The organism is Streptomyces griseoflavus, from assembly GCF_014649995.1.
GTDB lineage: Bacteria > Actinomycetota > Actinomycetes > Streptomycetales > Streptomycetaceae > Streptomyces > Streptomyces griseoflavus.
The window spans coordinates 57,672-113,085 of the sequence record NZ_BMUC01000022.1; the positions used below are offsets into that span (position 1 = coordinate 57,672).

At 72.8% G+C, this 55,414-nt stretch carries 53 protein-coding genes and 1 pseudogene (1 of these 54 running past the window's edge); 32 read left to right on the plus strand and 22 right to left on the minus strand.

The window, feature by feature from the left end:
• Positions 1 to 787 carry the 3' end of a hypothetical protein gene (locus IE172_RS31710; RefSeq protein WP_190100795.1) on the plus strand. The gene continues 1,013 nt to the left of window position 1, outside the view, so 787 of the gene's 1,800 nt are visible here — the last part of the coding sequence; the start codon falls outside the window, past its left edge; it ends in the stop codon at positions 785 to 787.
• Between the two features lie 54 nt (positions 788 to 841).
• Here the strand turns inward: IE172_RS31710 and IE172_RS31715 are convergent, their stop codons facing one another.
• The gene (locus IE172_RS31715; RefSeq protein WP_190100796.1) at positions 842 to 2,149 is read right to left on the minus strand and encodes an ABC transporter substrate-binding protein; all 1,308 of its coding nucleotides are present in this window, start codon (positions 2,147 to 2,149) and stop codon (positions 842 to 844) included.
• Positions 2,150 to 2,321: 172 nt separating this feature from the next.
• Here IE172_RS31715 and IE172_RS31720 point away from each other — a divergent pair, with 172 nt between their 5' ends.
• Positions 2,322 to 2,768, plus strand: coding sequence for an SCO4402 family protein (locus tag IE172_RS31720; protein WP_431986802.1), 447 nt, complete (start codon positions 2,322 to 2,324; stop codon positions 2,766 to 2,768).
• Between the two features lie 47 nt (positions 2,769 to 2,815).
• A complete protein-coding gene (gene purU, locus IE172_RS31725) occupies positions 2,816 to 3,697 on the plus strand; it encodes a formyltetrahydrofolate deformylase (protein WP_190100798.1) in 882 nt (293 codons plus the stop codon).
• Between the two features lie 33 nt (positions 3,698 to 3,730).
• On the opposite strand, the gene IE172_RS31730 is transcribed toward purU, so the two are convergent.
• Both IE172_RS31730 and IE172_RS31735 read right to left on the minus strand, forming a co-directional pair.
• Positions 3,731 to 4,915, minus strand: a complete 1,185-nt coding sequence (locus tag IE172_RS31730) for a maleylpyruvate isomerase N-terminal domain-containing protein (RefSeq protein WP_190100799.1) — start codon at positions 4,913 to 4,915, stop codon at positions 3,731 to 3,733.
• Positions 4,912 to 5,493: a sigma-70 family RNA polymerase sigma factor gene (locus IE172_RS31735; protein WP_190100800.1), complete on the minus strand. Its 582-nt coding sequence runs from the start codon at positions 5,491 to 5,493 to the stop codon at positions 4,912 to 4,914. Before IE172_RS31735 ends, IE172_RS31730 begins: the two co-directional genes overlap by 4 nt.
• A gap of 362 nt (positions 5,494 to 5,855) precedes the next feature.
• Between IE172_RS31735 and IE172_RS31740 the strand changes: the two genes are divergently transcribed.
• From IE172_RS31740 to IE172_RS31750, 3 genes are all read left to right on the plus strand, one after another.
• Positions 5,856 to 6,236 carry an STAS domain-containing protein gene (locus tag IE172_RS31740; RefSeq protein ID WP_190100801.1) on the plus strand — a complete coding sequence of 127 codons (381 nt, stop codon included), beginning with the start codon at positions 5,856 to 5,858 and terminating at the stop codon, positions 6,234 to 6,236.
• A 167-nt stretch (positions 6,237 to 6,403) separates the two neighbouring features.
• A complete protein-coding gene (locus IE172_RS31745) occupies positions 6,404 to 6,916 on the plus strand; it encodes an EF-hand domain-containing protein (protein WP_190100802.1) in 513 nt (170 codons plus the stop codon).
• A 483-nt stretch (positions 6,917 to 7,399) separates the two neighbouring features.
• A complete protein-coding gene (locus IE172_RS31750; RefSeq protein ID WP_190100847.1) occupies positions 7,400 to 7,885 on the plus strand; it encodes an ATP-binding protein in 486 nt (161 codons plus the stop codon).
• 449 nt (positions 7,886 to 8,334) lie between these two features.
• On the opposite strand, the gene IE172_RS31755 is transcribed toward IE172_RS31750, so the two are convergent.
• The gene (locus IE172_RS31755) at positions 8,335 to 9,378 is read right to left on the minus strand and encodes a GlxA family transcriptional regulator (RefSeq protein ID WP_190100803.1); all 1,044 of its coding nucleotides are present in this window, start codon (positions 9,376 to 9,378) and stop codon (positions 8,335 to 8,337) included.
• Positions 9,379 to 9,450: 72 nt separating this feature from the next.
• Between IE172_RS31755 and IE172_RS31760 the strand changes: the two genes are divergently transcribed.
• Positions 9,451 to 10,767 carry an MFS transporter gene (locus IE172_RS31760; RefSeq protein ID WP_190100804.1) on the plus strand — a complete coding sequence of 439 codons (1,317 nt, stop codon included), beginning with the start codon at positions 9,451 to 9,453 and terminating at the stop codon, positions 10,765 to 10,767.
• A gap of 61 nt (positions 10,768 to 10,828) precedes the next feature.
• Here IE172_RS31760 and IE172_RS31765 read toward each other — a convergent pair whose 3' ends face one another.
• The 4 genes from IE172_RS31765 to IE172_RS31780 all read right to left on the minus strand — a co-directional run bounded on the left by IE172_RS31765 (position 10,829) and on the right by IE172_RS31780 (position 14,210).
• Complete coding sequence (locus IE172_RS31765) at positions 10,829 to 12,028, minus strand: flavin-containing monooxygenase (RefSeq protein WP_190100805.1); 1,200 nt, start codon at positions 12,026 to 12,028, stop codon at positions 10,829 to 10,831.
• A 162-nt stretch (positions 12,029 to 12,190) separates the two neighbouring features.
• Positions 12,191 to 12,856 carry a pyridoxine/pyridoxamine 5'-phosphate oxidase gene (locus tag IE172_RS31770; protein WP_190100806.1) on the minus strand — a complete coding sequence of 222 codons (666 nt, stop codon included), beginning with the start codon at positions 12,854 to 12,856 and terminating at the stop codon, positions 12,191 to 12,193.
• A 71-nt stretch (positions 12,857 to 12,927) separates the two neighbouring features.
• The gene (locus tag IE172_RS31775) at positions 12,928 to 13,353 is read right to left on the minus strand and encodes a pyridoxamine 5'-phosphate oxidase family protein (RefSeq protein WP_190100807.1); all 426 of its coding nucleotides are present in this window, start codon (positions 13,351 to 13,353) and stop codon (positions 12,928 to 12,930) included.
• A gap of 221 nt (positions 13,354 to 13,574) precedes the next feature.
• Positions 13,575 to 14,210: a TetR/AcrR family transcriptional regulator gene (locus IE172_RS31780; RefSeq protein ID WP_190100848.1), complete on the minus strand. Its 636-nt coding sequence runs from the start codon at positions 14,208 to 14,210 to the stop codon at positions 13,575 to 13,577.
• 134 nt (positions 14,211 to 14,344) lie between these two features.
• Here IE172_RS31780 and kbpA point away from each other — a divergent pair, with 134 nt between their 5' ends.
• The 3 genes from kbpA to IE172_RS31795 all read left to right on the plus strand — a co-directional run bounded on the left by kbpA (position 14,345) and on the right by IE172_RS31795 (position 18,267).
• Entirely contained in the window at positions 14,345 to 15,067 is a 723-nt protein-coding gene (kbpA, locus tag IE172_RS31785) for an AfsK-binding protein KbpA (RefSeq protein ID WP_190100808.1), read from the plus strand.
• A 180-nt stretch (positions 15,068 to 15,247) separates the two neighbouring features.
• A complete protein-coding gene (gene afsK, locus IE172_RS31790) occupies positions 15,248 to 17,629 on the plus strand; it encodes a protein serine/threonine kinase AfsK (protein ID WP_190100809.1) in 2,382 nt (793 codons plus the stop codon).
• Between the two features lie 107 nt (positions 17,630 to 17,736).
• Positions 17,737 to 18,267, plus strand: a complete 531-nt coding sequence (locus IE172_RS31795; protein WP_190100810.1) for a hypothetical protein — start codon at positions 17,737 to 17,739, stop codon at positions 18,265 to 18,267.
• Between the two features lie 102 nt (positions 18,268 to 18,369).
• Here the strand turns inward: IE172_RS31795 and afsS are convergent, their stop codons facing one another.
• The 3 genes from afsS to IE172_RS31810 all read right to left on the minus strand — a co-directional run bounded on the left by afsS (position 18,370) and on the right by IE172_RS31810 (position 22,243).
• The gene (gene afsS / locus IE172_RS31800) at positions 18,370 to 18,561 is read right to left on the minus strand and encodes a regulatory protein AfsS (protein WP_190100811.1); all 192 of its coding nucleotides are present in this window, start codon (positions 18,559 to 18,561) and stop codon (positions 18,370 to 18,372) included.
• A 205-nt stretch (positions 18,562 to 18,766) separates the two neighbouring features.
• Positions 18,767 to 21,724 (minus strand): SARP-family global regulator AfsR, encoded by a 2,958-nt coding sequence (gene afsR, locus IE172_RS31805; protein ID WP_190100812.1) that lies wholly within the window; start codon positions 21,722 to 21,724, stop codon positions 18,767 to 18,769.
• A 126-nt stretch (positions 21,725 to 21,850) separates the two neighbouring features.
• Positions 21,851 to 22,243 (minus strand): nitroreductase/quinone reductase family protein, encoded by a 393-nt coding sequence (locus tag IE172_RS31810; RefSeq protein ID WP_190100813.1) that lies wholly within the window; start codon positions 22,241 to 22,243, stop codon positions 21,851 to 21,853.
• Between the two features lie 167 nt (positions 22,244 to 22,410).
• Between IE172_RS31810 and IE172_RS31815 the strand changes: the two genes are divergently transcribed.
• The 4 genes from IE172_RS31815 to IE172_RS31830 all read left to right on the plus strand — a co-directional run bounded on the left by IE172_RS31815 (position 22,411) and on the right by IE172_RS31830 (position 27,942).
• Positions 22,411 to 23,289, plus strand: coding sequence for an LLM class F420-dependent oxidoreductase (locus IE172_RS31815; RefSeq protein ID WP_190100814.1), 879 nt, complete (start codon positions 22,411 to 22,413; stop codon positions 23,287 to 23,289).
• Positions 23,290 to 23,313: 24 nt separating this feature from the next.
• Positions 23,314 to 25,902, plus strand: a complete 2,589-nt coding sequence (locus tag IE172_RS31820; RefSeq protein ID WP_190100815.1) for a bifunctional FO biosynthesis protein CofGH — start codon at positions 23,314 to 23,316, stop codon at positions 25,900 to 25,902.
• 141 nt (positions 25,903 to 26,043) lie between these two features.
• A complete protein-coding gene (locus IE172_RS31825) occupies positions 26,044 to 26,610 on the plus strand; it encodes a hypothetical protein (RefSeq protein WP_190100816.1) in 567 nt (188 codons plus the stop codon).
• A 213-nt stretch (positions 26,611 to 26,823) separates the two neighbouring features.
• Complete coding sequence (locus IE172_RS31830) at positions 26,824 to 27,942, plus strand: ADP-ribosylglycohydrolase family protein (protein WP_190100817.1); 1,119 nt, start codon at positions 26,824 to 26,826, stop codon at positions 27,940 to 27,942.
• 115 nt (positions 27,943 to 28,057) lie between these two features.
• Here IE172_RS31830 and IE172_RS31835 read toward each other — a convergent pair whose 3' ends face one another.
• The 3 genes from IE172_RS31835 to IE172_RS31845 all read right to left on the minus strand — a co-directional run bounded on the left by IE172_RS31835 (position 28,058) and on the right by IE172_RS31845 (position 34,796).
• Entirely contained in the window at positions 28,058 to 29,626 is a 1,569-nt protein-coding gene (locus IE172_RS31835) for a sodium:solute symporter family protein (protein ID WP_190100818.1), read from the minus strand.
• 252 nt (positions 29,627 to 29,878) lie between these two features.
• On the minus strand, positions 29,879 to 31,831 hold the full coding sequence (locus IE172_RS31840) for a DUF8823 domain-containing protein (protein ID WP_190100819.1): 1,953 nt from the start codon (positions 31,829 to 31,831) through the stop codon (positions 29,879 to 29,881).
• Positions 31,832 to 31,961: 130 nt separating this feature from the next.
• Complete coding sequence (locus IE172_RS31845) at positions 31,962 to 34,796, minus strand: D-alanyl-D-alanine carboxypeptidase (RefSeq protein ID WP_229886659.1); 2,835 nt, start codon at positions 34,794 to 34,796, stop codon at positions 31,962 to 31,964.
• Positions 34,797 to 35,034: 238 nt separating this feature from the next.
• On the opposite strand from IE172_RS31845, the gene IE172_RS31850 reads away from it, so the two are divergent.
• The 3 genes from IE172_RS31850 to IE172_RS31860 all read left to right on the plus strand — a co-directional run bounded on the left by IE172_RS31850 (position 35,035) and on the right by IE172_RS31860 (position 37,351).
• A complete protein-coding gene (locus IE172_RS31850; protein ID WP_190100821.1) occupies positions 35,035 to 35,790 on the plus strand; it encodes a GOLPH3/VPS74 family protein in 756 nt (251 codons plus the stop codon).
• Between the two features lie 285 nt (positions 35,791 to 36,075).
• Positions 36,076 to 36,933, plus strand: coding sequence for a helix-turn-helix domain-containing protein (locus IE172_RS31855; RefSeq protein WP_190100822.1), 858 nt, complete (start codon positions 36,076 to 36,078; stop codon positions 36,931 to 36,933).
• 226 nt (positions 36,934 to 37,159) lie between these two features.
• Positions 37,160 to 37,351, plus strand: a complete 192-nt coding sequence (locus tag IE172_RS31860) for a DUF397 domain-containing protein (protein ID WP_190100823.1) — start codon at positions 37,160 to 37,162, stop codon at positions 37,349 to 37,351.
• Between the two features lie 178 nt (positions 37,352 to 37,529).
• Here the strand turns inward: IE172_RS31860 and IE172_RS31865 are convergent, their stop codons facing one another.
• Together IE172_RS31865 and IE172_RS31870 are read right to left on the minus strand one after the other, a co-directional pair.
• Positions 37,530 to 38,405, minus strand: a complete 876-nt coding sequence (locus IE172_RS31865; RefSeq protein WP_190100824.1) for a MerR family transcriptional regulator — start codon at positions 38,403 to 38,405, stop codon at positions 37,530 to 37,532.
• 62 nt (positions 38,406 to 38,467) lie between these two features.
• Positions 38,468 to 38,977 (minus strand): glutathione peroxidase, encoded by a 510-nt coding sequence (locus tag IE172_RS31870; protein WP_229886660.1) that lies wholly within the window; start codon positions 38,975 to 38,977, stop codon positions 38,468 to 38,470.
• 48 nt (positions 38,978 to 39,025) lie between these two features.
• On the opposite strand from IE172_RS31870, the pseudogene IE172_RS31875 reads away from it, so the two are divergent.
• A pseudogene (locus tag IE172_RS31875) lies at positions 39,026 to 40,156 on the plus strand (MFS transporter); the annotation flags it as partial.
• Positions 40,157 to 40,245: 89 nt separating this feature from the next.
• Here the strand turns inward: IE172_RS31875 and IE172_RS31880 are convergent.
• From IE172_RS31880 to trkA, 3 genes are read right to left on the minus strand one after another with little or no spacing between them, the layout of a single operon-like run.
• Complete coding sequence (locus IE172_RS31880) at positions 40,246 to 40,932, minus strand: nucleotidyl transferase AbiEii/AbiGii toxin family protein (RefSeq protein WP_190100825.1); 687 nt, start codon at positions 40,930 to 40,932, stop codon at positions 40,246 to 40,248.
• A 33-nt stretch (positions 40,933 to 40,965) separates the two neighbouring features.
• On the minus strand, positions 40,966 to 42,516 hold the full coding sequence (locus IE172_RS31885) for a TrkH family potassium uptake protein (protein ID WP_190100826.1): 1,551 nt from the start codon (positions 42,514 to 42,516) through the stop codon (positions 40,966 to 40,968).
• A complete protein-coding gene (gene trkA, locus IE172_RS31890; RefSeq protein WP_190100827.1) occupies positions 42,513 to 43,826 on the minus strand; it encodes a Trk system potassium transporter TrkA in 1,314 nt (437 codons plus the stop codon). Before trkA ends, IE172_RS31885 begins: the two co-directional genes overlap by 4 nt.
• Positions 43,827 to 44,370: 544 nt before the next feature.
• Between trkA and IE172_RS31895 the strand changes: the two genes are divergently transcribed.
• Complete coding sequence (locus tag IE172_RS31895) at positions 44,371 to 44,688, plus strand: MerR family transcriptional regulator (RefSeq protein WP_190100828.1); 318 nt, start codon at positions 44,371 to 44,373, stop codon at positions 44,686 to 44,688.
• A gap of 151 nt (positions 44,689 to 44,839) precedes the next feature.
• A complete protein-coding gene (locus tag IE172_RS31900; RefSeq protein ID WP_190100829.1) occupies positions 44,840 to 45,199 on the plus strand; it encodes a hypothetical protein in 360 nt (119 codons plus the stop codon).
• A gap of 351 nt (positions 45,200 to 45,550) precedes the next feature.
• Here IE172_RS31900 and IE172_RS31905 read toward each other — a convergent pair whose 3' ends face one another.
• Positions 45,551 to 45,754 carry a cold-shock protein gene (locus tag IE172_RS31905; RefSeq protein WP_006143946.1) on the minus strand — a complete coding sequence of 68 codons (204 nt, stop codon included), beginning with the start codon at positions 45,752 to 45,754 and terminating at the stop codon, positions 45,551 to 45,553.
• 362 nt (positions 45,755 to 46,116) lie between these two features.
• Positions 46,117 to 46,392 carry a hypothetical protein gene (locus IE172_RS31910; RefSeq protein ID WP_190100830.1) on the minus strand — a complete coding sequence of 92 codons (276 nt, stop codon included), beginning with the start codon at positions 46,390 to 46,392 and terminating at the stop codon, positions 46,117 to 46,119.
• A gap of 227 nt (positions 46,393 to 46,619) precedes the next feature.
• Here IE172_RS31910 and IE172_RS31915 point away from each other — a divergent pair, with 227 nt between their 5' ends.
• The 11 genes from IE172_RS31915 (at position 46,620) to IE172_RS31965 (ending at position 53,620) form a co-directional block, all read left to right on the plus strand.
• Positions 46,620 to 47,249, plus strand: a complete 630-nt coding sequence (locus IE172_RS31915; RefSeq protein ID WP_190100831.1) for a hypothetical protein — start codon at positions 46,620 to 46,622, stop codon at positions 47,247 to 47,249.
• 73 nt (positions 47,250 to 47,322) lie between these two features.
• Entirely contained in the window at positions 47,323 to 47,856 is a 534-nt protein-coding gene (locus tag IE172_RS31920; protein ID WP_190100832.1) for a SigE family RNA polymerase sigma factor, read from the plus strand.
• The gene (locus tag IE172_RS31925) at positions 47,853 to 48,581 is read left to right on the plus strand and encodes a hypothetical protein (protein WP_190100833.1); all 729 of its coding nucleotides are present in this window, start codon (positions 47,853 to 47,855) and stop codon (positions 48,579 to 48,581) included. Before IE172_RS31920 ends, IE172_RS31925 begins: the two co-directional genes overlap by 4 nt.
• 69 nt (positions 48,582 to 48,650) lie before the next feature.
• Positions 48,651 to 49,322, plus strand: coding sequence for an enoyl-CoA hydratase-related protein (locus IE172_RS31930; RefSeq protein ID WP_190100834.1), 672 nt, complete (start codon positions 48,651 to 48,653; stop codon positions 49,320 to 49,322).
• Between the two features lie 111 nt (positions 49,323 to 49,433).
• Complete coding sequence (locus IE172_RS31935) at positions 49,434 to 49,781, plus strand: DUF1330 domain-containing protein (protein WP_190100835.1); 348 nt, start codon at positions 49,434 to 49,436, stop codon at positions 49,779 to 49,781.
• A gap of 329 nt (positions 49,782 to 50,110) precedes the next feature.
• Entirely contained in the window at positions 50,111 to 50,587 is a 477-nt protein-coding gene (locus IE172_RS31940) for a hypothetical protein (protein WP_190100836.1), read from the plus strand.
• A gap of 70 nt (positions 50,588 to 50,657) precedes the next feature.
• Positions 50,658 to 50,945 (plus strand): ScoMcrA-related endonuclease, encoded by a 288-nt coding sequence (locus IE172_RS31945; protein ID WP_190100837.1) that lies wholly within the window; start codon positions 50,658 to 50,660, stop codon positions 50,943 to 50,945.
• Positions 50,946 to 51,188: 243 nt separating this feature from the next.
• Positions 51,189 to 51,395, plus strand: a complete 207-nt coding sequence (locus IE172_RS31950; RefSeq protein WP_190100838.1) for a hypothetical protein — start codon at positions 51,189 to 51,191, stop codon at positions 51,393 to 51,395.
• A gap of 212 nt (positions 51,396 to 51,607) precedes the next feature.
• Entirely contained in the window at positions 51,608 to 52,390 is a 783-nt protein-coding gene (locus IE172_RS31955) for a formylglycine-generating enzyme family protein (protein WP_190100839.1), read from the plus strand.
• 503 nt (positions 52,391 to 52,893) lie between these two features.
• Positions 52,894 to 53,163, plus strand: a complete 270-nt coding sequence (locus tag IE172_RS31960) for a type II toxin-antitoxin system Phd/YefM family antitoxin (protein WP_190100840.1) — start codon at positions 52,894 to 52,896, stop codon at positions 53,161 to 53,163.
• Complete coding sequence (locus IE172_RS31965) at positions 53,153 to 53,620, plus strand: type II toxin-antitoxin system VapC family toxin (RefSeq protein WP_190100841.1); 468 nt, start codon at positions 53,153 to 53,155, stop codon at positions 53,618 to 53,620. Before IE172_RS31960 ends, IE172_RS31965 begins: the two co-directional genes overlap by 11 nt.
• 231 nt (positions 53,621 to 53,851) lie before the next feature.
• On the opposite strand, the gene IE172_RS31970 is transcribed toward IE172_RS31965, so the two are convergent.
• Positions 53,852 to 54,655, minus strand: coding sequence for a GntR family transcriptional regulator (locus IE172_RS31970; protein WP_190100842.1), 804 nt, complete (start codon positions 54,653 to 54,655; stop codon positions 53,852 to 53,854).
• A gap of 235 nt (positions 54,656 to 54,890) precedes the next feature.
• On the opposite strand from IE172_RS31970, the gene IE172_RS31975 reads away from it, so the two are divergent.
• Complete coding sequence (locus tag IE172_RS31975; RefSeq protein WP_190100843.1) at positions 54,891 to 55,340, plus strand: ATP-binding protein; 450 nt, start codon at positions 54,891 to 54,893, stop codon at positions 55,338 to 55,340.
• The last annotated feature ends 74 nt before the right edge of the window (positions 55,341 to 55,414 follow it).

A 55,414-nucleotide genomic window follows, 5' to 3' on the forward strand; every position in this document is an offset into this window, starting at 1 on the left:
GTTCGACAACCTGTTCCGCAGCGACGACGGCGGCCCGGCCGGATCCACCCAGCAGCTCCCGCGTGTCGAGTACGGCGGCCCCGCCCCCGCCCCGCACACCCCGCGCCCGTCCGGCCGCGCCGGTGCGGACCGCGGCGGACGCGGCGGTGGCCGAGGCGGCACCCGCGTGCCGGTCATCGCGGCGGTCGGTGTCGGTATCGCCGTCCTCGGTGTCGGCGCGGGCGCCCTGCTCGGCAGCGGGGGCGGCGACGGCGGCGGTGACAAGGAGACGGTGTCCGCCACCGCGCCCGCGAGCCAGGAGGCGCAGGCCCCTCCCTCGCCGACCGTCGACCCCGTCCGTGAGCAGGCCGTCGAGCTGGACAAGCTGCTGGCGCACAGCGGCGACAGCCGGACCGCGGTGATCAACGCGGTCGCCGACGTGAAGGCCTGCCGCAACCTGGAGCAGGCGGCCAAGGACCTGCGGCAGGCGGCCGGGGAGCGCAGCAAGCTGGTCACCGACCTCTCCGCGCTGTCGACGGACCAGCTGCCCGACCACGAGGCCCTGAGCGCCGCGCTCACCAAGGCGTGGCAGGCGTCGGCCTCGGCCGACAACCACTACGCGGCCTGGGCCGACCAGGTGGCGGGCAAGAAGGGCTGCAAGAAGGGTCAGGCCCGCACGACCAGGGAGACCCAGGCCGGCAACCGGGACAGCGGTACCGCGACCGCCGAGAAGGGCAAGGCGGCCACGCTGTGGAACAAGATCGCCCAGCAGTACGGCCTCACCCAGCGCCAGCCGACCCAGCTCTGACCGCGGCCCGCCCCGGACCGGCCGGCCGCCGGCGGACGGCGGACGGCGGGCCGGTCACAGGTCCGCGCCCCGCAGGGTCTCCGTCACGTCCGTGAAGCCCTCGCGGGCGGCCACCAGCCGGCCCTTCTCGACCACCTGGAGCGTCACGTTCGCGTTGACCAGGCGGGGGTAGCCGACGGCGGCCAGCTCGTCCTGGAACTTCCACTCCAGGGTGGGGGTGAGGTCGCCCGTGGTGACCTTCAGCCCGCCGTCCAGCGCACCGCTGACCGTGTCGGAGTTCACCTCGCCGTCGCCCAGCGACTCGACGACCTGCCGGAACACGGTGTAGGCGATCCAGGTGGTCTGCACCCCGGCGTCCGCCGCGTCGATCCGGTTGTCGCCGAACGCCTCCTTCTCGATCACCTTCTTCATGGGAGCCCAGCGCGCGTCGCCCGCCGCCGGGTACCAGCCGGTGACGTAGGACCCCTCATACGGCCCCGACGCCCCGCCGGACGCGTCGACGGCCGACTGGTCGACGCTGCCCAGCACGGTCGCGGTGCGCACCCCGGGATAGTCCGCGCGGGCCCGCCGGAAGGAGTCCATGAAGGTGCCGGTGCGGTCACCGAGCGCGGGCACGACACAGCCCGGCTCGGCCGGATCGGTGGTGGCCCGCTCCAGGGCACGCCGGGTCTGGGCCTCGTACGAGGTGGCGGACTCCACGGCGCGCTGGTCGCCCGCGAGCGCGTGCCCGCCCGCCTTCAGACCCGAGTCGAGCAGCGGGGGCAGCTGGTCGCCGGCGAGGGTGTCGGGCCGGATCAGGGTGACCGGCCCGCAGGTGTCGGCGAGGGTGCGGCCGAGACCGGCCAGCAGCGCCGGCTGGCCGCCGTTGACGGGGTAGGACAGGGGACTGGTGAACTCGGCGGTGGTGATGCCGTAGCCGCCGATGTACGGGATGCCCGCGGCCTCCAGGGTGGGCAGGAAGCCCTCGGCGTGCTGGCTGTAGGAGCCGACGACCGCGACGACCTCCTCCTCGACGGCGCGCCGGGCGCACCGCCCGGCGCTCACCGAGTCGTTCCGCTCGTTGCAGGTCAGCACGTCGACACGGCGGCCGTTGATGCCGCCCTCGGCGTTGATCCAGCGCGCCCAGGCCTCGGCGAACGCGGGCATGCCGGGCTTGTTGGTGGCGTCGGTGTCCTGCGGCGCCCAGGTCATCACGGTGATGGTGTCGTCCCCGGAGCCCCCCGTGGCACCGGGGACGACACCGCACCCGGCGGCGAGCGACGCGCCCGCCGCCAGCGCGCCCGTGGTCAGGGCGGCGGCTCTGACGCGCCGGGTGAGGAGGCGGGGGAGGACGGTGCTGCGGGTCTGTCGCCTGCCGGTCATGCTTCCGCACCATTCCCCCACACGGCCAACCCCGGAGTGACCGTCGGTCAACGGCCGGTGACGCCGAGGTGAATTACGGGGTCCCGTGCGACCCGCGATGCGCGGAAACGTACGATCGACGACCGTGCAAGGTTCGGAGAACTCTTCCCGTCGCGGCCGTCGCTCCTCCACCATGGGCGGCATGCCACTCAACGACATGCCGTGGTGGCGCTGGCGCAGCAATGTGCGCTCCGCGCTGCACATGCTCTCCGACCCCGGCTTCCAGCGGGACGTCTGGCTGGCCGGTGTGCCCGGCTACGGGGACGTCACCGACGCCGTGTACCGGCTGGTCGAGGACACCTGGCTGGACAACTGGTCCGCCGAGAAGTACGTCGGCACGATCTTCCGCGACTCCCAGGAGGCGGCGCTCGTCGACACCGCGGTGCTGCGCGTGCTGCGGATCATGCACCAGGTCGGGCCGGACGCGCCGGTGACCGCCTACCTGGAGAACGAGGGATGGCCGGACGCGGTGCGTGCCGCGCGGGACGCGCACGTGCGGATGGCGGCCAGTGACGGCGAGGACCCCGACACCCCGCCGCGCACCCTCGAGGTGCTGCGGATCGTGACGCGGTCCGCGTAGCGGAACGGCCCCCCGGCCGTGACACCGCGTGTGGGACCCTTTTCTGCATGAGCGAGCAGTCCACCCGAGCCGCGGCCCCGGCCGACCAGTACGTCCTCACCCTGTTCTGTCCCGACAAGCAGGGCATCGTGCACGCGGTGTCCAGCTATCTGTTCATGACCGGCTGCAACATCGAGGACAGCCAGCAGTTCGGGGACCACGACACGGGACTGTTCTTCATGCGGGTCCACTTCTCCGCGGAGGCCCCGGTGACCGTGGAGAAGCTGCGGGCGAGCTTCGCGGCGATCGGTGACTCCTTCCGGATGGACTGGCAGATCAACCGGGCCGACGAGAAGATGCGCATCCTGCTCATGGTCAGCCGGTTCGGGCACTGCCTGAACGACCTGCTGTTCCGGGCACGGACGGGTGCGCTGCCCGTGGAGATCGCCGGCGTGGTGTCCAATCACACCGACTTCGCCGAGCTGGTGGGCTCGTACAACATTCCGTTCCATCACATCCCCGTGCCGAAGGACGGCAAGCCGGAGGCGGAGGCCAGGCTGCTGGAGATCGTGCGCGAGGAGGAGGTGGAACTCGTCGTCCTCGCCCGCTACATGCAGGTCCTCTCCGACGACCTGTGCAAGCAGCTCTCCGGTCGGATCATCAACATCCACCACTCCTTCCTGCCGAGCTTCAAGGGCGCCAAGCCGTACCACCAGGCGCACGCGCGGGGCGTGAAGCTGATCGGCGCCACGGCGCACTACGTCACCGCCGACCTCGACGAGGGCCCGATCATCGAGCAGGAGGTCGAGCGGGTGGGCCACGACGTCACCCCCGAGGGGCTCGTGGCGATCGGCCGTGACGTGGAGTGCCAGGCGCTGGCGCGGGCGGTGAAGTGGCACGCGGAGCGGCGGATCCTGCTGAACGGCCGCAGGACCGTGGTGTTCGCCTAGGGACCCGGTCCCTCCCCCGTACCGCGCCCCGCGCTACATGCGGCTCATGCTCGCCGCGGCGAACAGGACGTCCCGGATCGCCGTACGGTCCCCCTCCTGCCCCGCGGCGGCCTCCCGCGGCGGGACGTGGCCCGCGGCCAGCCGGCAGAACTCCGCGCCGTCCAGCGCGACGTGCGCCACCTCGTGCTCGGCGGAGCCCTTCGCCGCGGGGGAGTCCAGCGGGATGAGCCACTCCCCGCCGCCCGAGCCCTCGATCTCCAGCCGCAGGCTGCGTCCCGGCTCCCCGGCGGCGACCAGGCGCCGTTCGACGGGCGAGGCCAGCCCGTGCAGCCTGCGGTGCTCCAGCACCGCCGGGAGCAGCCGCGCGGCGAGGTCGACCAGGCGGTGCAGATGCCGTCCGGAGGGCGGGTCGTAGGGGTAGTCGACCGCCTCGGCGATGTCCTCGGCGTGCACCCAGCACTCGAAGGCCCGGTCCAGCAGGGCGTCGGGCAGCGGCAGTTCGAAGTCGCCGTACGGGACCGTGGTCCGCTCGGTGCCGCCGGTGAAGGACACGGTCCGTACGAGGGCGTGGCTCTGTTCCCGCCAGGGCGCGCGGACGGAGCGGGTGGGCGGGAAGCGGGCGGCCCGCCAGTACGCCTCGGTGCGGTCCGCGGGGGTGGGCCGGGCGGCCGTGATCTCGCCGAGCGGGTCGTTCAGGCCGAGGGCGACCGCGACCAGCCCGTCGACCGTCAGCAGGTGCGCGATCACCCCGGCGACGGTGGTGCGGCGGCTGCTCGCCTCGTCGGCCTCGTACCAGCGCAGCCGCACCGGCGCGTGCCACTCGGAGTCCCCGAAGTCCTGCAGCAGGGCGTCAAGGCGCGCGGTCTCGGCGTCGTAGGCGGCGGCCCACTCCGGTACGGGGATGCGTGGCGGGCGCCGTTCGAGGCAGGACTCCAGGACGCGGGTGCGCAGCCCGGGGTCCAGGTCGAGGCTCTCGGGCCGGTGGAGCAGGCCGACCGCCTCCCGCAGGCGCAGTGCCTCGTCCGCGCAGGGGCCGCAGTCGCCGAGGTGTTCCTCGACGGCCTCCCCCTCGGCGGGTGCGCAGGCGGACAGCGCCCAGGCGCCCAGCAGTGACTTCAGCACGTCGTGCTCCCGTACGAGGGGCATACCGTCCGGCCCGTTTGCTCCGGGCGTGCCCGCGGCCGTCCGTTCCCGTCGCTGCCCGGTCCGCCCGCTCACGCGGCACCCCCGATCCCGGGCGGGGCGCCCGGGGTCTCGGTGTCGTGGGCGGTGGCCAGCAGCTGGAGGCCCAGGCGGAGCCGGCGGCGGGCCTCGTCGTCGGTGACGCCCAGGTCGGTGGCGGTCTGGTGGTAGTCCCGGCGCTGGAAGTAGGCCAGTTCCAGGGCGGCCCGCAGGGGAGTCGGCAGGGACTGGACGATGTAGTCGGCGCGGGCGGCCACCGAGGCGTGCCGCAGCGTGCGTTCCAGGTCCTCGGTGGTGCCGGGGCCGCCGCGGGCGAGGGCCGCGGTCCCGGTGGTGCGCAGCCGCTGCACGGCCAGCCGGTTGGTCAGCGCGGCGAGCCAGCTGCGCAGGGGGCCCTCGTCGGGGTCGTAGGAGTCCGGGTGCTGCCAGACGTGGGCGAAGACGTCGCGGGTCAGGGCGTCGGCCGCGGGCTCGTCGCCCACGACGCGGTGGGCGAGGCCGTGGACGAGGGAGGCGAACCGGTCGTAGAGCTCGCCCAGGGCGGCCGCCTCCCCGCGCGCGAGCCGCTGCTGCATCCTGCGGTCCCAGCGGGGCGGTGCGTCCCGTTCCGGCATGCGGCCCCTCACCCCCTGTTCCTCCCCGGCACCCCGGGCCGGTCGGTGCCCGGGGCCGGCGTATGGCCGGTGACCCCATGAATGTAGTCGGCACGGACGAGGGCGCACGCCCCTTTGTGGCAATGTGCGCCCCCGGCGATGCCGCAGGTGGTAAGGGGCCTCCCGCGCACGTCGGACCTTGCTCGGCTCGTGACTACCCCGCACGGCACCGATCGGAACCGATCGAATCGGATCGAATGCGACTAGAACAAGCCCTTTCTGATCGGTAACCGTTTCCCGGGCCGCGTTTCAGGGGAACGGCCGTGGGGCAGCCGCGCTGCAAGGAAGCGTAGGCACTGCTTCCGTTTCGGCGAGCGAGGGGCGTGGTGGTGACCTTCACAGTGACCGATCAGGAGCACGGCGGATGGGCCGTGCTCCGGGTGTCGGGGGAACTGGACCTGGTGACGTCCCCGGTGCTGCGCCAGCGGGTGCACGACGTGGTGGCCGAGGGCCGGCACAGCCTCGTCCTCGATCTCTCCGAGGTGTGGTTCTGCGACTCCAGCGGGGTGGGCGTGCTCATCGCCTCCCGCCGGCTGCTGCGCTCCTGCGGGGGCGGCCTGCGGCTGATCCTCCCCGCGCGCGGAGCCGCCGACGGCAGTCACGTGAACAAGGTGCTCGGCGCCCTCGGTGTGCGGCGCCTCTTCGAGATCCATCCGGACGTCCCCTCCGCGGTCGACGAGGACTCCCGTCCGCTGTCGGCGTGAGCCCGGCGCCCCGGACGTGCGTCGTGGGACCGCTCACACGTGTCACGCCGTTGTCCCGGTATTCCCCCGGTCCTGGTGCGGGCGACGCTTTCGTGCTCCCGGACGCCCGCTGACCACGTACGCTCCCAGCGAGACGACCCACTGACCTAAGGCGGCCTGAAAGAGACATGGTCACCAGCGAGTACGAGCGCAGGATCGCGGCCCGGTTCGCCACCTTCGACCAGGACGGCAACGGCTACATCGACCGCGAGGACTTCAGCGGAGCGGCCAAGGCGCTGCTCGCCGAGTTCGGCACCGCCGCCCGCTCCGACCGGGGCCAGGCGCTGTACATCGGCGCCGAGGCGTTCTGGCAGGGCATGGCGGGCATCGCGGACCGGGACGGCGACCAGCGCATCACGCGCGAGGAGTTCGTGCACGGCGCGGTCAAGCGGCTGCGGGACAACCCGGACGGGTTCGCCGAGATCGCCCGCCCCTTCCTGCACGCGGCGCTCGCCGTCGCCGACACCGACGACGACGGTGCGGCCGGCGTCGGGAACGTCGCGCGGGTGCTCACGGTGCTGGGCGTCGCCGGGGACCTCGCCGGCACGGTCGCCGCCTCCCTCGACGCGGACGGCGACGGCAGGATCGGCGAGGAGGAGATCGTCCGGGCCTTCGCCCGCTACTTCACCGTTCCCGAGTGACGCACCCCGCGCGGATGTCACGGATCGTGGCATTTCCGTGATCACGGAGCGTGGAGTCCGGCTCGTGCCCCCCGGGTGACCCGTCACGGCCCGGAGTCGGACGCCCCCTCCGGTACCTTGTGTGGGATGCGAGTCGTTCCGAGCACGCACCGCGGCGGAGTCGCCCCCGAGGCGACTCCGTCCGGGCTGGTGCCTGCGGTTGCTCGCCGTGCCGCCGGGCCCGTCGCCGCCCCCTGTTCGACTCCCCGTGAAGGGCGTCGCACAGTATGCCGTACGTGTACTCCTTCGCGCGGGAATATGCCCGAAGCGCTTGTTGACGTGACTGTACGTCAACCATGCTGTCCCACAAGGGACTCACGTTCCGTGAACCCTGTCCCGGCCGTTGTTCTGGCCATGCAGAAAATGGCTACGATCGTGGCCCTCGTGAGGCGCGAGTCCAAGTGTCCGCCGGTTCGGATGGTGTGAGCGGTGCAGGTGCTTCAAGTGCAGTTGGAGATCCGGCCCGACCCCGCTGAGGTGGGGCGTGCCCGGCGGTGGGCCCGTTCACGGCTGGCCGGGTCCGGCATAGGGGCCGACGAACCACTGGCCGAGACGCTGATCCTGCTCGTCTCGGAACTCGTCACCAACGCCGTGGTGCACACCGGCCGCCCCGCCGTGCTCCGCCTGTCCCTGCCGGGCGCGGAGGCGGCCGAGGAGACCGTCGTCCGCCTGGAGGTGGCCGACCGCAGCGACCGGGCACCGGTGCCGCGCTGCGTGGACGGCGAGGCGACCGGCGGCCGCGGACTCGCCCTCGTGGACGGCCTGGCCGACCGCTGGGGCTGGAGCGCCGAGGGCGTCGGCAAGCGCATCTGGTGCGAACTGGACCGCTGCGCGAACCCCTCCGGGGCCGCCGCGCCGGCCTGCGGCCCGGGTGCCGCCGCGGCGTACGAGGGGCGGACCTACGGGGGACGGACGTACGAGGCGGTGTGAGCGCGCGCGGCGCGCGGGCGAACCCCTCGGGGGGCCCGGCGGCCGCGGCCTTCTCCTCGTGTCCTCGCGGGGGCACGGGTGCACGGCGGGGCCGGTCCCGTGGGCCGGTGTGTGAAGCGGTGCGCCGGGTGTGCTTCCGTGCGCCGCGCCGACGAACAGGGCTTATGCCGCATCCCGTCCGATCTCACCCGAACCGGTGTTGACGTGGCGTGACGCCGTGATCACGCTGTTCCTCAGCGATTCGCCGCGAGGGGACGGCGAGGGTCCGGCGACGGGAGCCCTCGACGAGTGTGGGTCGTCAGTCGGTGCCGGCTCCCCAGGGCCGAGGGGGAGCCTGGGTGGGAGAGCCGGGCCGAGGAGCGGTGCGGCGCTGTCGTGCTCGGGGCGTACAGTGCCGCACCGTCGTCGTTCACCCGTCCGTCCACAGGCTGTGGACGGAGAACGCGCGCTCACCCCGCCGCGGCGGACACCGCCGTCCCGCCCGGCCGTCCGCCGGCCCGGAAGGTCCGCCGGTAGGCCGTGGGCGTCACCCCCAGCGCCGCCTGGAGGTGCTGCCGCATCGACTGGGCCGTACCGAATCCGGACTCGTCCGCCACCCGGTCCACGGACAGGTCGGTGGACTCCAGCAGGTGCCGGGCCCGCTCCACCCGCTGCCGGGTCAGCCACTGCCCCGGACTGACCCCGGTCTCCTCCCGGAAGCGGCGGGTGAAGGTGCGCACCGACATCGCCTCCCGCGCGGCCATGTCCCGCAGCCGGATCGGCTCGTGCAGCCGGGCCAGCGCCCACGCGCGGGCCCCGCTCGTCGACGCCTGCTGCGGATCGGGCACCGGCCGCCGGATGTACTGCGCCTGTCCGCCGTCCCGGTGCGGCGGCACGACCGTGCGCCGGGCCACCTCGTTGGCCACGACGGCGCCGTGGTCGCGCCGCACCATGTGCAGGCAGAGGTCGATACCGGCCGCGACGCCCGCCGAGGTCAGGATGTCGCCGTCGTCGATGAACAGCACCTCCGGATCCACCCGGACCCGCGGGAAGAGCCTCTGGAGCCGCTCGGCGTCCGCCCAGTGCGTGGTCGCGGGACGCCCGTCGAGGTACCCGGCGGCAGCCAGCACGTAGACGCCGGTGCAGATGGACGCGATCCGGGTGCCCGGGCGGATCAGGGCCAGGGCGGCGGCCAGTTCGCCGGTCAGCTCACCGCGCTCGTAGACCGGGCCGAGCTCGTAGGAGGCCGGGACGACCACCGTGTCGGCGGTGGCGAGGGCCTCGGGGCCGTGGGCGACGTGGAGGGCGAAGTCGGCGTCCGTCTCGACGGGCCCCGGCGGCCGGACCGAGCAGGTGACGACCTCGTACAGCCGCCGTCCGCGCCCGTCGCGAGGGCCGCCGAAGATGCGGTGCGGGATGCCCGCCTCGAAGGGCAGCAGCCCGTCGAGGGCGAGGACGACGACCCGGTGCGGCCGGAAGCCGTCGGGCGCCGGGGAGTGCTCGGCCGGATCCATGGCCCGATCCTAGTGAACCCTGTCCGCCGGGCCACTCGCTGCGACGCCCCCCGGCACCGGAAGCTCTACGACGTGACCCAGACAAGCGAGAGTGCCGTCGTCGTGGAGCCGTCCACGCGCGGCCGCAAGCCGCGCCGCACCCGCGTCCACCGGGCGTGGTTCGTCGCCGCCGTGACGTTCGTGACCATCATCGGCGCCGCCGCCTTCCGTTCCGTGCCCGGCCTGTTCATCGACCCGCTGCACGACGAGTTCGGCTGGTCACGGGGGACCATCGGCGCTGCGGTCTCCGTGAACCTCGCGCTGTACGGGCTCACCGCGCCCTTCGCGGCGGCGCTGATGGACCGCTACGGCATCCGGCGGGTCGTCGCGGTCGCCCTCACCGTGATCGCGCTCGGCTCCGGGCTCACGGTGTGGATGACCGCGGCCTGGCAACTGATGCTGTGCTGGGGCCTGTTGGTGGGGCTCGGCTCCGGCTCCATGGCGCTGGCCTTCGCCGCGACCGTCACCAACCGGTGGTTCACCGAGCGGCGCGGCCTGGTCACCGGCGTCCTCACCGCCGCGGCCGCCTCCGGACAGCTGATCTTCCTGCCCGTGCTGTCCTGGATCGTCGCCACGCACGACTGGCGGCCGGCCGCCGTCACCGTGGCGCTCGCCGCGCTCGCGGTGGTGCCGTTCGTCTGGCTGCTGCTGCACGACCACCCGGCCGACGTGGGCCAGAAGCCCTACGGCGCCGAGGAGTTCGTGCCCAAGCCCGCGCCGGTGCCGGGCGCGGCGCGGCGCGCGCTGACGGTGCTGTCCTCGGCGGTGCGCACGGGGCCCTTCTGGCTGCTCGCCGGGTCCTTCGCGATCTGCGGTGCCTCGACGAACGGGCTGGTCCAGACGCACTTCGTGCCCGCGTCCCACGACCACGGCATGCCGATCACGACGGCGGCGTCGCTGCTGGCGGTCATCGGGGTGTTCGACGTCGTCGGGACGATCGCGTCCGGGTGGTTCACCGACCGGTACGACTCCCGGCGGCTGCTCGCCGTGTACTACGCGCTGCGCGGCGTCTCGCTGCTGCTCCTGCCGATGCTGCTGGCGCCGGGCGTGCACCCGCCGATGGTCTTCTTCATCGTCTTCTACGGGCTCGACTGGGTGGCGACCGTGCCGCCCACGCTGGCGCTGTGCCGCGAGCACTACGGGGACGACAGCCCGATCGTCTTCGGGTGGGTGCTCGCCTCCCACCAGGTGGGCGCGGCCGTGGTCGCCTTCGCCGGCGGCGTGGCAAGGGACGCGTTCGGCTCGTACGACGTGGTCTGGTACGCGTCGGGGGCACTGTGCGCGGCGGCGGCGCTGATGGCCCTGGTGATCCGGCGGCGGCCGGTGACCGCCGGCCCGGGGCGTCTCTGACGCCTCCCGCCTGCCCGGCGACGCCCGGCACGCACGCTGCGGCGGCGCGCCGTGGACGGGCTCAGGCCGTGGGCAGCCGGGAGACCCCTCCCGCGCGGGCCACGGCCTTGGCTATGCGCTCCGCGTCCAGCGCCAGTTCCCGCAGGTTCCCGCTGATCGGATTGGTGTAGCCGGTGAAGTGGAGCCCGGGGGCGCCGGGCGCGGTACGGGCCCCGTGGGCCACGGGTCTGCCCCGCCCGTCCAGCACGCCGAGCCCGCCGACCAGGGACTCCAGACCCCGGACGTACCCGGTCGCCGCGATCACCACGTCCGGGGTGATCCGCGCCCCGTCCGCCAGCACCACCTCGCGCCCGTCGAACCCCTCCACGGCGGCCACGACCTCCACCTTCCCCTCGCGCACCGCGTCGATCAGCCCGACGTCCTGCACGGGGATGGCCCCCTCCCGCACCCGGGTGTAGAGACCGGCGTCGGGGCGGGGCAGTCCGTGGGCGCTCAGGTCGGGTATCGCGACCCGCGCCTGCACCCGGGAGACACGGTCGACGAGGCCGGCCGGCAGCCGGCGCACCAGGACCCCCGAGTACTGCGCGGGCCAGCCGGCGGTGGAACGGCGCACGATGTGCGGTGGTGTGCGCACCGCCAGCCGGACCCGGGCCGCGCCCCCCTCCACCAGGTCCACGGCGATCTCCGCGCCCGTGTTGCCGACGCCCACGACGAGCACGTCCCGGCCGGCGTAGGGCTTCGGGGCGCGGTAGGCGCTGGCGTGCAGGAACTCGCCGGTGTAGGTGTCCCGGCCGGGCCAGTCGGGAACGCGCGGGGTGTGGTTGTAGCCGGTGGCGACGACGACCGCCGCACCGGTCAGCTCCCGGCCGCCGGTGGCGTGCAGCAGCCAGCCGGTGCCGTCGGGGGTGCGCTCGACGCGGGAGACCTCGACCCCGGTGACGATCTCGAGCCGGTGGTGCTCGGCGTACTTCTCCAGGTACCTGACCACGTCGTCGCGGGCCGGCCAGCGTCCGAACCGGCGGGGCATCGGCAGCCCGGGCAGGGCGGACAGCCGCCGGGTGGTGTGCAGCCGCAGCCGGTCGTAGTGGCGCCGCCAGGACGCGCCCACGCGGTCGGAACGCTCCAGGACGACCGCCCGGATCCCCCGGGCGCGCAGGGCGTACGCGGCGGCCAGTCCGCCCGGCCCGCCGCCTATGACGTAGACGGGGCGGTCCGCCGGGTTCGGCGCGGTGGGCTGCGCGGACGTGGGGGATTCGGTCATGAGCGCGAGCCTAATTCCGCACCTGGTTGATGGGTATCGGTCAAGACCGGAATTGGTTGCGGATTGATCACATGGTTTCGGCAGGGACGACAGCGTGACCGGAACCCGGGTGGCCCGCACACGGGTTCCGCCGCGGGCGCGGAGCCGGGCGCGGAGCCGGCGTCAGGGCCACAGCAGTTCCCTGGCCCACCCCTCGGGCGCCCGCCGGTAGCGCAGCCGTACGTGGCGGCGCCGGGCGTCGCCCTGGAAGAACTCGACCTCGTCCGGCCGCAGGCGGTACAGCGTCCAGGACGGGGCCGGGGCCGCCGGTTCCCGCCGTGCCCGCTCCCAGGCCGCATCCGAGGCACGGGCCAGTTCCTCCGTCGAGCCGAGGACCGCGCTCTGCCTGCCGGTCAGGGCGGCGGCCAGCGCCCCCGTCGAGCGGGCGTGCAGATCGGCCTGCGCCTCCTCGCGCGAGGCGGCGCCGACCGGCCCGCGCACCCGCACCTGACGGCCCAGCACCGGCCAGTAGAAGGCCAGCGCGGCGTACGGGCGCCCGGCGAGCTGGCCGCCCTTGCGGCTGTGTGCGTGGGTCGCGAAGGACCAGCCCTCGTCGTCCGCGCCGTGCAGCATCACGATCCGTACGTCGGGCCTGCCCTCCGCGTCCGCGGTGGCCAGTGACATGGTGTGCGGCTCGGCCTGTCCGGCCTCCGCCGCCTGCGCCAGCCACCGCGCGAACAGCGGCAGCGGCGCGGCGGGCGCGGTGTCCGGGGCCAGCGGCGGCAGCGAGGTGACCGCCGGGTCCCACACCCGCAGCGACCTGAGCAGCTCGTGAAGATCGGGTTCCATGCCCCGATTGTCGGGGATGCGGCCCGCTCGGACGGACCGGAGGGCCCGCTCGGACGGACCCGAGGGCCCGCTCAGACGGACCCGAGGTCCGAGGAGACCCACCGTTCGGGCCGCATCCGCACGATGACCTGCTCGCCGTGGTTCTTCCAGGCGAAGTCGACGTACCCCTCGACCTTCTCGGCCGGGAGGTAGCGGGCGGAGATCTCCCGGAGCAGCTCGACCGTGGCCGGGGTGGTGTCGACGACCGGGCCCTCGACGGAGACGTAACGGATGGTGGGTTCGACGCGGTCCACCAGCAGCGAGAACCGTCCCGCCGCGCTGATCAGCCGGTTCTTGCGCGAGTCGAGGCCGGTCATGATCCAGGCGTCGCCGCCGGGCGCGTACTGGTACCAGATCGGCACGGTCAGCGGGGCGCGGCCGTCCCCGCCGTCCACGGCGAGCGCGGCGACATGGGGTTCGGCCAGGAACTGTTCACGTTCTTCGCGGGTCAGGGCCATGGCGGGTTCCTCCTGCGACGGGTGAGACAGGCGTACGGGTGGGTGCCGGCGCGCGGCCGGACTCCGGCGGCTTCAACGCGGGCCGCACCGGAGGTGTTCCTTCCTCCCCCGTCCGGCCGGGCCGGACCCGCGGCACGCGACGGGCGGCGGTCCACCGGGGTGAACCGCCGCCCGGATGACAGGACGTGCGTGGTCGCGGGGGTGTGAGCGCCGCCGGGCGGCTACTTCGTCGGCTTCCTGCCGGTGACCCCCAGGTGCACCAGCAGAGCCAGGTTGGGCTTGATCTCGGCCTGCTTCACGCCCCAGGAGGAGAAACCTTTCTGGTGGGAGGCGACGGCGGCGAGCATGGCGACCAGGGAACCCGCGATCGCCCCCGGATTCACGTCCTTGTCGATGCGTCCCCTGGCCTGCAGCTCGGCGACCGAGTCGGCCAGTGAGGAGTTCACCGAGTTCAGGACCTTCATCCGGATCTTGTAGAAGCGCTTGTCGCCCTCGGCGGCGCCGAGGTCCACGACCCGCAGGATCGCGTCGTTCTTCCGCCAGAACTCCAGGAAACCGTCGACGAGTTCCTGCGCCGTCTGCCAGCCGGCCCGTCCGGCCCACGAGCGGCCCTCCAGCAGCTCGCTCAACGTGCCGCTCTCCGCGGCCATTTCCTCGGCGAGCTCCAGGACGGCGCCCTCGACGTCCGGGAAGTACTGGTAGAAGGTGGCCGGCGAGGTTCCGGCGCGGCGGGCGACGTCGATGACCTTGACATCCCGGTAGGGGGACGAGCTGAGCATCTCGCTGAGGCAGTCGAGCAGCTTCTGCCGGGTCGCCTGCCCACGCCGGCCGGCCACGCGGCCGTCGACGGTACGCACTTGTCCTGTCATGCCGTCAGCTTACCGACGGGTGATGGGGGCGCGATTCGGCCGACTGCAAATGGGGTGCGCGACCGCGGACGCACGGGTGTGCCTGGTCTGCGCGGTGCGGGCGGCACGGCTAGTTTGGCGGCATGGCCGAAAACGAGGCACCGCGGTACTCGGAGGGCACCCCGTGCTGGGTGGACGCGCAGCTTCCCGACGTGGAGGCGGGCAAGCGGTTCTACGGTGAGCTCTTCGGCTGGACCTTCGAGGACCAGCCCCAGGGCACCGTGCGGGCACTGAAGGAGGGGGAGCCCGTCGCCTCCCTCGCGCACAAGACGGACGGCCGGATGCCCACCGTGTGGACGGTGTCCTTCGCCACGCCCGACGCCGCGGCGACCTGCGGGCGGATCCGCGCGGCCGGCGGACGGATCGTGTCCCCGCCGCTGCCCTTCGGCGACCTGGGCGTCACCGCGCTCGTCACCGACCCCGAGGGCGCCGTGTTCTCCCTCTGGCAGGGCGCGCGCACGCCCGGCTTCGGCCGCCGGCAGGAGCCGGGCACCTTCGCCTGGGTGCAGCTCTACACGCGGGACACCGAGGCGGCCAACACCTTCTACGGCGACCTCTTCCACGAGGCCCTGTTCGGCCCGGACGCCGACCCCGCCTTCGGCCGCGCACCGGTCACCGACGTCTTCGCCGCCGAGATGCCGCCCCACCTCCTGGTCCACTTCGCCACCGAGGACCTCGCGGCCGCGCTGGCGGAGGTGGCCCGGCTGGGCGGCCGGGTCCAGGTCCCGCCCTTCGAGACGTCCTACGGAACGGCGGCCGTGGTCACGGACAACCAGGGGGCGTCCTTCGCGCTGCTGAGCCGCTGAGCCGTTTCCGCCCCCGAAGTCATATGACAACCTGGACACCCGATTTGTCGGCCGGTTCGCAACCGGGGGCCGGTACAGGAACAATCGGGGTGCGTGCCGCCACGGCGGTGCGGTGGTGAGACGCTGCACTACGGTCGCGCCCAGGTGGTGGCGCGACGCGTACGGGGAGGTGGCAGGCAAGTGGTGGATCAGCTGACGCAGCACGATCCGCGGCGTATCGGGCCGTTCGAGGTGCTGGGACGGCTGGGAGCCGGCGGCATGGGGCTGGTCTATCTCGCGCGCTCGGCGTCCGGGCGCCGGGTGGCGATCAAGACGGTCCGGACGGAGCTGGCCGAGGACCAGCTCTTCCGGGTCCGCTTCACGCGCGAGGTGGAGGCGGCCCGCGCGGTCTCCGGTTTCTACACGGCTGCCGTCGTGGACGCCGACCCGCGCGCCGCCGTGCCGTGGCTGGCCACCGCGTACGTCCCCGCGCCCTCCCTCGAGGAGATAGTGAACGAGTGCGGGCCGCTGCCGGCCCAGGCGGTGCGCTGGCTCGCGGCGGGCGTCGCGGAGGCGCTGCAGTCCATCCACGGCGCCGGGCTCGTCCACCGCGACCTCAAGCCGTCCAACGTCCTCGTCGTCGAGGACGGACCCCGGGTGATCGACTTCGGCATCGCCTCCGGCGTCTCGAACACGCGGCTGACGATGACGAACGTCGCCGTCGGCACCCCGGCCTACATGTCCCCGGAGCAGGCCAAGGACTCCCGCAGCGTCACCGGCGCGAGCGACGTCTTCTCGCTCGGCTCGATGCTGGTCTTCGCCGCCACCGGCCACCCGCCCTTCCACGGCGCCAACCCCGTCGAGACCGTCTTCATGCTGCTGCGCGAGGGCCCGGACCTCGACGGCCTCCCGGACGAGCTGCGGCCGCTCATCGAGGCGTGCATGCAGATGGAGGCCACGGCCCGCCCCAACCCCGCCGACCTCCAGGCGCAGCTCGCCCCGCACCTCTTCGGCTCCGGTTCCGACGACAGCGGCACGGCGTCGGCCTGGCTGCCCGAGCGGGCGGTCAGCCTGATCGAGACCCGCCGGGGCGGCCGTCCGGCGCCCAAGCCGGCGCACCCCACGGGCCGCAGCGCCGGCGGCGCCCGTCCCCCCGTGCCGCCCCCGCCCCCGCACGACCCCGTCGTCCCGCCGCCCCCGTCCCGGCCGGCGCCGGTCGGCGCGCACGCCGCCGCGGCCTTCGGTGTGGGGGCACCCGACACCGGTCCCGTGCGGCTGGCCGGCGCGGCGGTGCCCATCGGTCCCGGCCCGCGCGTCGCCGACACGCGCGCGGCCGCCGTGAAGGCACCCCCGCCGGAGGCCGCCCTGGCCGCCACCTGGTCCAAGCCCCGCCCCGGCGTCAACGGCGCCGACCCGGCCGTACCGGCGCCCACCGTCGCGCCGGAGCACCCCAGCGGCTGGCGTCCGTGGCGCTTCCGCATGTCCAACGACGTCTGGGGCACCCCGGCCGTCGACGGCGACCTCGTCTACGTCACCTCCTTCGAGGTGCACGCCCTCGACGTCGCCACCGGCCGGCGCCGCTTCAAGACCCGGGACGTCGCCTGGTCGATGGCGGTCGCCGACGGCCGCATCCACGCCTCCGACGGCCCCACCCTCTTCGCCCTCGACGCCCGCGAGGGCGGCGACCTGTGGCGGCTGTCCACGGACGCCTGGGTGTACTCCCTCAAGGCCGACCGCGGCACGGTCGTCACCGGCACGCGCGGCGGCGGCGTGCAGGCGTGGGAGGCGGCCACCGGCCAGAAGCTGTGGGAGGTCACCGGCTGCCAGACCGACTTCGAGTCCCCGGAGGCCGGCCCGTCCGTCCACGACGGCACCGTCTTCCTCTGGCAGGACGCCCGGCTGCGCGCCCTCGACGCCCGCACCGGCGACGAGCGCTGGTCCTACCCCATCGGTGACGCGGCCTCCTGCGGCGGCGTCCCGCTCCGCCTCACCCACGCCCCCGACGGCCACGTCTACGTCTGTGCCGGTACCCGCGTCCTCGCCCTGGAGGTCACCTCGGGGCACGTGCGCTGGCATTTCGAGGCCCCGGCGGTCTTCCTCTGCCCGCCCGCCTTCGTGCCCGGCCCCGCGGTCACCGGTGGCGGCGTGTACCTCGCCGACTACCTCGGCACGGTCTACGCCCTCGACGCCACCGACGGCCGCGACCGCTGGCGCATCGCCACCGAGTCCCGCGCCTCGGCCGAACCGGTCCTGGTCGCCGCCGGCCACGTCCACGTGGGCAGCGGCAAGGGCCTGTACACCCTGGACGCGGTCACCGGCACGCCCAAGTGGCGGTTCCAGTCGGGCGGCGAGATCGTGGGCGCCCCGGCGGTCGCCGAGGGCCGCATCCACTTCGGCTCCAGCGACCACCTGCTGTACACGCTGAAGGCCGACGACGGCCGCCTGCGGTGGAAGCTCGCGACCGGCGGCGAGATCACCGGCTCCCCGGTGGTCCGGGACGGCGTGGTGTACGCGTGCAGCAAGGACCGCTGCGTGTACGCGCTGGACGCGGAGAAGGGGACGGGGACGGCCCGTACGACGTAGCTGCGGGCCGTCGGGCGGCCGTTCCCGGGGGCCGGCACCACGCCGGGTGCACGACGGGGGCCGGGCGGTGACATGCCCGTGACACCGGGGTCGCTAGCCTGGCGGGCATGACTCCACGGGGGAACACGCTCAAGCTCACAGCGGTCTCGGCACTCGTCGTCCTGACCCTCACCGGCTTCTCGGCCGGCCGCGGACACGGCGGCGACGGGGGAGGGGGCGGCGGCTGCAGCAGCTCGTCCCAGAACCACGACACGTCGTCGGGCTCCGGCAGCGGCTCGCACCGGGACCACGACGACGATGACGACGACAGTGTCGACACCGACGGCGACACGGACAGCGGCAGCGGCGGCAGCACGCTCTCGTCCCTCCAGGACGCCACGGTGGAACTGCTGACCTGCGTCGAGCGCAAGGCCCCCTACGCCACCGTCGAGGTCACCAACCCCAACGGCGTCGACGGCACCTTCACGGTCGAGGTGACCTTCGACAACAGCACCGGCGGCACGGTCGTCACCCGCACCGAGACGGTCGACGTCCCGGCGGGCGGGACGGCGACGGCCCGCGTGGAGGTGGACAGCACCAAGTACGTCTCCCGCATACACGACTGCGTCCCGGCCCCGTACGCCTCGGCGGCCCGCTGAGGCGTACGGAGCCGGGACGGTCCGGCGTACGCGGACGCACGCCGGCCGCGACGGCTCCCCCTCCGCGCCGCCGCGGCCGACTCCCCCGTGCGTGAAGAACGGCTACTTGCCGCCACCGAGGCCCAGGGCCGGCGGGGCCGGGGCGTGGTTGTCCAGCGTGGTGATCCCGCCGTCCTTCGGCGGGGCCGGGGCGTGGTTGTCCAGCGTGGTGAACTCGCCGTCCTTCGGCGGAGCGGGCGCGTGGTTGTCCAGCGTGGTGATCTCTTCGTCCTGGTTGTTCGTGACGTCGCTCATGCTGTGGCTTCTCCCCGTGTACGAGTGGACGTTCAGGTCGTCCCTGTCCGGCAGCCACCCCCGCAAGCCGCCGGACAAGGACGGATCGGGCTCCTACCCTAGGTCGTGAGCCCTGCCGACCCGCCTGCCCCCCGACGCGACGGATCGATGCGCACAGCCTCGCAGCCGGCCATAAACGTTCGATGAACGGGCTGGGAGCGGGCGTTCACACCGCGGATGCCGGACTCAGCCGTGCCCGCACGCCCTCGGCCTCGGCGGCGCCGGTCTGCTCGTACAGGGACAGGGCCTCCCGCCAGCAGGCGCGTGCCCGGTCGACCTGGCCCAGCGCGTCGAGGGACTCGCCGAGCGTGGTGAGGACGTTGGCCCGCGTGCGGTCACCGCCGATGCAACCGACCGCGAGGGCCTGCTCGGCGTGCTGCGCGGCCTTGGCGGGCGAGCGCGCGGCGAAGTACGCCTGGGCGATGCGGAAGTGGGCGGTCCCCTCCCAGAGCCGCTGCCGGTTCGCCCGGAAGATCCGCAACGCCTCGGTCAGTTCCGTCAGTGCCTCGGCGGCGCGCCCCGCGGAGGTGTACGCCAGCCCCAGCGCGTAGCGGGCGTTGGCGAGGCGGAGGGTCAGGCCCAGCCGGTCGTAGATGCGGATGCCCTCCAGGGCGAGCTCGATGGCGTGCGCGGTGTTCCCCATGGCCAGACGGACACGGGAGAGGTTGCACAGGGCGCTCGCCTCGAGGGGCGCGTTGCCGTCCTCGCGCGATCCGTCGATGGCCGTCAGCAGGTGCTCCTCGGCGTCGCCGTTGCGGCCCTGGATCAGCGCGATGATCCCCCGGTCGTTGCCCGCCCAGTACAGGGCGATGAAGTCCCCCACCGCGCGGGCGAGTTCCACCGCCCGGCTCGCCTCCTCCTCCGCCTCGTCGTACCGGCCCGCGACCAGATGGACGTTGACCAGCGCCGTACGCGCCCTTCCTTCGGCGCGGCGGTCCCCCGCGGAGCGGGCGGCCTCCTTGGCGGCGACCGCGGCGAGTTCGTACTGCTTGGAGTTGGCGCCCGACTCGCCCAGGTCCTTGGCGGCCCACAACAGGTCGACGCCGCGGCGGATGCTGTCGCCCTGGACGGCCTGCCGGGCGCTGGACAGCAGGGAGTTGGCCTCCGAGTACAGCCAGTCGAGCGCGTCCTGCCGCTCGCTGAACCGCAGGCCGTCGTACCGGGTCGGTTCGAGGTGATCGATGAGCCGGTCGCCCGGCCGTTCGATCGCGAAGACCTGAGCCGCCGTCGTGAGGTAGAAGTCGAGCACCCGCGACAGCGCCGCCTCGCGTTCGCTGGGCGGTTGTTCGTCCCGCTCCGCGCACGCGCGCGCGTAGAGCCGCACCAGGTCGTGGAAGCGGTAGCGGCCGGGCGCCGCCGACTCCAGCAGCGAGGTGTCGACCAGGGACTCCAGCAGGTCCTCCGTGTCGTCCGCCGGGAGGTCGAGCACGGCCGCCGCGGCCGCCAGGGAGATGTCCGGGCCGTCGGCCAGGCCCAGCAGCCGGAACGCGCGGGCCTGGGCCGGTTCGAGCTGGCCGTAGCCCAGCTCGAACGTCGCCTTCACCGCCAGGTCGCCGGCCTGGAGTTCGTCCAGGCGGCGGCGTTCGTCGGCGAGCTTCGCCGCGAGCACCGAGACCGTCCAGGTGCGTCTCGCGGCCAGCCTGGACGCCGCGATCCTGATCGCCAGCGGAAGGAAGCCGCAGGCCGCCACGACGTCCAGGGCGGCCTCGCGCTCGGAGGCCACCCGCTCCTCGCCCACGATCCTGCTGAAGAGCGCCAGCGCCTCCTCCGGCGACATCACGTCCAGGTCGACCAGGTGCGCGCCGGCCAGGTCCACCATCCGTACCCGTGACGTCACCAGGGCGGCGCAGCCCGCCGTGCCCGGCAGCAGCGGCCTGATCTGCGCCGCGTCCCGCGCGTTGTCCAGCAGGATCAGGACCTTGCGGCCGTCCAGGACCGAGCGGTACAGCGCCGCGCGTTCCTCCAGGGTGTCCGGGACCGCCGCGTCCGGCGTGCCGAGCGCGCGGAGGAAGGAGCCCAGGACCGTCTCCGGTTCCGCGGACCGCGCTCCCGCGCCCTGGAGGTCGACGTACAGCTGGCCGTCGGGGAAGGCGGAGCGCGCCGCGTGCGCCACGTGCACCGCCAGTGTCGTCTTGCCGACGCCGCCGATGCCCGCGAGCGCGGACACCGCCATCACCCGGGCCTCGGGGCCGGACGCCGAGGCGAGCGCCTCGCTGAGCTCCCGCACGAACGACGCACGGCCGGTGAAGTCCGGTACGGTCGCCGGAAGCTGGGCCGGGCGGACGGGGGCGGCCGCCGCCTCGGCCACGGGGGCGGACGGTTCCGCCAGGGCCGGGTCGGCCCGGAGGATGCGCTGCTGGAGGTCCCGGAGTCCGGGGCGGGGGTCGACGCCGAGTTCGTCGGCGAGGAGGCGGCGGGTGTCGGCGTACACCGCGAGCGCCTCCGCCTGGCGGCCGCTGCGGTACAGGGCGAGCATGAGGAGTTCACGCAGGCGTTCGCGCAGCGGGTGCGCCGCGGTGAGGGCCGTGAGCTCCGAGACCGCCTCCGCGTGGCAGCCCTGCTCCAGGTCCATGTCGAGTCCGGCCTCGACCAGTTGGAGCCGCCACTCCTCCAGACGCGCCCGCTGCGCCTCGGCGTACGGACCCGGGACTCCGGCCAGTGTCTCGCCGTCCCACAGGGACAGGGCGCGGTTCAGTACCTCCCGCGCGCGGGACAGGTCCCCGCCGCTGCGCGCCTTCTCCGCCTCCGTCGCCAGTTCCTGTGCCGCCGCGAGGTCCAGCGCCCCCTCGCCGAGCCCGCGCACCGCGTACCCGCCGGACTCGCTGACCAGGACCCCGGGGTCCAGCACCTTCCGCAGCCGGGAGGCGTAGGTGCGCACGGCCGCGAGCGCCTGGGAGGGGGGTTCCCCGCCCCACAGGGCGTCGATCAGTTCCGCCGCGGTGGCCGTCCGCCCCTCGCGCAGCAACAGGGCGGCGAGCAGGGCGCGTTGCTGTGGGCTTCCGGTGGCGACCGGTTCGTCGTCGCGCCAGGCGCGCACCGGGCCGAGCACGCCGAAGCGCAGTCCCCGGGGCTCCGTCGGGGAGCCGGGGCGCCGCTGCTCCGGTCCTCGCGGCACACCGTCCATGCAGTCCCCCTCATGCATCCTGAGCAACAACGCCAGTTTGCCCTCTCCTGACCGATGAGTCAGCCGTGCGAGACAGCCGTCACACGGGGAGCGGCGGGCCGCCACCGGGCCCCCACATGCCCGCCCTCAGCCGTCCAGGTCCACCCGTACCGTCAACAGCCCCGCGCCGACGGTCCGCACGGCGGCGCTGTTGAGGCGGGGCAGGGTGCGCAGCCGGGCCACGGGGTCGTCGTCGGGCAGGAGGACGGCGGTGCCGGTGTGCCGGCGGCCCCGGACGCGCACCCGTACCCGGGGGTCGGCCACGATGTTGCGGACGTACTGCGAGCGTTCGCCGAACTCCGAGACCAGCCAGAAGGATCCGCCGGCCCGGCGCCCGCCCACGGGGGTGCGGCGGGGCAGGCCGGAGACCCGGCCGGTGGTCTCCAGCACCGTCTGGAACGGCAGCCGGCGCAGGACGGGATTGATCCGGCGCTGGACGGCGGTGGCGGCCCGGTACGTGCGTTCGGCGCGAGAAGTCATCGTGTGCCGAGCCTACCGGCGGCCCCGCGGGATCGGGCCGGTGAGGACGGCCCCGGTTCCCGGTGGACGCGCCCGCGGCGGCCGGTCCGATGCCGACCGGTCGGTATGGACAGACGGGGTCCGCGCGGGTATGCATGGGTGGTCGTCCCGCGTACGAAAGGCCGCCCATGCGCATCGCCGTCACGATCTTCCTCACCGACGAGACGATCACCCCGGTCCGGCTCGCCCGTGAGCTGGAGCAGCGCGGGTTCGCCGGGCTGTACCTGCCGGAGCACACGCACATCCCCGTCGAGCGGACCACCCCCTACCCGGCGGGCGGGGAGCTGCCCCGCGAGTACGGGCGCACGCTGGACCCGTTCGTCGCGCTCGGGCAGGCCGCGGCCGTCACCGAGCGCCTCGGCCTCGGCACCGGCATCACGCTCGCGGCCCAGCACGACCCGATCGACCTCGCCAAGCAGGTCGCGACCGTGGACCACCTCTCCGGGGGCCGCTTCACGCTGGGGCTCGGGTTCGGCTGGAACGTCGAGGAGGCCGCCGACCACGGCGTGCGGTGGCGCACCCGGCGGGAGCTGGTGCGGGACCGGATGGGCCTGATGCGGGCCCTGTGGGCCGAGGAACCGACCGCGTACGAGGGCGAGTTCGGGAGTGTCCGGGCGAGCTTCGCGTACCCCAAGCCGGTGCGGAAGCCGCGCGGCCCGGTGGTGGGCCCGCGCACCCTGGTCGGCGGGGCGGCCGGGCCGAAGCTGTTCGCGCACATCTGCGAGTACGCCGACGGCTGGCTGCCGATCGGCGGGCGCGGCCTGACGGAGGCGCTGCCCCGGCTGCGCACCGCCTGGGCCGACGCGGGCCGCGACCCGGACGCGCTCCAGGTCGTGCCGTACGCCGTCCTGCCCAGCGCGGGCAAGCTGGCCCACTTCGCCGAACTGGGCGTCGAGGAGACCGTGGTGCAGCTTCCGGCGGCCGGGGAGGCGGAGGTGCTGCGGGCACTGGACGCCTACCAGCCGTTCCTCGGAGGAGTTGACGCGGTGCACCGGCACGGGTCCTGATCACCCCGAACGTATGCTCAAAGGATGACGACTTCCGCGACGTCCGGAACCGGCGGCCCGACCGAGAACTCCCTGCGCCGTGCGCTCAGACGCGCCCGGGACGGCGTCTCCCTGGACGTCACCGAGGCCGCGGTCCTGCTCCAGGCCCGCGGTGAGCATCTGACGGACCTGTCCGCCTCGGCCGCCCGGGTCCGCGACGCGGGCCTGGAGGCGGCGGGGCGGGCCGGCGTCATCACGTACTCCAAGAGCGTCTTCATCCCGCTGACCCGGCTGTGCCGGGACAAGTGCCACTACTGCACCTTCGTCACCGTGCCCGGCAAGCTGCGCCGGGCCGGGCACGGGATGTTCATGTCGCCGGACGAGGTGCTGGACATCGCCCGCAAGGGCGCCGCGCTCGGCTGCAAGGAAGCGCTCATCACCCTCGGCGACAAGCCCGAGGACCGCTGGCCCGAGGCCCGCGAATGGCTCGACGCGCACGGCTACGACGACACGATCGCCTACGTCCGCGCCATCTCCATCCGCATCCTGGAGGAGACCGGTCTCCTTCCGCACCTCAACCCGGGCGTGATGTCCTGGACGGACTTCCAGCGGCTCAAGCCCGTCGCGCCCTCCATGGGCATGATGCTGGAGACCACCGCGACCCGCCTGTGGTCCGAGCCCGGCGGCCCCCACCACGGCTCCCCGGACAAGGAACCGGCCGTCCGGCTGCGGGTCCTGGAGGACGCCGGCCGCTCCTCCGTCCCCTTCACCTCCGGCGTCCTCATCGGCATCGGCGAGACGTACGAGGAACGCGCGGAGTCCCTGTTCGCGCTGCGCAAGGTCGCCCGGGCCCACCACGGCATCCAGGAACTGATCATCCAGAACTTCCGCGCCAAGCCGGACACCGCGATGCGCGGCATGCCGGACGCGGAACTCGACGAACTGGTCGCCACCGTCGCCGTGGCCCGGCTCGTCCTCGGCCCCTCCGCCTGTCTGCAGGCCCCGCCGAACCTGGTCGACTCCGAGTACGGGCGGCTGATCTCGGCCGGTATCGACGACTGGGGCGGCGTCTCCCCGCTCACCATCGACCACGTCAACCCCGAGCGCCCCTGGCCGCGGATCGAGGAACTGGCCGGGAAGTCCCGGGCGGCCGGCTTCGAACTGCGCGAACGGCTCTGCGTCTACCCGGAGTTCGTGCGGCGCGGCGAGCCCTGGCTGGACCCGCGGCTGCGCCCCCACGTGGCCGCGCTCGCCGACCCGGACACCGGCCTGGCCCGCCCCGGCGCCCTGCCCGAAGGGCTGCCCTGGCAGGAGCCGGACGAGGCGTTCACCGCGACGGGCCGCACCGATCTGCACCGCACCATCGACACCGAGGGCCGCGGCGCCGACCGCCGCGAGGACTACGACGAGGTGTACGGCGACTGGGACGCCCTGCGCGAGGCCGCCGTCCCCGGGATGCTCCCCGAACGCATCGACACCGACGTCCGGGACGCCCTGCGCACGGCGGCCGACGACCCGACGAAGCTGACCGACGCGGAGGCGCTCGCGCTGCTGCACGCGGACGGCCCGGCACTGGACGCCCTGTGCCGGGTGGCGGACGACGTGCGGAAGTCGGCGGTGGGCGACGACGTGACGTACATCGTCACCCGCAACATCAACTTCACCAACGTCTGCTACACCGGCTGCCGCTTCTGCGCCTTCGCCCAGCGCCGCACGGACGCCGACGCCTACACCCTCTCCCTGGAGCAGGTCGCCGACCGTGCCCAGCAGGCGTGGGACGTGGGCGCGGTGGAGGTCTGCATGCAGGGCGGCATCCACCCCGACCTGCCGGGCACCGCGTACTTCGACATCGCCAGGGCCGTGAAGGAACGCGTCCCCGGCATGCACGTGCACGCCTTCTCCCCGATGGAGGTGGTGAACGGCGCGAGCCGCACCGGCCTGTCCGTCCGCGAGTGGCTGACCGCCGCGAAGGAGGCCGGCCTGGACACCATCCCCGGCACGGCCGCCGAGATCCTCGACGACGAGGTCCGCTGGATCCTGACCAAGGGCAAGCTGCCGGCGGCGACCTGGATCGAGGTGGTGAGCACGGCCCACGAGCTGGGCCTGCGCTCCTCCTCGACGATGATGTACGGCCATGTCGACCAGCCCCGGCACTGGCTCGGGCACCTGCGCACCCTGGCGGACATCCAGCGGCGCACCGGAGGCTTCACGGAGTTCGTGACGCTGCCCTTCGTGCACACCAACGCCCCGGTCTACCTGGCCGGCATCGCCCGCCCGGGCCCGACGGTCCGCGACAACCGCGCGGTCACCGCGATGGCCCGCCTGCTGCTGCACCCGCACATCCCGAACATCCAGACGAGCTGGGTGAAGCTGGGCGCGGAGGGCGCGGCGGAGATGCTGCGCTCCGGGGCCAACGACCTCGGCGGCACGCTGATGGAGGAGACCATCTCCCGGATGGCGGGCTCCTCCTACGGCTCCTACAAGTCGGTCAAGGACCTGATCGCGGTCGCGGAGGCGGCGGGCCGTCCGGCGAAGCCGCGCACCACCCTGTACGGCGAGGTGCCCGAGGAGCGCCGTCGCGCGGCGGAGGCCTCGGACGGTCACCTGCCGGAGCTGCTGCCGGTACTGGACTGAGACGGGCGCCGGGCCGGTACGGGGCCGGACCGAGGCGGGCGCCGGGCCGGTACGGGGCCGGACCGAGGCGGGCGCCGGTCGCGCGGGCAGTAGGATGATCCGACGCGCGTTCGGGACCCGTAGCTGAGGAGATACGTACCGGTGTCTGCCCGTCTTCCTTCGTGGGCCTGGGTGACCGGGCTGACCACGGGCGCGATAGCCGCGGTGGCGGTCCTGGCCGTCCAGGCGGACCAGGGGACGAAACCCACCGCCGCCACCAGCCGGCCGAGCGCGTCGGCGACGGCGGACGCGAAGCCGTCCGCCGAACCGGAGCAGAAGAAACCGGCGGCGGTCCCCGCCGACTCGGGAACGGGCCGCCGGATCGTGTACTCCCTGGAGCAGAAGCGCGTGTGGCTGGTCGACGCCAGCGACGCCGCCCGCCGCTCCTTCACGGTGTGGCCGGGCACGGTCTCCCCGGACCCGGGCTCCTACGCGATCGGCACCCGCACGGAGGCCACCACCGGCAGTGACGGTGTGCAGGTCGAGCACATCATCTACTTCGCCGCCAAGTCCGGCATCTCCGTCGCCTTCTCCAACGCGGTCGACGGCTCCTCACCCCCGCCCGCGGCACCGGACGCCAAGACCGGCGGCATCCGCGTGACCAAGGCCGACGGCCAGGCCCTGTGGACCTTCGGCACGGCGGGCACGACGGTACGGGTGGTCGAGTAGCGGGGCGGATCGCGCGGCCGGTGGGTCCCGCACCCGGGCGCACACCCGGCGGGACGGGGCCGTACGCCACCGCGACGGCCGGCACCGCCCGCTCCGGCCCGCTTCCGGTCGGCCGGACCACATGGCGCATACCCACCCGCCCCCTGAACCGACCGTCCCCGTTCGATTACAGTGCTCCGCGTCGTACGTACGGACGGTCCCCGGGAGGTCTTGGTGGCTGGTACTGCCGGGCCCGTGTGGGGGCGCCGTGAGCAACAGGATTTCCGCAGCAGGGTGCGCGGGACGCTGCTCGGGGCGGCCGTCGGGGACGCGCTGGGCGCGCCGGTCGACGGCATGGCGATCGACGCGATCCGGCGGGCGCACGGCGCGGAGGGCGTCACCGACCTGGCCCCCGCCCACGGGAGGCGCGGTGCCGTCACCCACCACACGCAGCTCACCCTGTTCTCCGTGGACGGGCTGATCCGCGCCCAGGTGCGGCGCGACACCGGCGCCTGGCATCCGCCGACCGACCTGCACCGGGCGTACCGGCGCTGGGCCACCACCCAGCGGGACTGGGGCCCGGACGAGCGGCGCAAGGACGACGGCTGGCTGGCGCGGGAGGAGTGGCTGTACGCCCGCCGGGACCCCGCCCGCGCACTGCTGCTGGGCCTCGGCGACGAGGTCATGGGGACGCTCGAGGCGCCCAAGAACCCCGGTGAGGCCGGCCCGGAGGCCGCCGCACGGTCGGCACCGTTCGGATTGCTCGTCGGCTGGGAGCCGCAGCTCGTCGCCCAGCTCGCCGTGGAGTGTGCGGCGCAGACCCACGGCCATCCGGTCGGGTACCTCGCGGCGGGCGGGTACGCCGTCATCGTGCACGCGCTGGCCCGGGGGGACAGCCTGGACGCGGCCGTGCAGCGCGCGCTCGCCCTGCTCGCGGCGCGGCCGGGACACCAGCCGGTCAGCGACGCGCTCCAGCAGGCGCTGGGCGCCGTACGGCAGGGGATGCCCGGCCCGGAGCGGGTCACGGAGCTGGTCGGGAGCGCCGGCGCCGAGGGGCTGCTCGCCGCCGCCGTGTACTGCGCGCTGGTGGGGGAGGACGTCCGGCACGGGCTGTGCCTCGCCGTCAACCACGACGGGCCCAGCGCCGCCGCCGGCGCGCTGACCGGCGGGCTGCTCGGTGCGCTGCACGGCGAGACGGCCCTGCCGCCGGCCTGGCTGGCCGAGCTGGAGGGCCGTCCCACGATCCTGGAACTCGCCGACGACTTCGCCATGGAGATGACCCAGGGCCCCGCCCTCCACGGCCCCACCGGCGCGTCCCCCGCCTGGCTGACCCGCTACCCCCGGGGCGCGTAAGGGCCTTCAGGGGTGCGGGGAACCGCGCGAAGGGGGTCCGGGGGCAACGCCCCCGGGGACGGGACGGGAAGGGGCGGCGGGGGCGACGAACCAACACTGAACGCCCCCGCCGGACCTAGTCCTTCACAGGTGCCGGCGCCGGGCCCTCCGCCGGCGCCGGCACCGGCACCGCCGCAGCCGAGTCGTCGTCACCATCGGTGTTGACACGGTCGATCACCGCCAGCCGTTCCGGCGTGTCCTCCGGCTTCGCGAACCCGATCAGGACGTACAGCACCAGCGACACCGCCAGGGGTACGGAGACCTGGTACTCCAGCGGCACCCCGCCGTCGACGGCCCAGTGGATCGGGTAGTTGACCAGCCAGAAGGCCAACAGGCCCAGGGCCCAGCTGATGAGCGCCGCCGTGGGCCCGGAGCGTCGGAACGGACGGAGCAGCCCCAGCATCATCGGGATCGCGATGGGGCCCATCAGGCCGGCCACCCATTTGATGACGACGGTGATGATGTCCTTGAACGTGGGCGAGTTGACCTGGGTGGCGACCGCCATGGACAGGCCGAGGAAGACCACCGTGGTCACGCGGGCCGCGATCAGGCCCGACCGTTCGCCCCACGCCCGCGCCCGCGCGGACAGCACCGGCGCCACGTCACGGGTGAACACCGCCGCGATGGCGTTGGCGTCGGAGGAGCACATGGCCATCGTGTGGGAGAAGAAGCCGACGATGACCAGGCCCAGCAGCCCGTGCGGCAGCAGTTGTTCGGTCATGAGGGCGTAGGAGTCGGAGCCGTCCGTCTTCTGCGACTCCACCAGCAGCGGCGACATCCACATGGGGAAGAACAGGATCACCGGCCAGACCAGCCACAGCACCGCCGACAGCCGCGCCGAGCGCTCCGCCTCGCGGGGGGTGGGGGTGGCCATGTAGCGCTGGGCCTGGTTGAGCATGCCGCCGTTGTACTCGAACAGCTTGATGAAGAGGAACGCCAGCAGGAAGACCGTGCCGTACGGTCCGACCAGCGGCTCGCCGTGGCCCTGGAGTTCGGGTTCGTCCCAGGCGCCGAAGAAGCCTCCGTGGTCGCCGAGTTCGAGCAGTACCGCGACGAACATCGTCAGGCCGGCCAGCAACTGGATGACGAACTGGCCGAGTTCCGTCAGCGCGTCCGCCCACAGGCCGCCGATGGTGCAGTAGACCGCGGTGACGACACCGGTGATGAGGATGCCTTGGTTGAGCGAGACCCCGGTGAACACCGACAGCAGGGTGGCGATCGCGGCCCATTTCGCGCCCACGTCCACGATCTTCAGCAGCATGCCGGACCAGGCGAGGGCCTGCTGCGTCTTCAGGTCGTAGCGGTTCTTGAGGTACTCCAGCGGGGAGGCCACGTGCAGCCGGGAGCGCAGCCGGTTGATGCGCGGGGCGAACAGCCTGGAGCCGATGGCGATGCCGAAGGCGATGGGGAAGGACCAGGTGACGAAGGACGTCACCCCGTAGGTGTAGGCGATGCCGGCGTAGCCGGTGAACATCACCGCGCTGTAGCCCGACATGTGGTGGGAGATGCCGGAGAGCCACCAGGGCATCTTGCCGCCGGCCGTGAAGAAGTCGCTGACGTTGTCCACCCGCTTGTGCGACCAGACACCGATGGCGACCATCACGGCGAAGTAGCCGATGAGAACCGCCCAGTCGAGACCGTTCATGTCCCCCCTTCCAGGGTCCGCCTTGTGAACGCCGCTCAGTTGCTTGGCACTTCGCCTGAGCGGGGTAGGGACATGGAGGGCCGCGAAGTGCCCGCTCATCGTGGTGGTGGCGGCGCGGGCACGACAAGAAAGCGACGAGTCAAGAGCGGGTAAAGTCGTCCTTCTGGCTGATAAGCGTTCAGCTACGTGAACCGCTGGAGGGTGTGCGGGACCGGTGCCGGAAAGGTCGTCGGAGCGTCCGGGGCGGCCCGGTCAGCGCAGTTCGTCGGGGCAGGGCGTGCCCCGGTCCCACTTGTACGGAGCCGCCAGGCGGTAGATCCCCGGCTCGGGCGCGAGCAGCATCGTCCACCGGTCGCCGTCGGCGTCCTCCTCCGTCTCCATCAGGCAGCCGTGGACGTTCTCGTACGTCTTCGGCTCACCCTCGGGACGGTCCTCGGACTCCTCCGTCTCCTGCGGCGGCTCCAGCGCCTCGCCGTCGGCGTCGACCAGGCCCAGCCACGGCGAGTACGGCATGCGGATCAGGATCCGGCCCGCCTTCTCCACCCGCAGCGTCCACTCGCCCTGCTCGGCCCGCTCCACCACCGTGTTCGGCTCCGCGAGCGGGCTCGGCTCGTCCACCGCGAACAGCTGCCAGTTCGCGTCGCCCCAGATCTGCTTCAGATACGGCAGCCCGCGCTGCACCAGCTCCCGCTCCCGCTGTCCGCCGTCCCCGTCCGGCTCGTCCTTGGGCAGCACCACGAAGTGCACGCCCCAGCGCTTCAGCCACTCCCGGTAGTTCGCCGAGTTGAGGGTGTCGTCGTAGAAGAGCGGGTTGCGCTCCATGTCGGCCTGCCGGTTCCAGCCGCGGGCCAGGTTGACGTACGGGGCGAGGGCGGACGCCTCACGGTGCGAGCGGGCGGGGACGACCTCCACCCGGCCGCGTCCGGCGCCGACCTCCTGGAGTTCGTTCACCAGCGGGGCCAGCTCGCGCGCCCACGACGCGCGGGGCGTGGTGTGCACGACGTCGTCGACCGACTTGAAGCCGATCCAGCCGTTGAAGCCGACGACGGCGAGGACGAGCGCGTACCACTTGACGGACCTCGGCACCGCGAACGGCAGCGCCGCGACCAGCACCACCCCGCCGAACAGCATCGCCAGCCGCGTCATGTTCGACCCGATCTGCGAACTGATCAGCCACACCAGCACGATGCCGAGCCCGTACACCGCGGACGTGATGCGTACGGTCTTCCACTCGGCGGGGACCAGGACGCACACCAGGATCGAGTACAGCAGCGGCAGGATCACCGAGCCGATGCCCATCGGCTGCGTCCCGGAGAACGGGAACAGCCACGCCGACACCGCCACCACCGCGGTGGGCGCCAGGCCCAGCGCCCACGCGCCCGGCCGCCGCTTCTGCAGGAACAGCGCGGCCGCCACCAGACCCACGAACAGGCCCGCGACCGGCGAGGCCATGGTCGCCAGCGCCGCCAGCGGGGCCGCGCACAGGGCCTTCGCCCAGCGCTTGTAGCGCCACCGGTGGGGCCAGCAGAAGACGACGGCGACCGCTCCGAGGGCGAACATCGTGCCGAGCCCGTACGTCACCCGCCCCGAGGCGGCGTTGCACAGCAGCGCGAACACCCCGGCCAGGGCCGCCCACAGGGGGTTGCGGACCACCCGGCCGCGCATCAGGACCAGCGTCAGCAGCCCCGCCGACACCGTCCCCGCGATCATCATCGTCGTCCGCACCCCGAGGAGCGACATCAGGTACGGGGACACCACGCTGTACGACACCGGGTGCATCCCGCCGTACCAGGCGAGGTTGTACGCGGAGTCCGGGTGCCGGCCGACGAACTCGGCCCACGCGTCCTGCGCGGCGAGGTCGCCGCCGCTGTTGGCGAACGTGAAGAACCAGACGATGTGCAGCAGGCCGGCGAGCGCGGTGACGGACAGCACGGGGTGCCGCAGCATGCGGGCGCGCACCGCGAGGACGGCGGTCATGAAGGCGCCGTGGGGGCCGTCGCCGCCGTCCGGGGAACCGGCGTCGGGGCCGCCCGGGAACGGGCGCCCCGCCTCGGCGACGGGTATTCGCGGACCGGTGGACTCCCGGCCCTCGGACACCGCACCGGCGGACGCCTCACCTGCGGGCCCCGGACCACCGGATCCCGGACCCGCGGATCCCCGACCCGGATCTGCGTCGTCGGCGCGTGTCGGCTCCGCTGTGGCCACCTGAAGGCACTCCCCGTGTCCCGTTCCCTGCCCGATCCTGCCCGTTTCGTGACGCTAGCACGCACCCCGCCGACCGTCGCCCGGGTGGGCTCCGGCCCGCGGGGTGCGGGTGTGCTGCGCCGGTTCCGCCTCAGGTGAGACGGGTCAGCCTGTCCGTGAAGCCGGGCTCCACGAGGTCCTCCTGGAGGGCCACCGGGACCTTGACGGCACTGCTCGTCCCGTCACCCACGGTGAGCGTGCCCACCTTCGTGCCGGCCTTCGCCGTGCGCGGCAGCTCGTCCGCGGCGAACGTCAGTTTCACCGACAGGCCGGCCCAGCCGACGGCCTTGACGTCCTCGGTGACGGCGACGGGCGTACGGCCGCCGAGGCCGTCGTCCGCGTACCCGACGACGGTGCCCTTCTTCAGGATCGTCGCCGACTCCAGCGCGCCCTGCGCGGCCCGGATCAGGTCGTCGCCCGCGGTGAGGGCGGCCGACAGGATGGTGTTGTCCTTGCCGCCCGCGGGCTGGCGGACCACCGCGCCGACGACGGTCCGGGTCTCCCCGTCGACCTCCTTCTTCGCGGCGAACACCAGGTTGCCGAGCGCGGAGGTGGTGGTGCCGGTCTTGATGCCGACGACGTTGTTGTGACCGACCAGCTGGTTCCAGTTGGAGTGGTTCACACCCTTGTAGTCGTCGTACGACATCATCGCGGCGACCTCGCGGAACGCGGGCTGCTTCATGGCCTCCTTGGCCAGCTTCACCTGGTCCACGGCCGTGCTCACGGTGGTGTCGTTCAGACCCGAGGGGTCGGTGTACGTCGTGTTGGTCATGCCGAGGTCCTTCGCGGCCTCGTTCATCTTGTCCACGAACGCCTTCTCGGACCCCGCGTCCCAGCGGGCGAGCAGCCGCGCCACGTTGTTCGCGGACGCGATCAGCACCGACTCGACCGCCTCCCGCTGGGAGATCTCGTCGCCCGCGGTCACGTTGACGGTCGACTCCTGACCGGCGTCGGACTGCTGCTCGGCGAGCTCGTCGATCTTGAGCATCGGACCCTCGGCGCCGCTCTTGAGCGGGTGGTCGCGCAAAATCAGGTACGCGGTCATGACCTTGGCGACACTGGCGATCGGCACGGGCTTCTGCTCACCGGAGGAGCCGAACGTGCCGATGCCCTGCACGTCGAGCGCCGCCTGTCCGGCCGCCGGCCACGGGATGTCGGGCTTGCCGCCCTCGAAGGTGTAGCTGTCCTCGGCGGTGAGTTCGAGCGTGGGCGCGGGAAGCGGACGGATGTTCTGTACGACCGCGAAGACGATCACCAGCAGGAGGACCAGCGGCGTCCAGATCTTCACCCGCCGCACGGCCGTCCGCAGCGGGGTCTGCGGGGGCGGCGGGGTGTTGGTCAGCTCCGCGAGCAGGTCCAGCGGCGGCCTGGGCGGCAGCGGCTGCTGCGTCGTCCGCTCCGGCCCGACCTGCGGCAGCGAGGTGGTGGCCTCGGCGGGCGGCACGGTGCGCGACGCGGTGGTGGCGTCGGCGGCGGGCGGGGGCTTGCGGACGGCGGGGTCGTCGAAGTCCTTCAGCGCGACGAACTTGCTGGTCCGCTCGGCCTCGGTCTCGGGCTTGGGCTCGGTGCCGGCGCCCGCGTCGCCCAGCTTGAGCATGGTGGTGGGCTGGTCGACGGCGGGCTTCCGGGTCCGGAAGACGGCGGTCGGCTGATCGACGGAACGCCTGGCGCCGGTTGCGTCGTCCTCGGACGCCGCTCCCGTACTGCCCCCGCCGTCCTCCGGGGCCCCGTCCGCGTCGTCACCACGATCGTCCGGCTCCGGCTCCGACTCGCCGGCACCCTCGCCCGCGGACGCACCGCGCGCGGCCGGGACCGCCCCGGCACCCCCGTCCGCCGATCCCTCGGAGGCGCCGCCCGGGACCGGGGCCGCACCGTCCTCGCCGGAGGCGCTGCCGTCTTCGGTGTCCTTCCCGGCGTCCTTGGAGGCGCTGACCCCGGCCTCGTCCGCGCGGGCGTCCTCGGGGGCGTCTTCCGCCGAAGTGCCCGCACGGGCCTCATCGGAGGCGCTGCCGTCTTCGGTGTCCGTCCCGGTGTCCTGGGAAGCACGGCCCTCGGGCCGCTCCGCACCACCGGTGCCTTCGGACCCGGAGCCCGCCACCGCGCCCGTACCGGTGCCCTCGGGGGCGTCACCGTCGGTCAGGTCCGCCCGAGTTGCCTCGGGAGCGGCGTCCGCTGCCGTGTCCGTACCGGTGTCCTCGGCGGCGTCATCATCGGCGAGGCCCGCCCGAGCTGCCTCGGGGGCGGCGTCTGCCGCCGTGCCCGCACCGGCCTCGTCGGAGGCGCTGTCTCCGGTGGTGGCCGTACCGGCCGTACCGGTGTCCTCGGCGGCGCCGTTCGTCCGCGTGGGGGCGTCCCCGGCGTCCTCGGCGTCCCCGGCGTCCTCGGGCGTGGTGCCCGCCTCCGTGTCCGTCCCGGAGTCCTCGGGGGCGCCGCCCCCGGAGGTTCCCGTCCCGGTGTCCTCGGCGGCGTCCGCCGCCTCCGGGGCAGCCGCAGCGGGGTCGGTGTCGCGCTCGCCGCCGTCGGTGTCCCGTCCGGCCTCGCCCTTCAGGTCCTCGTCCGGCTCGGCCGAGCGGACCCACGCGGCGACGGCCTCACGCAGCCGGCCCTCACCCCCCTCCGGAGAGCCACCCTCGCCCACGGCCGGAGAGCCGCCCTCGCCCCCGGCCGGAGAGCCGCCCTCGCCCCCGGCCGGAGAGCCGCCCTCGCCCTCCGCCGGAGTCCTGCCCTCGCCCTCCGCGGGAGACGCGTCGGGCACCGACAGCACCCGGGTGGCCGTGTCCGCGGTGCCGCGGGGTTCGGTGGCGGCGGTGTCCCGCGCCACCGCCAGTCGGGGATCCCGCTTCCCGGGAACCGGACCCGCGCTCCCCGACGTCGGTTCTGCCGACGACTCGCGCTGCTTCGACCTGTCGGGGGACTCGCCCGCCACCGATGCCTCCTCCATGCGCCGCACGCCCCGCGTGCGCCATCCGAACCGTGTACCGCCCGCCCGCGACAACGCTCCGTGGCGCTGTCCGAACCATGTACCAGTGTCCTGTGTGCGGGCTTACCCCACGTGGTAGACGAGAACGACATACCTACCGGTTCCCTTACGAACCGGTCACGTGCCCTCGACAGACCAATGTGAGAGGGGTCACCCTGTCAGACATCCACGCGGGGAGGCATGGATGGGCAGGAGCCGCAGAACACTTCCGGAGGAGCTTCTGCTGCTGGCGCTGGACCCGACCACGGGTACCACTGCACAGCCGCAGTCGCTCGACCTCGGTCTGGCCGGAGCGCAGCTAGTGGAGCTGGCGCTGGCCGGACGGATAGCCCCAGACGGGGATCGTATCGCCGTGGTGGTGCCACGGCCGACTGGAGACCCAACACTGGACTGCGCGTTGGAGTTGCTGCGAAGGCGTGGCGCTCCGGTACGGGCGGTCCACTGGATCGGCGGGCCGCGTCTCGGGCTCCGCCAGACCTACCTCTCGCATCTGGAGCGGTGCGGCATGGTGCATGCCGTGGCCGGACAGATGTGCGGGGTGTTGCCGACGACTCGCTACCAGGCGACGGACACCGAGATCAGCCGGGAGATCAGGGCCCGGCTGGACTCCGCGATCCGCACCGGCGTCCCGCCGGACCCGCGGACCGCGGCGCTCGCCGCACTGGCGCACGCGGTGGGTCTCGGCAAGCACCTGTACCCGGGGAACGAGGGACGCTCCTCGCGTTCCCGGTTGCGTGATCTGATCCGGCACGACCCGATGGGCGGACTCGTCGCACACGCGGTGATGGACGTCCAGAACGGCGCGGCGGCCCAGCCGCGCCGCAGCTCCGCACCGGCGGCCCGGCAGGCCCCCGCCGGCGGCAGGGGCGCACCGGAACCCGCCCGAGGCGTTCCGGCGCAACCGCACCGAGGATCCATGGCACGCGCCGTGGCCCACTGAGCCGTACGTCCCCAGGGCCGAACGGCACGGCGATCACGGATCCGAGGCACCGCAGACCCGGTCACGGGAGCCGCTGTCCGAGCGGGGCGGAGAACGCACCGGCGTTCTCCGCCCCGCTCGGCGTGACCCCGGCCGGCCCGACTCCGCCCACCGGTCGGCGGGGTGGCGTGCACCCGCCGTATATCCACCGTTTCCCAGCGGCGGAAAGCACCTTGGTGGCAGTCTGCTCATCAGCAGACACGCAAAGTGGTAAGTACGAGGCACACAGCCGGAGGTGCACGTCCCGTGGCGTCCCATGTCAATCCCACCGTCAGGCGCCGCCGGCTCGGCCAGGAGCTGCGCAGGCTCCGCGAGCTCAAGGGCATGACGGCCGAGGAGGTGGCCGAGCGGCTGCTGGTCTCGCAGTCGAAGATCAGCCGCCTGGAGAACGGCCGGCGCAGCATCAGCCAGCGCGACGTGCGCGACCTGTGCGGGGTGTACGAGGTCGAGGACAGCCGGATCGTCGAGTCGCTGATGCAGATGGCCAAGGACTCCCGCCAGCAGGGCTGGTGGCACGCCTTCGGCGACATCCCGTACAGCGTCTACATCGGTTTGGAGACCGACGCGGAGTCGCTGCGCGTCTACGAACCGCAGATCATCACCGGCCTGTTGCAGACCCGCGCGTACGCCGAGGCGATCGTCCAGGGCGGCTCGCCGGAGTCCACCGGGCAGGAGAACGACCGGCGGGTGGAGGTGCGGCTGCGGCGCCAGAGCCGGATCACCGCCGACACCGAACCGCTGCGCCTGTGGGTGGTGCTCGACGAGGCGTCCCTGCACCGGGTGGTCGGCAGCCGTCAGGTGATGCGCGAACAGCTCGAGCACGTCATGGAGCTGAGCCAGCTGCCGCACATCACCGTGCAGGTGCTGCCGTTCGAGGTCGGCGCGCACGCCGGCATCAACGGTCAGTACTCGATCCTGGAGTTCGCCGACGCGGCCGACTCGAGCGTGGTGTACATCGAGGGCGTCACCAGTGACCTGTACCTGGAGAAGCCGCACGACGTGCAGAAGTACACGGTGATGTACGAGCACCTGCGGGCGCAGTCACTGAACGTGGAACAGTCCCGCCGGCTGGTGGAACGCCTCGCGAAGGACTACGCACGCTGAGACGCCGCCAGTTGGGGGGCGGGATGCTACACCGCCGACGTGCCCGACTGGAAGTACCGCCTGGAATATGCCATCCGGACGAGTGAACGACCGCTCCGACCGGCGATGGTGGCGAGTAGCGTCGATCACGCCAACCACCAGTGGGGGTTGGCGCAATCCGTTCTGCGGGTCCCTGCCGGAATGCGCAGGCCGGTGACGCAACTCAGCATCTGGCTACGGAGCGAACATGGCAATTCGTCTGGGCGCCACGGAAACGTGGACGACGTCCTCCTACACCAACAACAACGGCGCCTGCGTCATGGTCAGGTCGACCACCGAGGCAGCGCTGGAACTCGGCGACACCAAGGTCCCCGAGGGCCCCAAGCTGGCCTTCCCCGCGGACGCGTGGAGCGCCTTCGTGGCCACGGTCAAGGGCTGACGGCACCGGCGACCGTCCGCCGGCACCACCGCGGAGCCCTCTCGACCAGTCCGCCGTCCTCGCCGAGAGGGCTCGGCCGGGGTGCCCCCGGGCGCCCCCGCGGAGGGCCCCCCGGGGGCACCGGCCGGGCGCCGGGCCGGCGGGAGGCGCCGGACGCCCGCCGGGCCGGCGGACGGCGCTACCGAAGGGCCACCGGGAACGCCACGTCGCACACCGGGTCCTGCGGTCCCGCGGCATCCCAGTCCGCGAAGTACACCTCACGGCAGGGACCCGCCGGCGCCAGCCCCCGGCCCTCCATCCACTCCTCCACCGCCTCGAACACGGCCAGGATCTGCGGATACGCCACCTGCGCCTTGGTGATCCGGACGTAGGCCAGCCGCCGCGCCGGCTCCACCCGCACCGTCGTCCCCCGGGTCCGGCCCGGACCGGCGGCCCAGGCGCGTGCCGCAGCCTCGTCGGCGACCGGCACGCACGCCTCCGCGGGACCGTCGCTCTCCGCCGACACATCGGAGTGGTACGCCACGAACGGCACCCCGGCCGGGCCCCCGCACTGCCCGGCCGCCGCCTCCAGCCGGCCCAGCGCCGCCCCGATCCACGCCGGCAGCTCGTCCGCGAGGATGTGCCGCGACTCGGTGACCAGCACCTGCTCCGGCACCTCGGCCGTCTCGACCGTGAACGTTCCGTACATCTCGGAGCTCCTCCCCGACAACCGTCCACGGAGGTACTCGGCGAGCGTCCGCTGCTCGGCGTGCCGCGCCTCGACGCCCGCCCAGTAGGCGGCGAGCCGTTCGGCCCCGGCCGCGGCGTCGTCCGCGTCGACGACCTCGGCGATCCGCGCCAGCGGCATGTCCAGCCGCCGCAACAGCGCCACCAGCCGGGCCCGTTCGACCTGACCCGCCCGGTAGAACCGGTAACCGGTGCCCTCGTCGACCCGCGCCGGGGCCAGCAGCCCCAAACGGTCGTACAGCCGCAGCGCCTTGGCCGACAGCCGGGCCCGCGCCGCGAACGCCCCGATGGAGAGCAGTTCCTCGTCCACGCCGCCGTCCTCCGTCACCGGGCGGCCGTTCCGCCCGGTGACGGAGACGCTCCACCCTGCCCCAGGGGCAAGGTCAACGCTCAGCCGATCGCCTTCTCCACGGCCGCCACCAGCTCCGCCGACTCCGGCTCGGTCTGCGGCGCGAACCGGGCGACGACCTCGCCGTCCCGCCCGATCAGGAACTTCTCGAAGTTCCAGCGGACGTCCCCGCTGTGCCCCTCACCGTCGGCGACACCGACCAGCCGCTCGTACAGCGCGTGCCGCCCCTCCCCGTTGACCTCGACCTTCTCGGTCATCGGGAACGTCACCCCGTACGTCGCCGAACAGAACTCGGCGATCTCCTCCGCGCTGCCCGGCTCCTGCCCGAGGAACTGGTTGCAGGGCACGCCGAGCACGGTGAAGCCCCGCTCCGCGTACCGCTCGTGCAGCTTCTCCAGCCCGGCGTACTGCGGGGTCAGCCCGCACTTGGAGGCCACGTTCACGACGAGCACGACCCGGCCCGCGTACTGGGCGAGGTCCGCCGGACCGCCGTTCAGGGCGCCGATCCCGACATCGAGGGGAGAGGTGCGGTTGTTCTCTGCAGTCGTCATGGGCCGACCCTAGCCCCGGCGGAGGACCCACCCGCGCCCGGCCCGCGCTCCGCCTCCGCCCGGACCCCGGCCCGCACGACGAGCGGCCTGGCCCTGGCCACACTCGTCCACCGGCAGACCGCCTCACCCCTGCTGTCCGCCCTGAGCATGTTCGGCCCGTCCCTCGCCCACGTCCTCGGCGCGACGCTCCTGATGTCCGCCGCCGACCGCCTCCCGCCACGGGCCGCCACCGCCGGCACGGCACTGGCCTTCGCGGCGGCCACGACCCTGCTCGCCCTGCCCGGCCTCCCCCTCCCCGTCGTCTTCGCCGTCCTCCTCTGCCAAGGGCTCGTCGCGTCGGTGGGCGGGGGAGTGGGGTGGGGTCTGCTCAACGAAATACTCCCCAAGGACGGCTACCTGCTGGGCCGTTCCGTCTTCACCATGATGCACGGCCTCGCACGGATCACCGGCTACGCGACGGGCGGCCTCCTGCTGGCCCTCCTCTCCCCGCGCCCGGCGCTGCTCCTCGCGGCGGCCCTGTACGGCACGGCGGCGCTCGTCGCCCGCCTCGGGCTGTCCCGCCGTCCCCCGCGCGCCACCGGCCGCCCCTCCGTACGGGCCACCCGGCACGCCAACGCCCGCCTCTGGTCGTCCCCGGCCCGCCGCCACGTCTACCTCGGCCTGTGGCTCCCCAACGGCCTGATCGTCGGCTGCGAATCCCTCTACGTCTCCCACGCCCCCGACGCCGCCGGCGTCCTCTTCGCCTGCGCGGCCGCGGGCATGCTGGCCGGCGACGTGACGGTCGGCCGCCTGATCCCACCGCACCGCCGCCGGCGCCTGACCACCCCGCTCCTGCTGCTCCTCGCCACGCCCTACCTCCCCCTCGTCCTCCACCCGCCCCTCGCCGTGACCGCCGTGCTGGTCACCGTCGCCTCCGCCGGGTTCGGGGCGAGCCTGGTCCAGCAGGAGCGGCTGATGGCCCTCACCCCGCCGGACCTCTCCGGCCACGCCCTCGGCCTGCACTCCTCCGGCATGCTCACGATGCAGGGCGCGAGCGCGGCCCTGGCGGGCGGCCTCGCCCAGCTCACCTCACCCACGACCGCGATGACGACCCTCGCGGCGGCGTCGACCGCCGTGACCCTCCTCCTGGCGACCACGAGACCCGCCCCGGCCGCGCACGGCGTCCCGTCCCGGGCCTGAACGTCCGGGTCCCGGCCGCGCACGGCGGCTCGTCCCCCGGCCTGACTCCCGCCATCGCAGAACCGGACCGCACGACCCCGGGCCGCGCCCTACTCCTCCGGCGCCCCGCCCTCCACCAGCCGCTCCGCGATGTCGTCCGCCCAGGCCTGGGCCCAGCGGCGCAGGGACGCGACCGACGCGGCGTCCAGGCCGTGGGCGCGGAACCCGGCGTCGTCGAGCCATTCCGCGCCGGTCAGCCGGGACTGCAGTTCGGCGAGGTCGAAGGTGTCGGGGGCGTGGCGGCGCCCGAGTTCCTCCAGCTCCGGGTGGCTCCAGCGGTCCGCGACCGCGTGGACGTCGACGAGGTCACGGGCCAGTCCGCGGTCCGCCAGCGCGCGCACGGTCGTACCGACCAGGTCCTCCACGGAGAGCGCCGGCCCGGCCGCCGTCTCCACCACCGGCCGCCACAGCACCTCCTTGCGCAGGTCGGCCCGGTACTCCGCCCCGGTCGCGGGATCGCCGACCACCAGCCGCGCGGTCAGCGGATCGAGGTCCGGCCCCGTGACCGCCCACCCGCGCGCCTCCAGCCCGGCCCGCACCGCGCCGGCGATCTCCGCCATCGCCGCGGGATGCTCGGTGGCCAGATCCACCCCGCGGCTGACCCGGGCGTCCACCAGCCCGTGCGCCCGTACGGCGTCACCGCCGGCCAGGACGAGCCCGTACGGCGTCCCGGCGGCGAGCAGATCGCCCGCCAGCCGCTCGTGCACGGCGTCCACGCCGGCCGGGGGTGAGGTCATGCCCCGATTGTCGCGCAGGGCGGCGCGCCCGCCCTACGCCCGCCAGTAGCCGCGCCGGAGCAGCACCGCCAGCGGGACGATCTCGATGCGGCCGAGGAACATCAGCGCGGTGAGGACCACCTTCGACACCGCGCCGAGCGGCGCGTACGAACCGAACGGGCCGAGTTCGCCGAACGCCGGGCCGACGTTGCCCAGGCAGGCCGCGGCGGCGCCGAGCGCGGTGAAGGCGCCGGTGCCGGGCGCACTCACCGCGGCGTCGGCGGCCAGGCACAGCGTGCCGACCGCGAGGGCCAGCACGTACAGCAGGGCGAACACGAGCGCCGAGCGGAGCGCGCGGTCGTCGACCACCCGGCCGCTCACCCGCACCGGGAGCACCGCGTCGGGATGCACGGCCTGCTCCAGTTGGTGGCGGGTGAAGCGGAAGAGGACGAGATGGCGGACGACCTTCACCGAACCGCTCGCCGACCCCGCGCACGCCCCGACGAACATCAGCGCCAGCAGGGTGAGCGCGGCGAGCGTCCCCCAGTGCGACCAGTCCACCGTCGCGAAGCCGGTGGTGGTCATCACCGAGACCGTCTGGAAGACCGCGTGCCGGACACCGCCGGGCCCCTGCACCGCCCCGGCCGCGAACAGCTCGGCCGCCAGCACGGCCGACCCCGCCACGAGCAGCGCCAGGTACAGGCGCAGTTCCTCGTCGCGGAGTCCGGCCCGGAACTGACGCAGCACGGCGAGCCGGTACAGCCGCAGCAGGTTCACCCCGGCCACCACCATCAGCGCGCACAGCACCCACTGCGTGACCGGCGCCAGGTCCCGGGCCGAACCGGCGTCCGGGGTGAACCCGCCGAGGGCCACGGCGGACGTCGCGTAGGAGAAGGCGTGGAACAGGTCCATCCGCCGGTCCAGCCCGGCCCAGCCCAGACCGGCCAGGACCAGGACACCGGCCGCCGTCACCGCGAGGTAGATCTTCCACAGCCGCCGGGCGGTCCCGCGCACGGTCGCGCCGAGCGACTCCATCTCCACCGGTCCCGGCAGCTCCGAGCGCAGCAGCTCACGGCCCCCGATGCGCAGCCGCGGCAGCACCGCCAGCGCGAGCACGATGATGCCCAGACCGCCGAGGACGAGGGTGAGCTGCCGCCAGAACAGCATGTCGGTGCCGACCGCGTCCACGTCGGTCAGCACCGACGCCCCGGTGGCGGTGAACCCCGACATCGCCTCGAAGTAGGCGTCGACCGGGTGGTCGAGCTGCGGGACACGGCCCAGCAGGAACGGCAGCGCGCCGAACGCGGGCACGAGCAGCCAGACCGCGACGACGACGAGGAAACCCTCCCGGACGCCCAGCGGCGGCCGGCCGCCCGTCAGACGCCTGAGCGCCAGACCCGTCACCGCCGTCACGGCCCCGGCGACGAGGAAGGGCCAGGGAGGCTCGCCGGTCACCAGCGAGACGACCGCCGGGGCGAGGAACGCGAGCGCGAACCAGGCGAGGAGACCGCCCACGACCCCCAGCGCGGTCCGCAGGTCGACGCCGAGCCGCCCGCGGGCCGGCCGGCGGCGCGGACGGCGCGGCGCCGTGTCCGGGGGCGTCACAGGTCGTGCTCGATCGCGGGGACGCGCTCGGGTTCGCTCAGCACGACGGCACGGTCCCCGGGCCGCAGTTCGTCCGTCCCGTCGGGGAAGAACACCGCACCGTCCCGGACGATCGCCCCCACCCCGGCCGCGGGCACCGCGTCGACCGGCCGGTGCGCGTACCGGCTGTCCGCCCGCACGGTGATGTCGAGGACCTCGAAACGGTCGTCCCCCAGCATCGCCACCTGCCGGGTGCGCTCGCCGAAGGTGAAGCGGGCCATCTTCTCGGCCGTCTCGTCACCCGGGTCGATCGTCACGTCGACGCCGGCCGCCTCGAAGACCGCGGCGGCGGCGGGGTCGGCGAGGACCGTCAGCGTCAGCCCGACGCCGTGGAGGCGCGCCAGCACCGCCCCGTGCAGGTTCCGCGAGTCGTCCCCGCCCGCGAACACCGCCGCCCCCGCCGTGCCGACGCGTTCCCGGTGCAGGAACTCCGCGTCGAGTCCCGAGGCGTGGTACACCCGTGCCCGGTCCAGCGCGTCCGCGGCCGCGCGCGCCCGTACCGCGTCCGGCTCGATCACCCGTACGGAGAACCCCGCGTCCAGCAGTACCCGGGCGATGGCCGTCCCCCTCCGGCCGGCGCCGAACAGCGCGACCTCCCTGACCGGGTCCGCCCCGCTGACCAGCCGGCCCCACGCGCGGGCCGCCGCCGGCGACGCCATCACGATCACCCAGTCGCCGGGCCGCACCACCTCACGCCCGGTCGGCCTGATCCACTCCCCGTCCCGCACGACGGCGACCACCCGCGAATCGGCGGGCAGACCCGCGTCGGACAGCGGCCGCCCGGCGAACCGCGGCGGCCTCCCCTCGTGGACGTCCACCCCGAGCACGACCACCTCACCCCCCGCGAAGAAGTCCACGTGCCGGGCGCCCGGCACGTGGAGGACACGCGCGACGGCACTCGCGGTCTCGTACGCCGTCGAGACGAGGAGGTCCACGTCGAGGTCACCCGCGCGCCAGGCCGGCAGGTAGTCCGTTCCGGTGGCCCGCACCACCGTCCGCGCCGACGACAGCCGGCGGGCCAGCATGGCGATCACCAGGTTGACCTCGTCCCGTGACGTGCACGCCAGGACCAGTTCCGCGTCGGCCACACCGGCGTCGAGCAGCGTCTCGCGCCGGGTGCCGCTGCCGCGCGTGACGCGCACGTCGTAGGTGTGGGACAGGGCCTGCAGACGCGCCTCGTCGATGTCGATCACCGTGCAGTCGTGCGTCTCGGCGAGCGACTTGACCACGGTGTGGCCGACCTGGCCCGCACCCACCACGATGACCCGCATACCGGCATCGTGGCACGCCCGGCTCCCGGCCGCCGGGAAGCCCCCGTCCGCCCGGGCGTCCCGGCACCGACGGGAAACCGTTCACCTGTACGGGGGTAAATCTGTCGTGGCCGCTGTAGACATTCGGAGGGGAGGGGGGTACTGTCTCTCTCGTAGCCAAGGAGTCTTCAGGGCGAGGCAGACATGAACTGCCCGCATGGAGGAATGACATCGCGCCCGTCGGCGGCCTTCGCCGGCCGCCGACGGGGCGCGCGACCCACCCACGGCACCCGACCGGTGCTCACGAAGGAAGAGAGAAGGAGGCGGACGCCATCAGGATCGCCCGGGCGAGAACGGTCCGCCCGGGTACCGCAGGCCCCGGAACGGAAGGTGGTCCCACGGTCACGCATCCGCGATCCCCGCACACTCCGCCCCACGCCCGGGGCCGGTGCGGAAACAGAAGGCCGGCCGTGCAGTAGGCCGGCAGATGGTGTTACAAATCCCTCGGGGCCTTGGTGCCGTACGGCACCAAGGCCCCTCGACGTATGAACCGACAGAGGTGCAGATGACCGCAGACACACCGCTCGACCGACTCGACGACGACGACTACCCCGCCTACACCATGGGACGGGCAGCGGAGATGCTCGGGACCACGCCCGCTTTCCTCCGGGCCCTCGGTGAGGCACGGCTGATCACGCCCCTGCGGTCCGAGGGCGGCCACCGCCGCTACTCCCGCTACCAGCTGCGGATCGCGGCCCGGGCCCGCGAGATGGTCGACCAGGGCACCGCCATCGAGGCGGCCTGCCGCATCATCATCCTGGAAGACCAACTGGAAGAGGCCCAGCGGATCAACGACGAACTGCGCCGGAAGGCGGACGCCTGATTCCGGCTCCTACCGGCCATTCGGGCCGCACCGGCTCTCGGCCCCACCCTGCCGACGGAGCCGTCCGGCGAGCGGGCCGGGCGCCCCGGTCCGGCCCGGAAGGGGCACCGCGCATGTCACCCGGACGGCCAGGTGCATAGAATCCGGCCTCATGGTGAAGCCCGACGAGCTGATCATCCAGATCGCCACCCTTGTCGAGTCCGGACAGAGCAGCCAGATGTCCCTGACCGTGGTCACCGGTGGTGCCGTCATCACCGGCCGCCTGGCCCCCGAAGCCGTGTGGCGGCAGCGGGTGGCCGAGGTGCTGACGGACTCGGCCCAGCTGAGCGGTTTCTCGACCGTGTTCGACGCCCCCGCGGCGAGCGAAGGCCCGCCCACGCACCTGCACTTCCATGTCGCCCGCATCCTGCAGGGCACGGTGGGCATCCCGGAGACGGGCGGCATGTACCGCGTCGCGATCGAGGACGTCAGTGCCTGGACCGTGGGGGACTTCAGCTACTCCGACCACTGACGGCTACTCCGACCACTGACTGCCGACTCCATGCCCCGCGGCCGGCCCGGCGCCCGTCGCCGACGTATGGAGGGCGGGGGTGTCCGCCGGACGGGAATACCGTCCGAACCGGGGACAACCGTGCGGGCGCCCGCTCATTCGCGAAAGGGAGCGGAACGGCGCGGAAATGTCGGTCACGAGACCTGGGGAAAGGAAAGAGCGAGCCGGACGGTATTGCGAAAAGCGCAGTCGGTCCGAGGGAATATCTCGAAACAATCCGCAGAGCGTGTGGAGCGCGCGGAGCGGGAAAAGACAGCGGCGGGGGCCCGCACCCCGAAGGGTGCGGGCCCCCGCCACGTGGTGCGCGTCAGGTCAGGCCGGAACGATGTTCTCGGCCGTCGGGCCCTTCTGGCCCTGCGCGATGTCGAAGGACACCTTCTGGCCCTCGAGGAGCTCACGGAAGCCCTGGGCGGCGATGTTCGAGTAGTGGGCGAACACGTCGGGGCCGCCACCGTCCTGCTCGATGAAGCCGAAACCCTTTTCCGAGTTGAACCACTTCACGGTTCCAGTAGCCATGTCATATCTCCTTCGGGGCTGTGCGTCGGCATCCACCCTGTGCGGACACCGTGTCGCCGCGATGATCACCCCGCCGGAAAACCGGTCCTGCACAAGCGCTTTATTCCGTACACGTACCGGAAGAGAGCGCTCGAAGTTTCGGGAACCACAACTGCAACTGCCATCGACAGTAGCACGGTGGGACGCCCCGCGTATTTCGCCTAATTCTGCTCCGCTCTTCACCGCAACGAATCTGTGGACACCTCGCGCACAAACCTGACCTCGCGGGTACAGATAAAAACCGGGCGCCGGGAAGAGGCCGCGCCCGGCGACTGATCGACGCCCTCACCCCGGCACCGGACCGGCGACGGACACCGTCCGCCTCAGTCGTCGCCGTCCTGGTCCTCGTCGCCGTCCTCGTCGTCCTCGTCGTCCTCGTCGTCGAGGCCCAGATCCTCCGGCAGTCGCGCCATGGAGGCACGGACGTCCGGCCGGGTCTCCCGCTCCGCGGCCGCCGCGAAGAGGTCGGCCAGCCGCGCACGGTCGGCCGCCGGAAGCCGGTCCAATGTGTCGGCGAGATCCTCGAACCAGGTGGTGGCGAGGTCGGGATCGACCTCGTCGTCGCTGGTCAGGTCGATGGCGGTGATCAACTGGGCCACGGCAGTCGCAAGCGTGGTCAACAACCGGTCGGACACGGCTCGTTCCTCCTGAAGATCGGCAGCCCGTAGCGTAAACGGCGGCGAGGACATTCGCGCCGGAAACTTCCCCGCAGGTGTCATCCGCGGCGGCACCGGACGGAGTTGGTACGGGTGGAGAGGCGCCCTCCATCCACCACCAGCCCACGTGGACCTCCGGAAGGTCCGTGTTTCGCAAGGAGTTGCCGTTCATGAAGCGGACGCTGAAGTACCTGGCCGGCGCGGCCGTCACGGCCGCCGTGGCCGGAATGGCCACGATGTCGTACGCCGCACCCGCGGACGCACCGCACGACACGGCCGCCACGGCGCAGGCGGCGCAGCTCCGGGCCGCCGCCCCGGCCGGTGAGGACCGGCCCGCCACGGCGACCGGGCCGGCGGCACGGAAGAACGCCCCGACGCCCCGCATCGTCGCCCCCGGCGAACGCGTGACGGCCGCCCCCGGCTTCCAGCTCTGGCTCACCGCCGAGGGCAAGCACTGGACCACACCCTCCATGCCCGAGCTGGAGCAGTTCCGCAGCGTGGTCGACGGGAACATCGACCGCGGCACCCCCGGCGTCTCGGTGCAGTCCGAGATCTCGGACGGCCGCGCCTACCTCTCCGGCCTCTACTACGGCGGCAAGGGCACCGCGTCCACCGTGGTGATCGAGACGGCCTCCGGCACCGTCCACGGCAAGCTCCTGGAGCTTCCCGGCAAGCCCGGATGGGGTGTCTGGTACGCCACCACCGACGTCCGACCCGACGGTGGCCCCCTCACCTTCGTCTCCGACATCACCGTCCGCGACACCAAGGGCAAGATCTACGCCCAGCTCACGACACGATGACCCGTCGGCGGGGGCCCTCAGGGCCCCCGCCCCGGCACCCTCCCCCCGCACCCGACCCAGAGGAACCGCGTCCGTGCCGCAGGACGAGACAGCCGCACCCTTCCCCCTGAACCCCGACTTCGCCGCCTACGCCGGCGCGGCCTGGAACCGACTGGTGCGAACCGCCCTGCTGCTCACCGGGGACTTCCACGAGGCCGAGGACCTCGTGCAGACCACCCTGGCCAAGGTGTACGCCCGCTGGGGACGCATACCGGCCGACGAAGTCGACTTCTACGTACGGCGCTCCCTCGTCAACAACAACATCAGCCGCCTGCGCCGCAGACGCGTCACCCACCTGCTGATGCCGTTCCTGCCCGAACGCGTGCACCAGCCCCACGACGGCCACGCCGAATCCGTCGAACACCGCGCCGCGATCATGGACGCCCTGGCCACCCTCTCCACCCGCCAGCGGACGGTACTGGTCCTGCGCTACTGGGACGACCTAGCCGAACCCGACATCGCCGAGCTGCTCCACTGCTCCCTCGGCACGGTCAAGACCCACGCCCGGCGCGGCCTCGCGGCCCTGCGCGCCCACCCCGCCTTCGCAGCCTCCGGAGCCCGCCGATGACCGACCGCGCACCCGAAGCAGAAGCAGACCGGGAGCCCGCCGAGACCGGACGGCTGCGCGACGCACTGGCCGAAGCGGCGCACCACATCACCCCGTCCCGTGTGCCCCTGGCCGCGGTGCAGCGCCGCGGCCGGCGACTCCGGCACCGGCGGCGAGCCACCGTACTGGGCGCGGGCTGCGTCCTGCTGCTGCTCCCCCTGGCCTTCGTGGCACGCCCCGGCACAGGCTCCGACGACACCGCCCGCGTCGTACCCCCGGCGGCCTCCGCGCCCCCTTCCCCCGCCCCCTCCGTCTCCCCGACGCCCCGCATCGTCGCCCCCGGCGAACGCGTGACGGCCGCCCCCGGCTTCCAGCTCTGGCTCACCGCCGAGGGCAAGCACTGGACCACACCCTCCATGCCGGAACTGGAGCAGTTCCGCAGCGCCGTGGACGGGAACATCGACCGCGGCACCCCCGGCGTCACGATGCAGTCCGAGGCCTCGGACGGCCACACCTACCTCTCCGGCCTCTACTACGGCGGCACGGGCACGGCATCCACCGTCGAGATCGAGACGGCCTCCGGCACCGTCCACGGCAAGCTCATCGAGCTCCCCGGCAACCCGGGATGGGGCGCCTGGTACGCCACCGCCGAGACCGAACCCGACGCGGACTCCCCCGGCTCCTCCCCCGGCGTCACCGTCCGCGACACCGAGGGCGGGATCTACGCCCGGCTGGCGGCACGGTGACCGCCCTTGCGCGGTGCGCCCCCCGCCCGTAAGTTACTGGCGAGTAGACCGTCTGCCCGAGGAGCCCCCATGCCGTCGCTCGACCGCCACGAGAACGTCTTCGTCCTGGACCTGGGTGACGGCGAGAACCGCTTCCACCCCGACTGGATCAGCGCGGTCGGCGCCGCACTCGACGAAGTGGAGAAGGCGGAAGGCCCCCGCGCCCTCGTCACCGCCGCCACCGGCAAGTTCTACTCCAACGGCCTCGACCTGGAATGGCTGTTCGCCAACGCCGACCACTACCACGACTACGTCGTCTCCGTGCACGAACTCTTCGCGCGGCTCCTGTCCCTGCCGCTCGTCACCGTGGCCGCCCTCCAGGGCCACACGTTCGCCGCCGGCGCGATGTTCTCCCTCGCCCACGACTTCCGCGTAATGCGCGCCGACCGCGGCTACTGGTGCCTGCCCGAAGCGGACATCAACATCCCCTTCACCCCCGGCATGTCCGCCCTCATCCAGTCCCGGCTGACCCCGCAGACCGCCCACGAGTCCATGACGACCGCCCGCCGCTACGGCGGCGCCGACGCCGCCACCGCCGGCATCGTCGACCGCGCGGTCCCCGAGGACGCCGTGCGCTCCACCGCCATCGAGATCGCCCAGTCCCTGGTGAGCAAGGCCGGCGACACCCTCGGCACCATCAAGGCCCGCATGTACGCCCAGGCCCTCACCACCCTCCGCGACACCACCAACCCCCTCGGCTGACCCGGCACCCCATCCCGTCGGGCAGGCCCGCTTACCTCCGACGTCATCGACCCCCGCGGGCCGGCCTGCCATGCTCCCGGTGTACGGAGCCCGCCCGACCGGAAGGACGCCATGCCCGCCTACGTCATAGCCCACCTGCAAGAGGCCGCTCCGCACCCGGAGATCGCCGAGTACATCGAGCGCATCCCCGCCACCTTCGAGCCGTACGGCGGACGCTTCCTCGTGCACGCCACCCAGCACGAGGTGAAGGAGGGCACCTGGCCCGGGCACGTCGTGATGATCGGCTTCCCCGGGGCCGCCGAGGCCCGGGCGTGGTGGGACTCACCCGCGTACCAGGAGATCGCCCCGCTGCGCTCACGCCACATCGAGGGCGACATCATCCTGGTCGACGGCGTCCCGGAGGGCTACGACCCGACCACCACCGCAAAGGCGATGCGAGAGGCCCTGCCCGCCGAGTAGCCCGGGCCAACTCGCCCGAGACCTCCGGACGATGACATCCGAGCCAGGGCCTGATGACAGTCGGGGGGTGGACGCGATGATCGGCACAGGAGTCCCCGGCGGCGACCGCAGACCGGCCTCCGTCGGATACCGAGAGCGGCAAGGGTGGTGAAGGGACGATGTCCTCGGACGTCCGTCCGGCGCGCAGGTGGAAGCGCCGCCTCGCGAGCGGGCTTGTGGGCGCGGCCGTCACCCTGGAAGTCATACGGCGCCTGAGCCGTCGAGACGACCGACCTCCCGGCCCCGGCCTCCCCACCACAGACACGGCAGGAGCATCGGCCGCCGGGCGCATGGACCAACGGGCCGACCCACCTCCGACCTGGATCCGCCTCGACACCGCCGAGCGGAACAGGTACTGGTGGCGGACCGCACTCGTGACGCTGACCTTCACCGGCATCGCGGTGACGGCCGGGCTCACCACCCAGGCCGCCGACCGGTGGTGGTCGGTCGGCAGCATCGCCGTCTTCTACTCGCTCATCCTCCTCACCTTGGTCAACCAGGTGAACGGTGCCACGTGCCTCACGCCCGAAGGCATGGAGTTCCGCACCTTCTTCACTCGCAGATCAGTGCCCTGGAGCGAGGTCACGGCCATCGAGAAGCGTCTCCGCACAGTGCGGAGCGGTACGTGGTCGGAGATCCGCGTCGTCCGAGTCAAGGGCAGGGCGCTCACGGTCCCGGGTGCGTACACCGCCCGCTGGCAGGACACCAAGTTCGAGGCGAAGCTGGCGACGATCCGCCAGCACTGGGCCCGCGCGGCCGAAAGTTGAGTCCGCACACCGGAGCGCTCTTCCCGCCGGCACGGTCCCGTATGTCGGCGGCTTCGTCTACCTTCCCTTCATGACGCTGAACGACATCACTCGACCTGCGGTCCTGCAGGCTGTCGCTGAGTACGACCGGATCGGCCGGGACGCGTTCCTGGAGAAGTACGGCTTCGGACCGTCGCGCAGCTACCTGCTCGAGATCGATGGCAAGGTGTACGACTCAAAGGCCATAGTGGGGGTGGCACACGGCTGTCTGCCCGGACGGGATCCTCTGGGACGCGACGAGTTCTCCGGCGGCAAGGACCATGCTGCCAAGCTGTTGACGGACCTCGGCTTCAACGTCGTGGTACGTACGGCGAACTGATCACTGACGGCACGCAGGAAAGCCACTACAGCGCGGGCTGATCAGCGCTGGTCCGGGTACGACCGGAGCGCGTTCGGCCGCGAGTTGTGGCGCCCGCGAGGCACGTGCTCGGTCATCGCGGCGAGCGAACGAGCCCGGTACCCGAGGCCGCGCGTCTCCCCGGACCGGCTCGCCCCCGGCAGCGGATCGTTCCGCTGCCGGTCTTCCGCAAGACGAGGCGATGCTGTGCACGATCATGAGCACATGGAACCTTGGACGATCAAACACTTCTCCCAGGCCAACCCGTCGGGCACCGGGCAGGCTGACGTGCCCGCGCTTCTCCGGAGAGTCGCGGACTCCATCGAAAGCCTTGGCCCGGTCGAGGTTCAGGATCTCGTCATGCATACGGAAGTCACTGCGGACGGCCCTTGGCCGAGCCTCACGGTGTACTTCCACGACGCCGAAGCCTGACCAGATTCAGGCCGGTCATGGGAAACCGGCGGTCTGCCCTGGTTGCTCCGGCCTACGCCGGCACTCGTCGTCCACTGGGCTCCGGGACCGCGTTGCTCAAGTCAGGCGTTGATGTCAGAGCAGAGGCCTTCTGAGCTGCGCCCCTGCTGCCGTATGCGGGAAGACGGCTCCCCTTCCTCCCGCGGCATGTCCGGCTGCTAGCGTCCGCCATCATGTGGGCTCAAGAGATCGTGGCCGACCGACCGGCTTGGCGGCACCTCCCCTCCGGAGTGGTCTTCCGGGCCGTTCCTGGTGGGACGTTCCAGATGGGCCTGTCCGACGCGGAACTCGACGCGGTTCGCGCCATCGAACGGGCCGACGCCGCCGATGACGACCTCGGGCCGTTCTTCGCCGGCGCCGCCCGGGCCCGACCGGTGCGGGAAGTGCGGGTCGAGCCGTTCCTGATCGCCCGGCATCCGCTCACGGTGGCGCAGGCACGGCACTGGCTGCCCGAGTACGAGGACAGCTTCGCCGCATCGGATTCGAGCACAGCCCGGTTCGAGGACGACCTGGACGACCTGCTGGGGGCATTGCCGTTCCGGTTGCCCAGCGAAGCGGAGTGGGAGTACGCGGCCAGGGCGGGCACGACCACCCTGACCTTCCTCGGCAACGACCTACCGGACGAGGACCAGGTGCTCGACGACTTCGCCGACGAGAAGCGCACCGCCGCGGCCGAGAACGCCTTCGGGCTGGCGGCGATGGGATCCTCGAACGAGATCTGCGCCGACATGTGGATCCCCCACTTCACGGATGCGCCCATGGACGCACGCCCCCGCACCGGGGACGGGCCGCGGGTGGTGCGTGGAGGTGGTGGTGACCTCTCTCCGTGGCAGGGCTGTGACGAATGGCTGCTCCTGCTCTCCGCCACCCGCTCCGAGTTCGAGATGTTCACCGCGGTCCGCCCGGTCGCACCCGTGCCGACCAAACCGAGTCATGGGCACGGCGACAACACGTAGACAGGACGCGCACCCCAGAGAGCTCCGTGCCCCTCCCCGCCGACCGCGGCGCCTCCCCGAACCGTGATTCCCTCGCCGTTCCCCCGTTCGATCTGGTGCGCTTGCGATGCACGGCTGCCCCGCTGCATACCGGGTATCCGTCCCTGCATGCTGGCCATGGTGTACCGGTCCTACGATGCGTCCACGACCGTTTGGGCGTTCGTGCTGTCGGTTCTGGTCGTGTTGCTGGGCTGGTACGTCCGGCGTCGCAGGTAGGTGTGACCACCGCATGAGGATTTCGATCCGAGTGCGGTCCGATTGCTGTCGTCAACTGGCGTGACGACGGCGGAAGTCGCTGGTGAGTGCCCCCGTCGGTCGTAGTGGGTGTCAGACGCCTTTTCATCCGTAGCTTCCAGCTGGATCGATCAACGAAGCCGTACCCGGCTGCTACGGCCGAAGGTTTGTCGGCGCAAGCCTTCAGCCGTCATGTGCCACCTGGTAGCACCCGGTGCTACCCTGGCGTTATGAGCGTTCAGCCCGAAATCACCCAACGGGATCTACGCAGCCGGTCCCGCGAGATCATGGATGCCATACAGGGCGGTCAGTCGTTCACCGTCACCCGCGACGGACATCCGATCGGTCAGCTCGTCCCGCTGCGTCGACGCCGCCGGTTCGTCTCCCGCCAGGAGTTCGCCGCGATGTCCAGGACCGCCCCTGGCGTCGACCTGGACAGGTTCCGCGCCGATCAGGGCGCCACGGCCGACACCTACCCGGACGATCCCTATGGCCGCTGACCACTCGGTGCATCAGCAGGGCCTCCTCGACACCAACATCATGATTCTGCGCCGTTGGGTCGCACCTGAGGAGCTACCGGACGAAATGGCGATCACCGCCATCACTCTGGCCGAGTTGTCCGCCGGTCCGCACGAGGTCCGTCGCAACGACGAACAGAGCAGTTACGACGAACACGCCGAGCGCGCCCGCAGGCTCGACGTCCTGCAGCGAGCCGAGAACGAGTTCGACCCCATCCCCTTCGATGCCGAAGCGGCCCGCATTTACGGCCGCATCTGTGCCGCAGTGATCAGCGCCGGCCGCAAGCCACGCCGCCGGGTGGCCGACCTGATGATCGCTGCCATCGCCGTGGCTGAGGACCTTCCGCTCTTCACCACCAACCCCGACGACTTCGCAGGGCTGGACGACGTCCTCACCGTCGTGCCGGTCACCCGCCCGAGGGTGCCTCACGAAGGCTGACGGCACGGCACTGGTGCGGTGGGAGCGCGCCGGGGGCATGGATGTGATCACGCAGCAGGGCCGGTTCGAAGGATCAAGCCCTTCGAACCGGCCCTGTGTCGTGTGCCCCCGGCAGCATTCGAACCTGCGACACCCGCTTTACCGCGCCATTAGGAGCGCAGGTCCGGCCGGGGCCGGGCCGTGCGCGGGGAGCGGAGCGAGCTGCCTCGGAGCCAGTAGATGAAGTTTGAATCAGGCCGGGTCGGCGGGTGCTGCGGCGGCGGGAAAGGTGGGCTTCGGGTTTGCGTCGAAGTCGTATTCCAGGACGTAGGAGGCGGCGTCCAGGGTCATTTCGTTGACCTCGACGGGGAGGCCCTGGTCGGTGAACGCGGTGCGGCAGATGAGGATGACCGGGGTGCCCGGGGTCATGCTGAGCTGCGTCATCTCGTCTGGTGACGGCATGCGTGAGCGGATCTCTTCGCGGAAGTGCACCGGCTCGTAGCCGAGTTCGGTGAGCCGGGCGTAGGTGCCGCCCGGTCCGGTGTCCTTCTGGGTGATGGCGGATCCTGCTACGACAGACAGGGGGAGGTAGCTCGTTGCGAGCAGGACGGGCTTGTTGTCCAGGACGAAGCGCCGGCGCCTCACGCACGTGACGTCTTCGGCGGGCAGGTCCAAGACGAGGCTGATGTGTTCGGGAGCCGTCTCTTCGGACACGGAGACCTGGTCGACCTCCAACGGCCTTGAGTCGATGTCCGCCGACCAGATGGACCGGCCGTTACCCCACTGGTCCCGCGCCAGCCGCTGGATGCCGCGCCGGCGAAGCGGGCGGAAGGCTCGGACGAACACGCCGGCGCCCTTTCGGGCCTCGGCGATGCCCTCGTCCCGCAGGGCTCCGAGTGCCTGGCGGGCCGTCATGCGGGCCACGCCGTGCGTGGCCATGAGGTCGTTCTCCCCCGGAAGCCGATCACCGGGGCCGTACTCGCCCGACTGGATCGCCTCGCGCAGAGAGTCTGCGATCCGCTGGTACTTGGGCCGACGGTCGTCGGTAGCAGCCATTCCGGAGCCCTCCTCGCTTCTCTAGACACCTTAGGCCATAGGTCCGGCGTGGGCTCGCTGCGTGTAGCCGTGCGCACCCACGTTCCGGCGGACTTCGGGCGTTTCGATTGACATCTCTAGACAGATCTCGGGATGGTCGGGATGTCTAGAGAGGTCCCTTGGGGCCTCTGTCTGGGCGAGGGGCCTCTCCATGCGGTCTGCGGTGGCCCCTCCCAGTAGCAAGGAGAGAGTGCCGATGGCCTTTGTGATCGACCGGCAGCCCTGTGAGGGGGCACCGAGACTCGGGTCGATGCTTCTGGAGCCGACGCCGGAGTCCGTCCCTCGGGCGCGGCGCTGGTTCCGGAAGCTCATCACCCCGTACCAGCCGGCCTGTTCGGTCGATGACTGCGTTCTGCTGATCTCGGAACTGGTGACCAACGCGATCCTCTATGGGCGGGCCGATGAGGAGTGGGCCGTACGGGTCGAGTGGTTCAGGGACGGGGCGTCCTTGCGCGTGGAGGTGCACAACCCGGGGTTCCCCGCGAGCGTGCGCCTCCGGCGGCCGGACGCCGACGACGCTCACGGACGCGGGCTGCTCCTGGTCGACTCCATCGCCGCGTCCTGGAACTCCGGGCCGAGCCGCTTCGGCGGGACGGTCGTCTCCTTCGAGGTGGCTGATGCCTGGCCATCGTGCCGTCCCACGTGACGAGGACAAGTCTCGTTCGGGAACGCGGCTGCTCATGCTGGAGCAAGATGTCAAAGGCCCCGGACCATGATCGG

Excerpts from the sequence above, each read along its gene's own strand:
- trkA (WP_190100827.1), bottom strand. The coding sequence starts at position 43,826 with ATGCGGGTCATCGTGGTGGGTGCGGGCCAGGTCGGCCACACCGTGGTC.
- IE172_RS31810 (WP_190100813.1), bottom strand. The coding sequence starts at position 22,243 with ATGACTTCTCGCGCCGAACGCACGTACCGGGCCGCCACCGCCGTCCAG.
- IE172_RS31775 (WP_190100807.1), bottom strand. The coding sequence starts at position 13,353 with ATGGCCCTGACCCGCGAAGAACGTGAACAGTTCCTGGCCGAACCCCAT.
- IE172_RS31930 (WP_190100834.1), top strand. The coding sequence starts at position 48,651 with ATGCCGTCGCTCGACCGCCACGAGAACGTCTTCGTCCTGGACCTGGGT.
- IE172_RS31960 (WP_190100840.1), top strand. The coding sequence starts at position 52,894 with ATGAGCGTTCAGCCCGAAATCACCCAACGGGATCTACGCAGCCGGTCC.
- IE172_RS31940 (WP_190100836.1), top strand. The coding sequence starts at position 50,111 with ATGGACCAACGGGCCGACCCACCTCCGACCTGGATCCGCCTCGACACC.
- afsS (WP_190100811.1), bottom strand. The coding sequence starts at position 18,561 with ATGAGCGACGTCACGAACAACCAGGACGAAGAGATCACCACGCTGGAC.
- afsR (WP_190100812.1), bottom strand. The coding sequence starts at position 21,724 with ATGGACGGTGTGCCGCGAGGACCGGAGCAGCGGCGCCCCGGCTCCCCG.
- IE172_RS31895 (WP_190100828.1), top strand. The coding sequence starts at position 44,371 with ATGACCGCAGACACACCGCTCGACCGACTCGACGACGACGACTACCCC.
- IE172_RS31860 (WP_190100823.1), top strand. The coding sequence starts at position 37,160 with ATGGCAATTCGTCTGGGCGCCACGGAAACGTGGACGACGTCCTCCTAC.
- purU (WP_190100798.1), top strand. The coding sequence starts at position 2,816 with ATGAGCGAGCAGTCCACCCGAGCCGCGGCCCCGGCCGACCAGTACGTC.
- IE172_RS31850 (WP_190100821.1), top strand. The coding sequence starts at position 35,035 with ATGGGCAGGAGCCGCAGAACACTTCCGGAGGAGCTTCTGCTGCTGGCG.
- IE172_RS31925 (WP_190100833.1), top strand. The coding sequence starts at position 47,853 with ATGACCGACCGCGCACCCGAAGCAGAAGCAGACCGGGAGCCCGCCGAG.
- IE172_RS31715 (WP_190100796.1), bottom strand. The coding sequence starts at position 2,149 with ATGACCGGCAGGCGACAGACCCGCAGCACCGTCCTCCCCCGCCTCCTC.
- IE172_RS31880 (WP_190100825.1), bottom strand. The coding sequence starts at position 40,932 with ATGACCTCACCCCCGGCCGGCGTGGACGCCGTGCACGAGCGGCTGGCG.
- IE172_RS31815 (WP_190100814.1), top strand. The coding sequence starts at position 22,411 with ATGCGCATCGCCGTCACGATCTTCCTCACCGACGAGACGATCACCCCG.
- IE172_RS31975 (WP_190100843.1), top strand. The coding sequence starts at position 54,891 with ATGGCCTTTGTGATCGACCGGCAGCCCTGTGAGGGGGCACCGAGACTC.
- IE172_RS31770 (WP_190100806.1), bottom strand. The coding sequence starts at position 12,856 with ATGGAACCCGATCTTCACGAGCTGCTCAGGTCGCTGCGGGTGTGGGAC.
- IE172_RS31870 (WP_229886660.1), bottom strand. The coding sequence starts at position 38,977 with ATGACGACTGCAGAGAACAACCGCACCTCTCCCCTCGATGTCGGGATC.
- IE172_RS31955 (WP_190100839.1), top strand. The coding sequence starts at position 51,608 with ATGTGGGCTCAAGAGATCGTGGCCGACCGACCGGCTTGGCGGCACCTC.
- IE172_RS31795 (WP_190100810.1), top strand. The coding sequence starts at position 17,737 with ATGACTCCACGGGGGAACACGCTCAAGCTCACAGCGGTCTCGGCACTC.
- IE172_RS31755 (WP_190100803.1), bottom strand. The coding sequence starts at position 9,378 with ATGGATCCGGCCGAGCACTCCCCGGCGCCCGACGGCTTCCGGCCGCAC.
- IE172_RS31765 (WP_190100805.1), bottom strand. The coding sequence starts at position 12,028 with ATGACCGAATCCCCCACGTCCGCGCAGCCCACCGCGCCGAACCCGGCG.
- IE172_RS31835 (WP_190100818.1), bottom strand. The coding sequence starts at position 29,626 with ATGAACGGTCTCGACTGGGCGGTTCTCATCGGCTACTTCGCCGTGATG.
- IE172_RS31915 (WP_190100831.1), top strand. The coding sequence starts at position 46,620 with ATGAAGCGGACGCTGAAGTACCTGGCCGGCGCGGCCGTCACGGCCGCC.
- IE172_RS31820 (WP_190100815.1), top strand. The coding sequence starts at position 23,314 with ATGACGACTTCCGCGACGTCCGGAACCGGCGGCCCGACCGAGAACTCC.
- kbpA (WP_190100808.1), top strand. The coding sequence starts at position 14,345 with ATGGCCGAAAACGAGGCACCGCGGTACTCGGAGGGCACCCCGTGCTGG.
- IE172_RS31745 (WP_190100802.1), top strand. The coding sequence starts at position 6,404 with ATGGTCACCAGCGAGTACGAGCGCAGGATCGCGGCCCGGTTCGCCACC.
- IE172_RS31950 (WP_190100838.1), top strand. The coding sequence starts at position 51,189 with ATGGAACCTTGGACGATCAAACACTTCTCCCAGGCCAACCCGTCGGGC.
- IE172_RS31720 (WP_431986802.1), top strand. The coding sequence starts at position 2,322 with ATGGGCGGCATGCCACTCAACGACATGCCGTGGTGGCGCTGGCGCAGC.
- IE172_RS31735 (WP_190100800.1), bottom strand. The coding sequence starts at position 5,493 with ATGCCGGAACGGGACGCACCGCCCCGCTGGGACCGCAGGATGCAGCAG.
- IE172_RS31900 (WP_190100829.1), top strand. The coding sequence starts at position 44,840 with ATGGTGAAGCCCGACGAGCTGATCATCCAGATCGCCACCCTTGTCGAG.
- IE172_RS31965 (WP_190100841.1), top strand. The coding sequence starts at position 53,153 with ATGGCCGCTGACCACTCGGTGCATCAGCAGGGCCTCCTCGACACCAAC.
- IE172_RS31905 (WP_006143946.1), bottom strand. The coding sequence starts at position 45,754 with ATGGCTACTGGAACCGTGAAGTGGTTCAACTCGGAAAAGGGTTTCGGC.
- IE172_RS31970 (WP_190100842.1), bottom strand. The coding sequence starts at position 54,655 with ATGGCTGCTACCGACGACCGTCGGCCCAAGTACCAGCGGATCGCAGAC.
- IE172_RS31935 (WP_190100835.1), top strand. The coding sequence starts at position 49,434 with ATGCCCGCCTACGTCATAGCCCACCTGCAAGAGGCCGCTCCGCACCCG.
- IE172_RS31945 (WP_190100837.1), top strand. The coding sequence starts at position 50,658 with ATGACGCTGAACGACATCACTCGACCTGCGGTCCTGCAGGCTGTCGCT.